Annotated in this window: 54 protein-coding genes, 1 tRNA gene, 1 other RNA gene and 2 pseudogenes; 9 read left to right on the top strand and 49 right to left on the bottom strand. The window is 27.4% G+C overall.

Annotation, left to right across the window (positions count from 1 at the left end; genetic code table 11):
• Positions 1 to 28: 28 nt before the first annotated feature.
• The 28 genes and pseudogenes from HGAG_RS01510 to efp all read right to left on the bottom strand — a co-directional run bounded on the left by HGAG_RS01510 (position 29) and on the right by efp (position 22,987).
• Positions 29 to 565 carry a TIGR01440 family protein gene (locus HGAG_RS01510; protein ID WP_019117614.1) on the bottom strand — a complete coding sequence of 179 codons (537 nt, stop codon included), beginning with the start codon at positions 563 to 565 and terminating at the stop codon, positions 29 to 31.
• Positions 566 to 634: 69 nt separating this feature from the next.
• Positions 635 to 1,218, bottom strand: a pseudogene (locus HGAG_RS10380) (V-type ATP synthase subunit D).
• A gap of 31 nt (positions 1,219 to 1,249) precedes the next feature.
• A complete protein-coding gene (locus HGAG_RS01500; protein WP_019117612.1) occupies positions 1,250 to 2,623 on the bottom strand; it encodes a V-type ATP synthase subunit B in 1,374 nt (457 codons plus the stop codon).
• A complete protein-coding gene (locus tag HGAG_RS01495; RefSeq protein ID WP_019117611.1) occupies positions 2,620 to 4,371 on the bottom strand; it encodes a V-type ATP synthase subunit A in 1,752 nt (583 codons plus the stop codon). The genes HGAG_RS01500 and HGAG_RS01495 overlap by 4 nt, the downstream gene beginning before the upstream one ends.
• Entirely contained in the window at positions 4,355 to 4,975 is a 621-nt protein-coding gene (locus HGAG_RS01490) for a hypothetical protein (protein ID WP_019117610.1), read from the bottom strand. The genes HGAG_RS01495 and HGAG_RS01490 overlap by 17 nt, the downstream gene beginning before the upstream one ends.
• Positions 4,976 to 4,989: 14 nt before the next feature.
• Positions 4,990 to 5,226, bottom strand: a complete 237-nt coding sequence (locus tag HGAG_RS01485; RefSeq protein ID WP_004838898.1) for a V-type ATP synthase subunit F — start codon at positions 5,224 to 5,226, stop codon at positions 4,990 to 4,992.
• Position 5,227: 1 nt separating this feature from the next.
• Positions 5,228 to 5,653, bottom strand: a complete 426-nt coding sequence (locus HGAG_RS01480) for an ATP synthase subunit C (RefSeq protein WP_004838899.1) — start codon at positions 5,651 to 5,653, stop codon at positions 5,228 to 5,230.
• A gap of 10 nt (positions 5,654 to 5,663) precedes the next feature.
• Positions 5,664 to 6,620, bottom strand: coding sequence for a V-type ATP synthase subunit I (locus HGAG_RS10375; protein WP_244263832.1), 957 nt, complete (start codon positions 6,618 to 6,620; stop codon positions 5,664 to 5,666).
• Entirely contained in the window at positions 6,617 to 7,078 is a 462-nt protein-coding gene (locus tag HGAG_RS11840; protein ID WP_244263794.1) for a V-type ATP synthase subunit I, read from the bottom strand. Before HGAG_RS11840 ends, HGAG_RS10375 begins: the two co-directional genes overlap by 4 nt.
• Positions 7,079 to 7,090: 12 nt before the next feature.
• Complete coding sequence (locus HGAG_RS01470) at positions 7,091 to 7,963, bottom strand: V-type ATP synthase subunit I domain-containing protein (protein WP_019117608.1); 873 nt, start codon at positions 7,961 to 7,963, stop codon at positions 7,091 to 7,093.
• Between the two features lie 4 nt (positions 7,964 to 7,967).
• On the bottom strand, positions 7,968 to 8,945 hold the full coding sequence (locus HGAG_RS01465) for a V0D/AC39 family V-type ATPase subunit (protein ID WP_019117607.1): 978 nt from the start codon (positions 8,943 to 8,945) through the stop codon (positions 7,968 to 7,970).
• A 20-nt stretch (positions 8,946 to 8,965) separates the two neighbouring features.
• Positions 8,966 to 10,324 carry a tRNA (N6-isopentenyl adenosine(37)-C2)-methylthiotransferase MiaB gene (miaB, locus tag HGAG_RS01460; RefSeq protein ID WP_019117606.1) on the bottom strand — a complete coding sequence of 453 codons (1,359 nt, stop codon included), beginning with the start codon at positions 10,322 to 10,324 and terminating at the stop codon, positions 8,966 to 8,968.
• Between the two features lie 71 nt (positions 10,325 to 10,395).
• Entirely contained in the window at positions 10,396 to 12,471 is a 2,076-nt protein-coding gene (locus HGAG_RS01455; RefSeq protein ID WP_019117605.1) for a bifunctional 4-hydroxy-3-methylbut-2-enyl diphosphate reductase/30S ribosomal protein S1, read from the bottom strand.
• 1 nt (position 12,472) lies between these two features.
• On the bottom strand, positions 12,473 to 13,063 hold the full coding sequence (locus tag HGAG_RS01450) for a lysophospholipid acyltransferase family protein (protein WP_019117604.1): 591 nt from the start codon (positions 13,061 to 13,063) through the stop codon (positions 12,473 to 12,475).
• A complete protein-coding gene (cmk, locus tag HGAG_RS01445; protein ID WP_019117603.1) occupies positions 13,053 to 13,703 on the bottom strand; it encodes a (d)CMP kinase in 651 nt (216 codons plus the stop codon). The genes HGAG_RS01450 and cmk overlap by 11 nt, the downstream gene beginning before the upstream one ends.
• On the bottom strand, positions 13,696 to 14,922 hold the full coding sequence (locus HGAG_RS01440; protein ID WP_019117602.1) for a BaiN/RdsA family NAD(P)/FAD-dependent oxidoreductase: 1,227 nt from the start codon (positions 14,920 to 14,922) through the stop codon (positions 13,696 to 13,698). The genes cmk and HGAG_RS01440 overlap by 8 nt, the downstream gene beginning before the upstream one ends.
• 2 nt (positions 14,923 to 14,924) lie before the next feature.
• Positions 14,925 to 15,620 carry a pseudouridine synthase gene (locus HGAG_RS01435; protein ID WP_019117601.1) on the bottom strand — a complete coding sequence of 232 codons (696 nt, stop codon included), beginning with the start codon at positions 15,618 to 15,620 and terminating at the stop codon, positions 14,925 to 14,927.
• Entirely contained in the window at positions 15,610 to 16,146 is a 537-nt protein-coding gene (gene scpB, locus HGAG_RS01430; RefSeq protein WP_019117600.1) for an SMC-Scp complex subunit ScpB, read from the bottom strand. The genes HGAG_RS01435 and scpB overlap by 11 nt, the downstream gene beginning before the upstream one ends.
• A complete protein-coding gene (locus tag HGAG_RS01425; protein WP_019117599.1) occupies positions 16,139 to 16,852 on the bottom strand; it encodes a segregation and condensation protein A in 714 nt (237 codons plus the stop codon). Before HGAG_RS01425 ends, scpB begins: the two co-directional genes overlap by 8 nt.
• Complete coding sequence (locus HGAG_RS01420) at positions 16,842 to 17,381, bottom strand: NUDIX hydrolase (protein ID WP_004838911.1); 540 nt, start codon at positions 17,379 to 17,381, stop codon at positions 16,842 to 16,844. The genes HGAG_RS01425 and HGAG_RS01420 overlap by 11 nt, the downstream gene beginning before the upstream one ends.
• Before the next feature lies 1 nt (position 17,382).
• Positions 17,383 to 19,074, bottom strand: coding sequence for a DNA repair protein RecN (recN, locus tag HGAG_RS01415; RefSeq protein WP_019117598.1), 1,692 nt, complete (start codon positions 19,072 to 19,074; stop codon positions 17,383 to 17,385).
• On the bottom strand, positions 19,075 to 19,527 hold the full coding sequence (locus tag HGAG_RS01410) for an arginine repressor (RefSeq protein ID WP_004838913.1): 453 nt from the start codon (positions 19,525 to 19,527) through the stop codon (positions 19,075 to 19,077).
• Positions 19,524 to 20,357 carry a polyprenyl synthetase family protein gene (locus tag HGAG_RS01405; protein WP_244263793.1) on the bottom strand — a complete coding sequence of 278 codons (834 nt, stop codon included), beginning with the start codon at positions 20,355 to 20,357 and terminating at the stop codon, positions 19,524 to 19,526. The genes HGAG_RS01410 and HGAG_RS01405 overlap by 4 nt, the downstream gene beginning before the upstream one ends.
• Entirely contained in the window at positions 20,350 to 20,544 is a 195-nt protein-coding gene (gene xseB, locus HGAG_RS01400) for an exodeoxyribonuclease VII small subunit (RefSeq protein ID WP_019117596.1), read from the bottom strand. Before xseB ends, HGAG_RS01405 begins: the two co-directional genes overlap by 8 nt.
• Positions 20,534 to 21,715 (bottom strand): exodeoxyribonuclease VII large subunit, encoded by a 1,182-nt coding sequence (xseA, locus tag HGAG_RS01395; RefSeq protein ID WP_019117595.1) that lies wholly within the window; start codon positions 21,713 to 21,715, stop codon positions 20,534 to 20,536. Before xseA ends, xseB begins: the two co-directional genes overlap by 11 nt.
• A complete protein-coding gene (gene nusB, locus HGAG_RS01390) occupies positions 21,716 to 22,105 on the bottom strand; it encodes a transcription antitermination factor NusB (protein WP_019117594.1) in 390 nt (129 codons plus the stop codon).
• On the bottom strand, positions 22,105 to 22,419 hold the full coding sequence (locus HGAG_RS01385) for an Asp23/Gls24 family envelope stress response protein (RefSeq protein WP_019117593.1): 315 nt from the start codon (positions 22,417 to 22,419) through the stop codon (positions 22,105 to 22,107). Before HGAG_RS01385 ends, nusB begins: the two co-directional genes overlap by 1 nt.
• A 10-nt stretch (positions 22,420 to 22,429) precedes the next feature.
• On the bottom strand, positions 22,430 to 22,987 hold the full coding sequence (gene efp, locus HGAG_RS01380) for an elongation factor P (protein WP_004838919.1): 558 nt from the start codon (positions 22,985 to 22,987) through the stop codon (positions 22,430 to 22,432).
• A 140-nt stretch (positions 22,988 to 23,127) separates the two neighbouring features.
• Between efp and HGAG_RS01375 the strand changes: the two genes are divergently transcribed.
• On the top strand, positions 23,128 to 24,303 hold the full coding sequence (locus HGAG_RS01375) for a nucleotidyltransferase family protein (protein ID WP_019117592.1): 1,176 nt from the start codon (positions 23,128 to 23,130) through the stop codon (positions 24,301 to 24,303).
• Positions 24,304 to 24,540: 237 nt separating this feature from the next.
• On the opposite strand, the gene HGAG_RS01370 is transcribed toward HGAG_RS01375, so the two are convergent.
• The 10 genes from HGAG_RS01370 to HGAG_RS01325 all read right to left on the bottom strand — a co-directional run bounded on the left by HGAG_RS01370 (position 24,541) and on the right by HGAG_RS01325 (position 38,382).
• Positions 24,541 to 25,023, bottom strand: coding sequence for a H+-ATPase subunit H (locus tag HGAG_RS01370; RefSeq protein ID WP_019117591.1), 483 nt, complete (start codon positions 25,021 to 25,023; stop codon positions 24,541 to 24,543).
• The gene (gene coaD / locus HGAG_RS01365) at positions 25,023 to 25,517 is read right to left on the bottom strand and encodes a pantetheine-phosphate adenylyltransferase (RefSeq protein ID WP_019117590.1); all 495 of its coding nucleotides are present in this window, start codon (positions 25,515 to 25,517) and stop codon (positions 25,023 to 25,025) included. The genes HGAG_RS01370 and coaD overlap by 1 nt, the downstream gene beginning before the upstream one ends.
• Before the next feature lie 12 nt (positions 25,518 to 25,529).
• Complete coding sequence (gene rsmD, locus HGAG_RS10370) at positions 25,530 to 26,054, bottom strand: 16S rRNA (guanine(966)-N(2))-methyltransferase RsmD (RefSeq protein ID WP_244263792.1); 525 nt, start codon at positions 26,052 to 26,054, stop codon at positions 25,530 to 25,532.
• The gene (locus tag HGAG_RS01355; protein WP_019117589.1) at positions 26,054 to 28,033 is read right to left on the bottom strand and encodes an ATP-dependent DNA helicase RecG; all 1,980 of its coding nucleotides are present in this window, start codon (positions 28,031 to 28,033) and stop codon (positions 26,054 to 26,056) included. The genes rsmD and HGAG_RS01355 overlap by 1 nt, the downstream gene beginning before the upstream one ends.
• 5 nt (positions 28,034 to 28,038) lie before the next feature.
• Positions 28,039 to 29,610 carry a DAK2 domain-containing protein gene (locus HGAG_RS01350; protein WP_019117588.1) on the bottom strand — a complete coding sequence of 524 codons (1,572 nt, stop codon included), beginning with the start codon at positions 29,608 to 29,610 and terminating at the stop codon, positions 28,039 to 28,041.
• Between the two features lie 7 nt (positions 29,611 to 29,617).
• Positions 29,618 to 29,971 carry an Asp23/Gls24 family envelope stress response protein gene (locus HGAG_RS01345; protein WP_019117587.1) on the bottom strand — a complete coding sequence of 118 codons (354 nt, stop codon included), beginning with the start codon at positions 29,969 to 29,971 and terminating at the stop codon, positions 29,618 to 29,620.
• Positions 29,972 to 30,188: 217 nt separating this feature from the next.
• The gene (nifJ, locus tag HGAG_RS01340) at positions 30,189 to 33,719 is read right to left on the bottom strand and encodes a pyruvate:ferredoxin (flavodoxin) oxidoreductase (protein ID WP_019117586.1); all 3,531 of its coding nucleotides are present in this window, start codon (positions 33,717 to 33,719) and stop codon (positions 30,189 to 30,191) included.
• 103 nt (positions 33,720 to 33,822) lie between these two features.
• On the bottom strand, positions 33,823 to 34,755 hold the full coding sequence (hprK, locus tag HGAG_RS01335; RefSeq protein WP_019117585.1) for an HPr(Ser) kinase/phosphatase: 933 nt from the start codon (positions 34,753 to 34,755) through the stop codon (positions 33,823 to 33,825).
• 10 nt (positions 34,756 to 34,765) lie between these two features.
• Positions 34,766 to 36,613 carry an excinuclease ABC subunit UvrC gene (uvrC, locus tag HGAG_RS01330; RefSeq protein WP_019117584.1) on the bottom strand — a complete coding sequence of 616 codons (1,848 nt, stop codon included), beginning with the start codon at positions 36,611 to 36,613 and terminating at the stop codon, positions 34,766 to 34,768.
• Positions 36,613 to 38,382, bottom strand: a complete 1,770-nt coding sequence (locus HGAG_RS01325; RefSeq protein WP_019117583.1) for an aminopeptidase P family protein — start codon at positions 38,380 to 38,382, stop codon at positions 36,613 to 36,615. The genes uvrC and HGAG_RS01325 overlap by 1 nt, the downstream gene beginning before the upstream one ends.
• A gap of 130 nt (positions 38,383 to 38,512) precedes the next feature.
• Between HGAG_RS01325 and ychF the strand changes: the two genes are divergently transcribed.
• The gene (gene ychF, locus HGAG_RS01320) at positions 38,513 to 39,610 is read left to right on the top strand and encodes a redox-regulated ATPase YchF (protein WP_019117582.1); all 1,098 of its coding nucleotides are present in this window, start codon (positions 38,513 to 38,515) and stop codon (positions 39,608 to 39,610) included.
• Positions 39,611 to 39,617: 7 nt separating this feature from the next.
• Entirely contained in the window at positions 39,618 to 40,223 is a 606-nt protein-coding gene (locus HGAG_RS01315; protein ID WP_004838932.1) for a thymidine kinase, read from the top strand.
• Between the two features lie 100 nt (positions 40,224 to 40,323).
• On the opposite strand, the gene HGAG_RS01305 is transcribed toward HGAG_RS01315, so the two are convergent.
• The 4 genes from HGAG_RS01305 to HGAG_RS01290 form a co-directional block, all read right to left on the bottom strand.
• Complete coding sequence (locus tag HGAG_RS01305) at positions 40,324 to 41,505, bottom strand: acetyl-CoA C-acetyltransferase (RefSeq protein WP_019117580.1); 1,182 nt, start codon at positions 41,503 to 41,505, stop codon at positions 40,324 to 40,326.
• A gap of 223 nt (positions 41,506 to 41,728) precedes the next feature.
• Entirely contained in the window at positions 41,729 to 43,039 is a 1,311-nt protein-coding gene (gene brnQ, locus HGAG_RS01300) for a branched-chain amino acid transport system II carrier protein (RefSeq protein ID WP_019117579.1), read from the bottom strand.
• A gap of 258 nt (positions 43,040 to 43,297) precedes the next feature.
• Positions 43,298 to 44,098, bottom strand: a complete 801-nt coding sequence (gene map / locus HGAG_RS01295; protein WP_019117578.1) for a type I methionyl aminopeptidase — start codon at positions 44,096 to 44,098, stop codon at positions 43,298 to 43,300.
• A 17-nt stretch (positions 44,099 to 44,115) separates the two neighbouring features.
• Positions 44,116 to 44,913 (bottom strand): nitroreductase family protein, encoded by a 798-nt coding sequence (locus tag HGAG_RS01290; RefSeq protein WP_019117577.1) that lies wholly within the window; start codon positions 44,911 to 44,913, stop codon positions 44,116 to 44,118.
• Between the two features lie 104 nt (positions 44,914 to 45,017).
• Between HGAG_RS01290 and HGAG_RS11835 the strand changes: the two are divergent.
• Both HGAG_RS11835 and HGAG_RS11830 read left to right on the top strand, forming a co-directional pair.
• A pseudogene (locus HGAG_RS11835) lies at positions 45,018 to 45,718 on the top strand (UvrD-helicase domain-containing protein); the annotation flags it as partial.
• A 120-nt stretch (positions 45,719 to 45,838) separates the two neighbouring features.
• Positions 45,839 to 46,831, top strand: coding sequence for a 3'-5' exonuclease (locus HGAG_RS11830; RefSeq protein ID WP_244263831.1), 993 nt, complete (start codon positions 45,839 to 45,841; stop codon positions 46,829 to 46,831).
• A gap of 30 nt (positions 46,832 to 46,861) precedes the next feature.
• Here HGAG_RS11830 and hydF read toward each other — a convergent pair whose 3' ends face one another.
• From hydF to dnaX, 4 genes are read right to left on the bottom strand one after another with little or no spacing between them, the layout of a single operon-like run.
• Complete coding sequence (gene hydF, locus HGAG_RS01280; RefSeq protein WP_019117576.1) at positions 46,862 to 48,004, bottom strand: [FeFe] hydrogenase H-cluster maturation GTPase HydF; 1,143 nt, start codon at positions 48,002 to 48,004, stop codon at positions 46,862 to 46,864.
• 34 nt (positions 48,005 to 48,038) lie between these two features.
• On the bottom strand, positions 48,039 to 48,638 hold the full coding sequence (gene recR, locus HGAG_RS01275) for a recombination mediator RecR (RefSeq protein ID WP_019117575.1): 600 nt from the start codon (positions 48,636 to 48,638) through the stop codon (positions 48,039 to 48,041).
• Positions 48,638 to 48,973, bottom strand: coding sequence for a YbaB/EbfC family nucleoid-associated protein (locus tag HGAG_RS01270; RefSeq protein ID WP_019117574.1), 336 nt, complete (start codon positions 48,971 to 48,973; stop codon positions 48,638 to 48,640). Before HGAG_RS01270 ends, recR begins: the two co-directional genes overlap by 1 nt.
• 11 nt (positions 48,974 to 48,984) lie before the next feature.
• Positions 48,985 to 50,736 (bottom strand): DNA polymerase III subunit gamma/tau, encoded by a 1,752-nt coding sequence (gene dnaX, locus HGAG_RS01265; protein ID WP_019117573.1) that lies wholly within the window; start codon positions 50,734 to 50,736, stop codon positions 48,985 to 48,987.
• 106 nt (positions 50,737 to 50,842) lie between these two features.
• On the opposite strand from dnaX, the gene HGAG_RS01260 reads away from it, so the two are divergent.
• The 3 genes from HGAG_RS01260 (at position 50,843) to cbpB (ending at position 51,731) form a co-directional block, all read left to right on the top strand.
• A tRNA-Ser gene (locus HGAG_RS01260) sits at positions 50,843 to 50,933 on the top strand.
• Positions 50,933 to 51,199, top strand: an RNA gene (ffs, locus tag HGAG_RS11185) — signal recognition particle sRNA large type. The genes HGAG_RS01260 and ffs overlap by 1 nt, the downstream gene beginning before the upstream one ends.
• Before the next feature lie 64 nt (positions 51,200 to 51,263).
• Complete coding sequence (gene cbpB / locus HGAG_RS01255; RefSeq protein WP_019117572.1) at positions 51,264 to 51,731, top strand: cyclic-di-AMP-binding protein CbpB; 468 nt, start codon at positions 51,264 to 51,266, stop codon at positions 51,729 to 51,731.
• Between the two features lie 241 nt (positions 51,732 to 51,972).
• Here cbpB and HGAG_RS01250 read toward each other — a convergent pair whose 3' ends face one another.
• Positions 51,973 to 53,613 carry a GlgB N-terminal domain-containing protein gene (locus tag HGAG_RS01250; RefSeq protein WP_019117571.1) on the bottom strand — a complete coding sequence of 547 codons (1,641 nt, stop codon included), beginning with the start codon at positions 53,611 to 53,613 and terminating at the stop codon, positions 51,973 to 51,975.
• A gap of 175 nt (positions 53,614 to 53,788) precedes the next feature.
• Here HGAG_RS01250 and HGAG_RS01245 point away from each other — a divergent pair, with 175 nt between their 5' ends.
• A complete protein-coding gene (locus HGAG_RS01245) occupies positions 53,789 to 54,634 on the top strand; it encodes a helix-turn-helix domain-containing protein (RefSeq protein ID WP_019117570.1) in 846 nt (281 codons plus the stop codon).
• Positions 54,635 to 54,667: 33 nt separating this feature from the next.
• On the opposite strand, the gene HGAG_RS01240 is transcribed toward HGAG_RS01245, so the two are convergent.
• Together HGAG_RS01240 and HGAG_RS01235 are read right to left on the bottom strand one after the other, a co-directional pair.
• Positions 54,668 to 55,297, bottom strand: coding sequence for a transporter associated domain-containing protein (locus tag HGAG_RS01240; protein WP_019117569.1), 630 nt, complete (start codon positions 55,295 to 55,297; stop codon positions 54,668 to 54,670).
• Between the two features lie 13 nt (positions 55,298 to 55,310).
• Positions 55,311 to 56,585, bottom strand: coding sequence for a putative glycoside hydrolase (locus HGAG_RS01235; protein ID WP_019117568.1), 1,275 nt, complete (start codon positions 56,583 to 56,585; stop codon positions 55,311 to 55,313).
• Positions 56,586 to 56,658 lie beyond the last annotated feature (73 nt).

Here is a 56,658-nt window from a genome sequence, read left to right as displayed (position 1 = left end):
TTGCAAAAATTAATTTGCAAGGATTTTTTTATTCGTATCTTGCCCTAATTCCACCAATTAATTTTGGTCTAGATTTTAAAGCAGTCAAATGAGCATTTCCAATATTTTTAATTTCTAATCTAAGAGGAACTTGGACAAATTTTATATGCATCCCTATATTTGCATCTCCAATATCCATACCAATATCTCCACTTATATGTTCAATTACAACAGGATCTTTAAAATATTTATAAGCAGCAGTTGCAAAAGAACCTCCTGCGTGTATTTGAGGAATGACAGATACAATTTCATATCTATCCCTAAAAGCAAGCTCTCTTTCAACAACAATCGCCCTATTTATATGTTCACATCCACCAACACCAAGATAAATTTTTTTCTCATTTAAAATTTCAAGTAAAGTTTTAATAACTTCCTCTCCAACTTCTACACTCGAATGTGAACCAATTTTATATCCCAAAATTTCAGAAGATGATCCACCTAGAATAAAAACATCTCCCGCTTTTGCCTTAGATTTTTCAAGAATTTCCAAACAAGCTTTTTTAACTTCATTTTTTATATCTTCCATAACCCCTCCTAATCACTCTATTAGAAATATACCCAATAAAAAAAGATAGATGACATAAGCACCTATCTTTTACTTATTAATTTTTTTGTCTTTAATCATTTTTGTTTTAGAAAATTCTTCTCTTTCTCTCTCTTCAATTTGGCTAGAAATTGATTTAATTATAGCCTTATAATTTGGAATTTGAACTTTTTCTAATGAATTTACTTTTTTGGATGTTTTTTTATTTCTGTATCCAAATTTTTAATAGTTGTATCAAGCTCTGCAAGTTTATATACTTTCTCTTTTAAATCATTCAATGACAAAAGAGCCTCATCAAATAAAGAATTAGTCAAATTTAATGAATACGATAAGTCCAATTTTTTCGAATCAAAATCAATTTCAAAAATTTTTGTTTGCATAAACTTTTTTTCTTTCAAAGTAATGGATTCATCTAGGGGAACTGATAAGGCTATCGATTTTAACCTATCTTCCCCAGTTGTTACAATTGCTTTTTTTATATTTTTTTTAACATCTTTAATGCAAGAATTAACAATTTTATTCAATTCATTTCTTTGATTTATTTTTGCATTATATTGACCTATCAAAGCTTTTCTTTTTTTATCAAGAATATCATAACCTTCATTGATTAGGCTTAATTGATTTTTTGCCTTCATCAAATTTGCCTTAGTTGGGGCAAATTTTGTTTCAGTCATATTTAGCTCCCAAATATTTTTCCTTATTTTCCTTGCTTACCCTGTGAATTTCTTCAATTGGTAAAATTTTTAAAATATCCCATCCCAAATCCAAAGAATCTTCCAAACTCCTATTTTCATAAGAATCTTGGCTTAAAAATCTATTTTCAAAATTTTTACCAAAATCCAAATATTTTTTATCCAAATCTGATAAGTCATCTTCTCCAACTATTTGAGAAATATTTCTAATTTCTTGAACTTTTGAATAAGATTCGTAAAGCTGATTCATCAAATCATCATGATCACTTCTTGTAAAGCCTTCTCCAATTCCATCTTTCATAAGTCTTGATAAAGAAGGAAGAATATTTATTGGAGGATAAATTCCTTTTTGATCTAAGCTTCTATCAATTACAATTTGTCCTTCTGTAATATATCCCGTTAAATCTGGGATTGGATGAGTAATATCATCATTTGGCATTGTTAAAATTGGAATTAAAGTTACAGAACCATTAACTCCATCAATCATACCAGCTCTTTCATATAAACTTGCAAGATCTGAATATAAATATCCAGGATAGCCTTTACGAGAAGGGACTTCTTGTCTAATTGAAGAAACTTCACGAAGAGCTTCTGCATAAGATGTAATGTCTGTAATTATTACCAAAACGTGTTTATTTTTTTCAAAAGCCAAATATTCAGCAGCTGTAAGGGCACATTTTGGTGTAATTAATCTTTCCATAATTGGATCATCTGCCAAATTTTCATACATTACTACCTTATCTTTAACTCCTGCTTTGGTAAAAGCATCTTCAAAAAACATAGCTTCATCTTTTTTAATTCCCATAGCTGCAAAAACAAAACAAAAATCCTCTTCAGTTTTTAATTTTGCTTGCCTTACAATTTGGGCTGCGATTTCGTTGTGTGGCATTCCTGATCCAGAAAAAATTGGAAGTTTTTGTCCACGAATTAATGTCGTAAGAATATCTATTGATGAAATTCCTGTTTGGATAAAATTTCTTGGATATTCTCTAGAAACAGGATTTAGAGGATTTCCTTCAACCGAATAAAATTTATCAGAATAAATTTCTCCACCATCATCAATTGGTCTTGCAATCCCATTAAAAATTCTTCCCAAAATAGATTCGTTTAAAGGAATTTCTAAAGGTTTTTCCTCAAATTCTACAACAATATCATTTAAGGAAAAATCTTGTGTATTTCCAAAAACTTCTACTGTAACTGTATCATCATCAATTTTTACAACTTGACCAATAAAATTTTCTCCCAAAGTGTTTACTTTTACCACAGCATTGTAAGCAATATCTTCTACCTTATCAAGTTCAATAATTGAGGCCTCAATTTTTTTGATTTTTGTATATTGCTTTTTCATTTATTACCTTCTTTCACACTTTGAAAATATGATTGAATATTGTTATTTAGTGATGCAAATTTTTCAATTTCATCATTTTTAATATCATATTTCATTGAATTAATTTTGGCTATTAATGTTTTATCGTAAATATTTTTATAAGATATTCCTTCTTCGATTAAATTTTTTGAAATATTATAATAATTTTCTATAACTTTTAGCATTTGAATTTGCTTATTTAATGGAACATATTTATCGGTATCATTAAAGGCATTTTGTTGAAGAAAAGCAATTTTAATCATACTTGCTACATCCAAAAGATTTTTTTGCTTATCTGATAGGGAATCTTTTCCTACCAGCATTACTATTGATTGCAATTTGTCTTCCTCAGTTAAAATTTCCATCATTTTATTTCTTAAAGAAACTATATCTTCCCCACTAATATTTTCATAATAATTTGCCATTTGATTTAGGTAATTTGAATATGAATTTAACCAATTTATAGCAGGATAATGTCTTGAATAAGCAAGATTTTTATCAAGTCCCAAAAATACATTTACACTTCTTCTAGTGTTTTCTGTTACGGGCTCAGAAAAATCTCCACCTGTTGGAGAAACTGCTCCAATAAGAGTAACAGAACCATGACTTCCATTTAAATTTATAAAATCGCCTGCTCTTTCATAAAATTGTGAAAGTCGTGAGCCAAGATAAGCTGGGTATCCTTCCTCCGCTGGAATTTCTTCAAGTCTTGCAGAAATTTCTCTTAAAGCTTCTGCCCATCTTGATGTAGAATCTGCCATCAAAGCAACATCATAGCCCATATCTCTAAAATATTCAGCCATAGTTATTCCTGTGTAAATACTCGCCTCTCTTGCAGCTACAGGCATATTTGAAGTATTTGCAATAAGAATTGTTCGCTCCATTAATCCTCTGCCTGTATTAGGATCAATAAGATTAGGAAAATCTTCGAGAACTTGAGTCATTTCGTTACCACGTTCTCCACAACCAATATAAATAATTATATCTGCATTAGAATATTGAGCTAATTGGTGTTGAAGCATAGTCTTTCCTGTTCCAAATCCTCCAGGAATTGCAACTGTTCCTCCCTTTGCAACAGGAAAAAATATATCCAAAACTCTTTGACCAGTAAGTAAAAGTTCACTTAAAGGTTTATTTCTTTTAATCGGTCTTTGAACTCTTACAGGCCAATATTGATACAATTTTAAATCTTCAATTTTTTCTTTAGTTTTAACTTTTACAATTGTATCTTCAATACAATATTTTCCATCATCTAAAACTTCTAGGACTTCTCCATCAAAATTTGACATTAGCCTATGTTCAATTATTGGACTTTCATCAATAGTTGCATATATTTGACCTTTTTTTATTTTATCGCCAACTTTTACTTTGATTTTTACATCCCATTTTTTCTTTTCATCAAGATTTGAAAGTCCAAGTCCTGATGGAATAAAAGAGCCATGATTTAAAGCAATTTTATCTAGCGGTCTTTGGATTCCATCAAACATATTTCCAATCATCCCAGGGCCAAGTCTTACTGATAAGGGTCTATTTGTTTTTATTATTTCGTCATTTATTTTTAAACCTGAAGTATCTTCATAAACTTGAATTATTGCATAATCCCCATCTATCGAAACAACTTCTCCAATAAGTTTAAGTTTACCTACAGTTACCATCTCTCTTATTTTTAAATCTGACGCATTTCTTGCCTTTATTACAGGACCATTTATAGATTTAATTGTTGGAGTCATCCTTATCCTCCATTTCTTTTTCAAATTCATCAGAAATTATTTTATAAAATTTGCTTCCTATTTCATATTTATAATTATCTAATTTCTTTTCTAAGGAATAATCATATTGATAAGTTAAATCTTTATTTTTTATAATAAAGCCTCCTATTTTCGAATCATCCATTTCTTCTGTTTTAAAATCAAATAATTCTTGGTCAGATTTTTTTACACATAAAATCAAATCTTTATCATTTTCTGATAAATTCTTATATATTTCATTTGCCTTTATTGCAAGTTTTTTCTTATATTCATTACTATTTGAATAATTTTTTAATTCATCTTTAATTTCTTCAATTAATTCATCAAGCAAAGATTCTTTGAATTTGTTATATGAAGTTTTTTTATTTTGAGAAATATTTGCAATTTTTTCATTTTTTCTTGCATTGGCAAATTCTTTTCTTTTTTCTATATAAAGCTTATAATTTTTATCTAAATTATCCTTAATTTCATTTAAAGTTTTTGAAGAAAAGTCTGTTGAATCATATAATTCTTTTTCGCTTTTTCTTTTTTCATTTGACCAAACCATCTTCCTAAAGCTTGAAATTTTTGCACTTAAATCTAGCATTTAAGTCTCCTTTACTAATCTAAAACTACTACTAAAGGAGTAGCATTTTCTACCCTATAATTTTCTACCTCATCTTTTATTTTCTCATAGCAATATTTTGAAAATATAATTAAAGCTAAGTCTTTTTCTTTTGTAAAATCTTTAAAATTATAAGATATTTCTTCTTCATTTTCTAAAATCAAACCATCAATTCCTCCAAGCCTAAAGCCAAGAAGAAAAGATAAGTCATTTGTAATTACTTTTGCTTTCATTTTAAGCAAATAAAATCATTATAGAAATAATTACACCAAAGATTGCAATACCTTCAGCAAGTCCTACGAAAATTATTGTTCTTCCAAGAATTGATGCATCTTCTGAAATTGCTCCAAGAGCTGCTGAGCCTACTTGACCAACTGCATATCCTGTTCCTATTGTTGCAAGACCTGTTGATAAGGCTGCCCCAATATATTTCAAGCCGCTTGCTGTTTCACTAGCACTTCCAGCTGTAGCTGCTTTAACACCGTTTGGTAAAACTAAAACCAAAATCATAACCATTATTGGAATAAATGTAGATAAATTTATTTTTAAAGCTTTTCTTATTTTTTCTTTAGAGCTATCTTCATTATTTTTTAATAAGTACAAACCTGAATAAATTGTTATAACAACGCATGCTAATGCTAATATTGAAATTAAAATCATTATTTTCTCCTTATAATTTACTTATTGGACTAAATTTTTGTCCATCTCCCTTGTAATATTTACTAAACATTTCATAAAATTCTAATCTTAAACCTTGAATAAATACAATCATTCCTTCAAGTCCTATTATTAAAATATTTCCAAATATTAAAATAATAATTCCTATAATTCCTCCGCCTACAAGCTTACTCATAACTTCAAAAGCCATATATAAACCTACGTGGTTTATAGCAAACGCACCTACTCTTGTAAAAGAAACAAGATTTGAAAATACAGAAAGCAAAGCTTCAATTATAGAAAATGAACTTTCTATATAATAATCAGCAGAAGATTGATCATATATTGGATTAATTCCTAATATTTTTCTAGAAATTGGTTGTTTAAATATCATCAATATAATTGATAATACAAGTAAAGTTATTGAAAATTTCATTGGCAATGGATTAATTTTTACAATATTTAAAATGATTAAAATAAATGAAATCATCATAATTAATCCTGCTATACCTTCTTTTCCAAAAACTCCTTCTTCTAAATCTTTTTGCTTGTGAAGTTTATTATAAATTCCTAAGATATAGGATATAAGAATTAGAATAACTCCAAAGGCGACTGAAGCAACTAATACTTTTAAAATATTATCAAATGGTTTAATTAATAATGTTGGTATTAAATCTTCAATTCCAAAAAATGATCCATACATTATGCCAAAAAAGCAAGCAGAAAATCCTATTCTTCTTACTAATTGACCAAATATTTTATTTTTCTTTTCTACTAGAAAACTAGCTAAGATGAAAATTAATCCTTGTCCTAGATCCCCAAACATCATTCCATACAAAAGCATATAAGTTATTGCGAAAAATCCTGTCGGATCTATTTCATTGTAGTTTGGTGCTCCATACATATTAACCAAAAACTCAAAGGGCCTAGTTAGTTTATTATTTTTTAATTTAGTTGGTGGGTTTGCTATTGTCTGGCTATTTTTTTTTGATCTACCAAACTATCTTCATATTTTTCTACAGAATCTTTTACAACTTGTAATTTTGATTCTGGTACCCAACCTGAAAGATAAAAATACTTTCTACCTTTTAACATTTTATCTTTTATTTTAGAAGACTTCTTATAAAAATCTATAGTTTTTGGAAGGTTTTTCAATTCATCTATATTATCAATTTTGATTTTTTCTAGATTTTCATTTATTTTTTTAAGCTTAATTTTATTTTCTTGGTATTCTTTTTTTATTTCTTCTAAACTTTTATTTTCTGGAATATCCTTATCAATAAAACCCAAAGATGAAATTGTTCTATTTACTTCATCTTCAACACTTTTTGGATAAACTAAAAGATAATCTTCATTCCCACTTTCAATAGATTGGTTTATATTATTTTCATTCTTATCTTTAAATCCTAATTTTTCCAATAATTTCATAAAACCTGCCTTCTAGTCAATAATCTTTTCAAAGAATTCTTTTACTAACTTATCTTTCTTTTCATTAAAAACTTTTTTACTTTCTAATTTTTGCTCTTCGTAAAATTCTTCTATTTCTTTTTTCTTATAATCCGCTTCTTTTAAAATATCATCATAAATTTTATTGGAATCATCCTTAGTTTTTGAATCATAATTTTTGTTTAGTTCAAGACTAACTTTATTAACATTATCTTTTTCATTTTTTAGTATTACATCAGTATCATTTCTTAATTTTGTCGTTTCATCATCAATACTATAAATACTTTTCAAAGCTTCCTTATTAGTTTTTATATTTGGATCATTTTTTTGTAAATGAATAATTAATGATGGTATAGATTCGTAATTATTTTTTAATATAAACCTACCGTCTTTACTAACTTCTCCCAATCTATAATTAAAATAATTTAAATTTGTAATTTTATTTATATTAATTTCCTCGTTTTCAAGTGCTTGTAAGTTATTTATATATTCTTCAAGTTTTTTGTTTCTTTCTTCTAAATTCTTTTTCTTTTCTATATTATCTTCAAGCATTTTTAGCAAATTTTTAAGTTTTTCATCATTAATTCTTTTCCCATTATCGGAATCTTCTAAATTCAAAAATTCTTTAATATCTTCAAGATTTTTTATAAAAGTAGAATCTATTTTTTCAAAGCTATCTAGCTCATTAAAGTCCTCTGTTTTATCGATATTTTCTTCGCTAGCTTTTATAGAAAACTCTCTGTTTTGTACTTGCCTAAAGGCATCAACTTGATCAAATTCATCAATGTTAATTAAATCTTCTAGAAAATCATCTAAATTTTCAAGTTTAGCCATTATATTAACTAAGTGCATTTTTTCAACAGCCATTTTATCACCTCTTTATTATATAATGCTTCTTTTCATCCTTATCAAAAGTTTCATCAAATTCAAGCATACTTATGATATTTTTATTAGAAACTTCCATCATATCAACTATATAAATTAATTTGAGCAAATCATATTTTGAATTATTTAATCTTTTTGAATTATCACTCAATAAATCTTTCTTTGCTTTATAGAAATTAGAGGAATTATTAAATAATGAATTATAAGGACTTCCTAATATTCTTTCCTTAACTTTATCTAGACTTAATTTTGATAATTTTTTTAAATCTTCTGTTTTTAGGTATTTGCCTCCTTCAATTAAATAATTAAATATTTCATAATCATTTAAAATAAAGTAGTTTTTTAATCTAAATAACATTTCAATATTAAAAATATCAATTTCTCTACCTATAAATTCTCTAAGCTCCTTAGCAAGATTTTTTGGAAGTTTTTTAGTTTCTTCTAAAAGGTCTCTATAGTAAAATTTATTTAATGAATTAGATATTAGAAAAATTATAGAATTTTTTTGCATATTTTCATTTAAAAATGGATAAAGAGTTCTATAGTACCTAGTTGACTTAGATTTTTCTACAAAAGTTTGAAAATCATCGTCTTTCGATACATTTATGTTTTGAGAAAATTTTTCTCTTTTTATAATATCTAAACTGTCTTTCAAATGCTCATTTAAAATTGCCTGAACAATTAATTGAATTAATTGTAGTTCGAATTTTGAAATATATTTTATAAAGAAATTTTTCTCTTCTCCTTTAAGAAATTTCAAAAATGAATTTAAATCGTCATATAAGCTATTGGAAAGAAAAATTTCCACATCTTTTTTAGAGTAAATATTAGGTATTTCACTTTTATTTGCTCTAATAATATCTAATTTTCTTTCCAAACTGTCTTCGTACAATAAATCTCTACAAATTTCTTTACTAGGCAATTTCCCAAGTTTAGCTTTTGCTTTTACTACATAAGCTTTCATAGTGCCTTCTTTCTTAATATTTAATCTTGGACTAGTTCTCCTGATATTGTAAATGAAGTGTTATCTGTTATTTTTACCTTGACAATTTGCCCTATTAATTTCTTATCTGCTTTTACATGAACAAGTTTAAAAGTATCTGTTCTACCAGTCAAAACATCTTTATTATTTTTACTTTCAGATTCTAACAAGACTTCAACAACTTTACCTACATATTCTTTATTTTTTTCATTAAATATTGGATAAAGAGTATCCAGTAATCTATCAAACCTATCTTGAACAATTTTATCGTCAATTGGATCCAATTTAGCAGCTTTTGTTTTTGGTCTTGGAGAATATTTAAAAGTAAAAGCAGTATCAAATCCTACTTTTCTACAAACATCTAAAGTTTCTTGAAAATCTTCTTCTGTTTCAGTAGGATAACCTACAATAATATCCGTAGAAATTGCAATACCAGGAATCTCTTCTTTTAATTTTCTAGCTTTTTCTAAATATTGTTCTTTATTATATTTTCTATTCATATCTTTTAGAACTTTGTCAGAACCTGATTGCATAGGAAGGTGGAAATAATTACATATATTATCATTTTCTTTAATAACTCTAATTAAATCATCAGATAAGTCTTTTGGATGACTTGTTGTAAATCTTAATCTTTCAACCCCTTCAATTTTTGCGCATTTTTCTAAAAGCTCTGGAAAAGTTACATTAAAGTCTGATTTGTTTCCATAAGAATTTACATTTTGTCCTAAAAGTGTGATTTCTTTATAGCCATTTTTAACTAAATTTTCAATTTCTTCAATAATGTGAGATGGTCTTCTACTTTCTTCTCTTCCCCTTGATTGAGGAACTATACAATATGAACAGAAATTATCGCAGCCTCTCATTATATTTACATAAGCTTGAAAATTATTTTTGCTATTATAATTTACGTAATCATCTTTTACATTATCTTCTGAAACATCAATTACTCTTTCGCCTGTTTCTAAATATTTAAATAAAAGATCTGGCAAAGAATTTATATTTTTAGTTCCAAAAATTATATCAACTTCTTTGTGTTTTTTCTCTATAACTTCTCTAGCAACGCTAGTTTGCATCATACAACCTGATACTGCTATAATTTTTTCAGGATTTTTTTCTTTTAATTTTTTTAAACTTGATACTTGACCATAAAGTTTTAATTCAGCATTCTCTCTTACAAGACAAGTGTTAAATAAAATAAAATCAGCATTATTTCTATCATCAGTTTTTGTATAACCTAAATCTTCTAATATATAAGAAATTCTTTCAGAATCATGTTCATTCATCTGACAACCAAAGGTTGTTATATTATATTTTTTATTTTCAAAATAATTCTTATATTTTTCATTATTTTTTAATTGCATATATCTCCTTACAGCTAAAAAAGAGATGATCTAGACCATCTCTTTTTTGTATAATTGTAATTTATCAGATATTATTCTTCAGTAGAATCTTCGTCTTCTATTTCTATACCTGATAGTACTTCTTCTATAGCAAATCCAATGTTATTATTTAAATCATTATCGCCAAATTCGTTATTTGATTCTTTCTTTTCAGCTTTTCTTTTAGCTTTAGCATTAGATCTGTTTTTATTTTCTTCGTTATTTCTTCTTGGTTTTCTTTCAATTCTTTCTGGGGCTTCTTTTAAAGCTTTAATTGAAAGACCAATTTTTTCTTCTTCTGGGTCAATGCTTAAAATTTTAACTTCTACTTCATCACCAACATTTAATTCATCTGATGGTTTTTCAACATGATCCCATGAAATTTCAGAAACGTGAATTAATCCTTCAACTCCTTCGCTAACTTCAACGAAAGCACCAAAGTCTAAAAGATTTACAACTTTTCCTGTTATAACATCTCCAACTTCATGTTCATTTGTAAATTCTGCAAATGGTTTTTCAAGAAGTTGTTTTCTTCCAAGCGAAATTCTATTTTTTTCTTTGTTTAATTTTAAAATTTTAACTTCAATATCATCGCCGATATTTAAAACATCCTTTGGATGTTCTACTCTTGTCCAAGCTATATCAGATACGTGAAGTAATCCATCAAGACTTCCTATTTCAATGAAAGCACCAAAATCTGTAAGTCTTGCAACTTTTCCTGTTATAACTTGTCCTTCTTCTAATTCATCCCATTGTTCATCAAGTTTTTCTTCAACAATGTCTTTTCTTGATAAAACTAGACGATTTTTTCTCTCATCTATTGAAATGATTTTAAGATCCCAATGTTCTCCAACAAATTTTTTGAAGTTTTTAACAAAATATGGAGCTATTTGGCTTGCAGGAACAAATCCATTGATTCCCATAACTCTAGCTGTAAGACCACCTTTGTTTGCTCCTGTTACATCACCTTCAACAGTTTGGTCATTTTCGTAAGCTTCTCTAAGGTTTTTCCAATTTTTCATTCCTTCTACTCTTCTAGTAGATAATGAAACATTGCCTTCTCCATCATCAAGTTTTATAACATAAACTTCTACTTCTTGACCGATTTCAAAATTATCTTTTGGATTTTCTCTTTGTTCTTCAGTCATTTCATCCAATTTTACAATACCATCTGCACGATATTGAATGTCTACGAAAACTTCATCATCTTTCACATCAATAATTGTTCCGTTTACAACATCTCTAGGATATATTTTCTTCATACTATCTTCAATGCTGTTCATTAATTCTTCATTTGTTAAATCATCCATCCTATTAACTACCTCCTCGATAACCTGATCTGGTGTGGACGCACCAGCGATTACCCCTATTATATTAAAATTTGAGAGCTTTTGCAAAGGTAGATCTTTAACAGTTTCTATTCTTTGAACATTTTCACAATACTTTTGTGCTATTTGATAAAGCTTGTTTGTATTCGAACTATTAAAACCACCAACAACAATCATACAATCAACTTCTTTTGATAGGCTCTTACATGCTTCTTGCCTTAATCTTGTAGCATTGCAGATTGTATTTTCTATTACTACATCATCATTCGTCTTCTCTAACTCATGAGCAATATTCTCAAAAAAATCAATTCTGTTTGTTGTTTGACTAACAACATAAAGTTTTGACATATTTGTAATATTTTTTGCTTCAGTCTCATCTTTTATTATTATACCATTATTTACGTAAGATGCCATAGCTTTTATTTCCGGATGTTCTTTATCTCCAATAATTACTACGGTGTATCCTTCATTTTCTTTTTCAATTATTTTTTTGTAAATATTTAAAAGAACTGGGCAAGTTGCATCAACAACTTCATTAGAATTTTTTTTAAGATTTTCTTTTAAATTTTCACTTACTCCATGACTTCTTATTACTATTTGTGAATTTTTTATTTTTAAAACTTCATTTTCATCTACAACACTTACGCCTTTTTTTTCAAGCATTTTAACTTGCGTTGGATTGTGAACCAAAGGCCCTAGTGTATATGTTTTTATATTTTTTTCGCTTGCTTTATTTGCAAGGTCAACACTTCTTCTAACTCCATTACAAAAGCCAGAATTTTTCGCAACTATTACTTTCATCTCAAACCTTTCTTAAAAATTTGTGATTTTCATACATTTTCTCATAAGTTTTATCCATAATTTTTTCCATTGCATCTTTTGATTTATATTTTTCAAAATCTTCAATTTGTATAAGATTTTTTATGTATAAATCTGTTTTACAAAATGGCTTATAAGAAGATAAAATTTCTATTGTTAATATATCAGTTTTTGATTTAAGTGCAATATATCCTGCACCATCTTTTATATTTTCTCTTTTTATTTCCTTAACTCTTGTTCCTTCAGGAAATATTCCTAAAATTTTTCCTGTTTTTATTAATTTTATTGAATCTCTTAAAACCGATAAATCTTTTCCATCTCTTTGAGCTGGTATTGCATTTAAAGATTTTAATATATTTTTTAAAATTGGTATTTCAAATAATTCTTTTTTTGCTATAAAATGAATCTGCCTATCTAAAGCCATTGCTACAAAAACCGGATCAAGAAAAGATTTGTGATTTGCACAAACAATAAATTTTCTATCTTGTGGAATATTTTCATAACCGTGTACTTTTATCCTAAACAAAGGTGTTGCTATTAATCTTAATATTAAATATATAAATCTATAAAACATCTTCTTTGTCCATTTTATTTATAATTTCTTCAATAGTTTCATCAATTGTTAAATTTGAAGAATCTATTTCTATGGCATCTTCTGCTTTTTTTAATGGAGAAATTTCCCTGTGTGAATCTAAGTAATCTCTTTTTTCTATATCTTTTTGAATTTCTTCTAAAGGTTTATCAATTTCATTTTGCTCATATCGTCTTTTTGCCCTAACTTCACTTGATGCTACTAGAAAAAATTTGTACTTTGCATTAGGAAAAACAACTGTGCCAATATCTCTTCCATCAAGAATAATTGATTTATTTTGAGAAATTTTTCTTTGCATATCTACTAAATATTTTCTAACTAAGAAAATAGAAGATACCCATGATACATTTTCAGTTACTTCCTTATTTCTAATTTTATCGCTTACATCTTTTTCATTTAAAAATACCCTGTCACCTTTTATGTCGATATTAATTTTTCTAAGCAAATCTATATCAATCTTATCAGATTTTTCTATATTATTTTCTAAAAAAAATAAGGTTACAGCCCTATACATTGAACCTGTATTTAAATATGAAATTTTTAATTTTTTAGCCAAAATATTTGCTATTGTGCTTTTTCCTGAGCCGCTAGGTCCATCTAAAGCTATAATAAAATTACTCATTTTCCCTCCTTAAATCCTTAGCACAAGCATAGGCTTGTGAAAATGCAATTTGTAAATTATATCCTCCTGTAAGAGCATCAACATCTGTAACTTCCCCAACAAAATACAGACCAGAAACTATTTTTGATTGCATATTTTTAGGATCAAGTTCTTTACAATCAACTCCACCTGAGGTTATAATAGCATTTTTTATTTCACTTAATCCATTAAATTTTAAATGAAAATATTTAATTTCTTTTATTAATCTAAATCTCTCATCTTTTGTAATTTGGTTTGCTTTTGTATGAAAATCTATATTTGATCTTTTTAAAACTACATCTACAAAAGCATTTAGCAATAGTTTTTTTAAAATATTTCCTACATCTTTATTGGAATTATTTTCAAAATCTCTTAGAAGCCTATTATCTAATTTTTCAAAATCTAGACCTGCTTTAAGGTCAATATACATATTTTTGACTTTTTTTCTATTAATTAGTGATGACATAGTTAAAACAATAGGTCCAGTTATGAAATTTTTTCCTATTAGCATTTCTCCAAATTCACTAATTTTTTTATCTTCGCACTCCACATTCAAGCTTACATTTTTTAAGGAAATTCCATTTAAGCTATCTAAGTCATCATCTAAAAATTTAATTGGACAAAGAGCCGGTTTTGTACTAATAATTTTATGGGAAAAATATTTTGCAAATTTATAACCATCGCCAGTTGAACCTGTCAACGGATATGAAAGACCTCCTGTTGCAATTACAACTTTATCAAATTCATAAGAATTTTTTTGGGTAAGAACAATAAATTTATTTAAATCTTTGTCTTTATAGATTTTATTTACATTTTCATTTAATTTCAAATCTATATTTTTTTCTTTAATAAGCTTTTCAAATAATTTAATCACGTCATTTGATTTTTCACTTTTTGGAAAAACCCTATCTCCTCTTTGGGTTGTAAGTTTTAATCCCTTATTTTCCAAATAATCCATAAGAGCATAATTATCAAAATTTGTAAATGACGAATACATAAATTTTTTGTTTACAAGAATATTATCCAAAAATTCATCAAAAAATTTGGCATTAGTAATATTACACCTGCCTTTTCCGGTAATAAATATTTTCTTGCCAATTTTGTCATTTTTTTCTATTAAAGTTATTTTATTTTTTTCGTTTTTAGCATTTATTGCAGTAAAAATACCGCCTGCTCCTGCTCCAATTATTCCAATATCCATTTTTATAAACTTTCTAAATATTCCACTTCTTTTTTACTTAATTTTTTATAATCTCCATCTTTTAAATCATCAAGACAAATTTGTCCTATTTTTATTCTTTTTAAATCTAAAACTTTTATTTTGAAATATTCAAACATTCTTCTAATTTGCCTATTGTAGCCTTGATGAATTGTAACTTTGTAAGTAATTTTTTCTTTATCTATTAAAGAAATTTTTGCATCCGATGTTATTTCTTTTTGCGATAATTTTACCCCATCCATAAAAATTTTTTCTTGGTAAGCTGTAAGTTTTTTATCTACCTTAACTATATAAATTTTATCAATTTTTTTACTTGGATGAATTATTTTATTTGTTATTTTGCCATCATTAGTAATTATCATAAGACCATGACTATCTTTGTCAAGCCTTCCCGCACAAAAAAATCTCTCATCAATATTAAGCAACTTATTTAAATCTTTTTCGTTGTGAGGATCATAATTTGATGAGATATATCCAATAGATTTATTTAATTTATAGTAGAAATTTTTTTGAATTTTTAAAATTTTTCCATCAATTTTAACTTCATCTGTTTCTTTTACTTGATATGATAAGTCTTCTAATTTATTTCCATTTACATAAACTTTACCATTTTTTATATATTCTTCGCTTTTTCTTCTTGATGCAAATCCTGTTTTTGCTATATATTTATTAATCCTCATCAATTTCTCCATCTATTTTTTCATCAATTTTTGGCAATTGGTCAAGATTTGAAATATTAAAATACTTTAAAAAAAGATCAGTTGTAACATATATAATAGGCTTTCCGATTTTATCAAGTCTGCCATTTTCTTTTATAAGTTTTTTATCTAAAAGAGAATCTATTGTTGATTGGGATTTGACTCCTCTTATTTTATCAATTTCTGCTCTTGTTATTGGTTGCTTGTATGCAATAATTGATAGGGTTTCTAAAGAAGAATTAGATAAATTTTTCTCCGATTTTTTTACTATATTTGAAATATATTTTTCGTGATCTGGTCTGGTTGCAAATTGGTATTTATCTTCATATTTTTTTATAATAAGTCCCGAAGATTTTAAATTCCTGTCATCAACCATCTCATTAATTGCCTTTCTTATTTCAGATTTTTCGGCGTCAAATATAATTTTTCCAAGATCATTGATGTCAATCGGTTCGCCCCAAATATATAAAATTTCTTCAATAATTCCTTTTAAGTAATCACTATTCATTCTTATCCCTTTTTACTATCAAAAATTCATTTATTTTTTCTTCTTCCAAGTATATTTCCTTTAATCTTACAAGCTCAAGAAGTGCTAAAAATGTTCCTATACAAGCATCTTTTGATTTTATTTCATCTGTAATTTTATTTAGCCTTATTGATTTTGTAAATTTTAATGTATTTCTTATTTTTTTTATATAATCATTTACATCAAGTCTTTTAATTGATTTAATAAGATCTGGTTTTTCTATTTTTTCATTCTTGTAAGCTCTTATTAATTTTATAAATTCATTTTTTAAAATATTTACATCTTTACTAATTATTTCATCGTTTGACTTATATTTTGATAAATCTTCTTGGTATTTTGTATAATAAGATTTCGCTTCATTTTCAAGAATTTTTAAATCATCTTCTACACTTTTTATTTTTTTATATTCTATAAGATATGAAATAAAATCTTCTTCTACTGTATCATTTTTATCTTTTGGCATCAATTTACTAGATTTTATGTATAACAAAATAGAAGATATATAAATAAACTCACTTAATTGACCAAGAGGAATATCCATTTCATTGATAGCCTCCATGTAAGGGCTTGTTATATCTTCTATTTTTATGTCATAAATATCTACTTTTTGTTTTTCTATAAGTCTTAACAAGACATCAAATGGTCCTGTGTAAACTTCTAAATCAATATTTAAACTATTACTTTTCATCAATCAATCTTTTTGCATACATTACAGCTATTATTGTTTTAGCATCTGTGATTTCGCCGTTAATTACCATATTATAAACATCTTCAATTTTATATGATTTTTTTTCTAAAAATTCATCTTCATCTAATTCTAATTTTGATTCTTCCAAATTTTTAGCCAAAAAGAATGATAATTTATCGTTTGTAAAACCAGGAGATGCGTGCATATCAAACAAATATTCAATATCTAATGGTTTATAACCAATTTCTTCTTGCAATTCTCTTTTTGCAGTTTCAATTGGTTTTTCATTTACTTCAACCAAACCAGCAGGAATTTCTAAAGTGAATTCATCGATTGCCTTTCTATATTGACGTACCAAATAAATAGAATCTTCCCCATCAAAAGCAATTATTCCTACGCCTTTAACGTGATCTACTATTTCTCTTTTTGAATACTTTTTATCAGGCATTTCCACAGTTTCAACTCTCAAAGAAAGAATTTTTCCTTCATAAATGTTGTCAACTTTTATCGTTTTTTCATAATTATCCATACTAATTTCCTTTTCTTAACTCTTCTGCCATTTCTATCATTTCTTTTGCAGATTCCATTGTTTTATCAGTAATATCAACGCCAGCCAAAAGCCTAGCTATTTCTTTTACCCTATCATTTTCTTTAATATTTGTAGATTTTGATATAGTTAAATCTTTTTGGTCAAATTTTTCTATAAGAATATGATTAGTTGATAAAGATGCTATTTGTGGAAGATGGCTTATAGCTAAAATTTGTCTTTCTTTTGATAAGTCTAAAATTTTTTCTCCAACAATTTGAGCTGTTCTACCGCTAATTCCTTGATCAATTTCATCAAATATCATGGTATCAATTTTATCATAATCTGCAAAAATTTTTTTAAATGACAATACAATCCTTGAAACTTCTCCGCCAGATGCGGTTTTTGATAAGGATTTTAAATCTTCTCCCTTGTTAGTTTTAATGAGAAAATCTATATCATCAATTCCATTAGAATCAATTTTGTTTTTATTTTTAAATAAAACCTTAAAATCCCCATTAATAATATTTAAAGATTGTATTTCACTTTTTATTTCCTTTTCCAAATTTTTAGATTTTTCTTTTCTAATTTTTGAAAGTTCTAGGGACTTTTCTTCTAAATTTTTATTTATATTTTTTATATCTTTGTCAATATTTTTCTTTAAATCACTTATTTTTTTTAATTCTTTTAATCTCAAAGAAATTTTATCATAGTATTCTATAATATCTTCAATTTCATTTCCATATTTTCTTTTCAAATCGAAAAGTTTTTGATTAATCATTTCAAGCTCGTATAATCTTTCAGGATTTTGATCAAGCTTATCCTTATAATTATCAAGCTCAGAATAAATTTCATTTACTAAGTCTATAACAGTATATATTTTATCGTTAACTTCTTCAATGCTCTTGTCTATTTCTGAAAAATCTGATAAATTTGAAGATAAATTAGCTAGAAGTGAGCTAATAGATGCTTTGTCATAATCAAAGGAAGAAATCAATTCTTCACTACTTTCAATACTTTCTCTAAGCTCAGTTATAGAATTTAATTTTTTATATTCTTGGTCAATTTTTTCTTCATCAATATTTAAAAGATCAATTTGTTCAATATCATCAAGTTGATAATTAATTAATTCTTTTTCTCTTGAAACTTCTTCTTGGGATAAATTAAATTCATCAAACTTTTTAAGCAAATTATTTTTTTCATTGAATAATTTATTAATTTCATTTTTTAGTTTGATAGTTTCCTTATCTTTTTTGTAGGCATCAATAATATCAAGATAATTTCCCTTATCCATAAAAATATTTGAATCGCCTTGTTTGTAAATATCAATTAATAATGAAGAAATTTCTTTTATTAACGAAAGATTTGCTACTCTTCCATTTATTCTAATTGATGAAGATTGTTGGTTTATTGTTCTTGTAATAATAAGTTTATTATCATCAAATGTAATATCTTTATCTTCTAATTTTTTTATTGTATCTTCGTCCAAATTAAAAACTGCTTCTATAATTGTTTTATCATCAAATTTTCCAATTATATCTTTATTTGTCCTTTTCCCCAAGACAATATTGATAGCTTCTAAAATTAAACTTTTTCCAGAACCAGTTTCTCCAGATAAAACATTAAATCCGCTATCAAAAAATAAGTGATCTCTTTTAATAATCACTAGGTTATTAATAAATAACTCAGCTAACACTTATTTCACCATACTTCTTATTGTTTCAATCAAATCGTCAATTTCATCTATATTTTTTGGTGTTATAAATATAGTATCAAGTCCTGTTACAATTCCACCAATATTTTCGAGTTTTGCATTTGTTATATACAAACCACAAACTGTTGCAGTATAAGAAATAGTTTTTATAACAACTAATTGGTAAGATCTTTCTACAGATAAGACAGATTCTTTAAATATTTTTTCCATTCTTTCATTTAATGAATCATAAACAGTATCTATTACTGTATATTTGTATTCATAATCATCTGTTTGTACTTTTGATATTCTAAGCTCTTTTATATCTCTTGAAATTGTAGCTTGAGTAGCATCTACTCCTTGATCTCTTAATAATTTAGAAAGTTGACTTTGTGTTTTTACTTCATTATTTTGAATAATATCTAATATAAGTCTTTGTCTAGTGTATTTTTTCATTTGATCCTCTCTGTTAAATAATCAATTAAATAAATGTGAAAATCATTGTTTTTAAAGTCATTGATATTTTCTTTAGCTTTTCTATTAAAGTCTAGTAGTAATTTTTTTGCATCATCAATAGAAATACATGATAAAATATTTAATTCAAACTCATCATATTTGTCTAAAATATCGTCTTGAAGTTGGAAAGCAAGTCCTAGATAATATGCGTAATTTTCTAATTTTTCTAGCTCATCTTTTTCAACATTTGCATACAAAGCTGCCATCATAATTGCAGCCATAAAAAGTCTTGCAGTTTTATTTTTATAAACATCAAGAATATATTCCAAATTTTCATCCTTTTTTGCCTTTATATCAAAAACTTGTCCTTTTATCATTCCATCTTTACCACAAGCATTTGCCAAATATTTTCCAGCTTCAAGAAAACGTTGGTCATATATACTCAAATCAAGAATGATTTCAAAAGCATAGGATAACAAACTATCTCCAACCAAAATCGCAAGATCTTCTCCATATTTTTTGTGGACTGTAAGTTTTCCTCTCCTATAATCATCATTATCCATACAAGGCATATCATCATGTACCAAAGAATAGGCATGAACCATCTCAAGTGCCAATGATAAATCAATTATTTTTTCATTAATTGCATTTTCTCCCAAAAGCATTTTTATAGTTTCCAAAAAAACTACAGGTCTTATTCTTTTTCCAGAATCACTTGCATAAATCAAGGCCTTACTTAAAGGATTATCTTCATCAAATTTTTTTATCATTGCCCTATCAATTATATTTTTGTCAGCAATTAAAATTTTATCAAATTTTTCCTTATTCATTTTTGTCATTATTTATTATTTCAACCTTTGCCTTATAATCATTGATTTTTTTATTAAGTTTATCATAAATTTCTTTAGCCTCTTTATAAATTTCAAGGCTTTTATCTATATTATCTTTATTTTCTTCTAAATCTTTTAACAAAGATTCCATTTTTTTATAATTTGCTTCAAATGTGTTATCCATCATAAATCTCAGCTTTCACTTCTCCATCACTAAAAACTATATTTACCTTATCCTTATTTTTTAAAGAATATTTAGAATAAATAAAATTGCCATCAAAATCCTTAATAAAAATACTATTTTTCTTAATATCCAAAATTGATTTTAAAGAATTAAGTCTATATTTTAAAATTTCTAAATCTTTTTCTTTCTTTTCAATGTTTAAATTTAAATTATTCTTGATTTTCTCAAATATTTCATTTACATTTTTAGTTTTTTCATCAAGTAATTTATCTAAACTATAAGAATCTAAGCTGTATTTTAAATTATTAAGTTTTAATTCTTTTAATTCAATATTTCTATTTAAAGTTTTTTGGATGTCTATAAATATTTTATTTATATCTTGTCTAATTTTTTTATAATTTCTTACCAAATATGAGCCTGCTTCTGTTGGCGTTTGCAAGGACAAATCACTAACTAAATCTGTTAAAGACAAGTCTATTTTGTGTCCTATAGCTGAAATTATTGGACTTTTCGCCTTATATATTTCTTCTACTATATCTTTTTCATTAAAAACCTTTAAATCTTCTTTGCTACCACCACCACGGGTAATAACAATTGCATCTAAGTTTTTTTTATCAAGAACATTTATTGCATTAATTATTTCATCTTTTGCACTAAGTCCTTGAACCTTTACTGGATAAAGATAAATATTTATGTCTGAAATTTCTTTATTTATTACAGATAAAAAATCTACTATAGCTGCTGATTTATCCGAAGTTATAAGGCCTATTTCTTTGGGATAATCGCAAATAGTTTTTTTGGTATCTTTATCAAAATAACCTTTTTTTAAAAATTCTTCTTTGATCTTTAGAAAATTTAAATATTCTTCTGACAAGCCCTTTTTTTCCATATCATTTACTGATATAGATATTTTGGAAAAAAAGCTATTGTAAATCAAATTTCCATCTACAATAACCTCATCTCCATTATTAAAGTCTTCTATATCCTTTTGTTCATAATAATAAATCACACAATCAATAATTTCATTTTCCTCCTTTAAGGAAAAATATATATGATTGTGAGATATTTTGTAGTTGGCTATTTCACCTTTTACACTTACATTTTGAAATAAAGGATCGTGCTTAAAAGAAGTTTTTATATATTGGTTAAATTGTTTTACGCTTAAAGATTTCAATTATTTTCTCTTTTCTGCAATTTTACCTAACACGCTGTTTATAAATTTGTATCCATCACTTGTTGAATATTCTTTTGCAATATTTACAGCCTCATTTATAGAAACACTTATAGGAATATCTAAATTTTCCATTTCATTAACGCTCAAAAATAAAATTGACCTATCAACTTTTGCCATTCTTTGTAAAGATTTTAATCCTATTTGTTCTGCAATTATATTTTCTAGATTATCATAATTTTCTATATATGATTTTAATGACTTATATAAAAAAGAATCTTTATTTAAATCTATCTCATGATTAATAAAGGCTTGGTCTATATCGTCAATATTTTTTATTTGATTTTCAAATATTAACTTAAATACCCAGTCTCTTTGTTTTGCCCTATTCATTATATTACTAAACTATTTACTTCGACATTTACTCTCTTTACAGATAAGCCAGTCATAGTTTCAACTTGTCTTTTTACATTTTCTTGGACATTTTTTATTGTTTTTCTCACATTTACATCTGCACTAAGTACAAGATTTAAATCTATAATTACAAAGCCATCCATTACAGAAATTCTTGTATCTTTTTTTGCTTCCTTATTGGATTTTGTGTTTGATTCAATTACACCATTTACTTCACTACAAGCTTTTTTAGCTATTTCTTCAATAGTTTCATTTGCAATTTTAACACTTCCAAATTTAAATGCTCTTGTCATTTTATCTCCTTTATACTCTGGATAAATATTCCCCTTTTCTAGTATCAATTTTTATAACATCTCCCTCATTTACAAAAACTGGAACATTTATAATTGCACCTGTTTCAACTTCTGCAGGTTTTGTTACATTTGTTGCTGTATCTCCCTTAACTGCAGGTTCAGTTTTTACAACTTCAAGTTCTACAAAATTAGGTGCCTCAATTGAAAATGGATTGTTTTTATAAAATCTCATTGTAGCTGTATCATTTTCTTTTATATAAGGAATTGCTTCAGAAACTGCATCCTTATCAACAGGAATTTGTTCAAAAGTTTCTGGATCCATAAAATAATATAAATGTCCGTCGTTGTATAAGTATTGCATTTCTTTTGTAGAAATAATAGCTTGTTCAAACTTTTCATTTGGGTTAAAAGTTACATCTTTATTTCCGCCTTGCATAACAGATTTTATTTTTGCTCTTACAAAAGCTGCACCCTTACCTGGTTTTACGTGTTGGAAATCTATTACTTGATAAACATCTCCATCATATTCAAAAGTTATTCCTTTTCTTAAATCATTTGCTGATATCATATATCCTCCTAATAGGTTGTTTTCTAATATTATACCACTTATATTTTATTTTTTAAATAAAAATGTAAAATTATGTAATAATCTAAAATAAATTTTCACTTTATTTTTTACAATTTGATATAATAATAAAAGGAGTTGACATGAAAAAATTAGCAATTATTTCAGAATATAATCCATTTCATAATGGACACAATTATATACAAAAAAAAGCAAGAGAAATAACTAATGCAGATATAGTTATAGCAATAATGAGTGGAGATTTTGTTCAAAGAGGAGAAATAAGCCTAATAGACAAATATAAAAGAGCAAATTCTGCAATGCTTTCTGCAGATTTAGTTATTGAAATGCCTTCATTTATCTCTTTACAAGCAGCAAATCTTTTTGCTAGAAAAAATATAGAAATTTTAAACAAATTAGAAATTGATTATCTTGCATTTGGAATTGAAAATATTAGTGAAAAAAATTTTTTAAAGACTTGTGAGAAGATATTTGAAAATGAAAATAGAATAAATATTGATACAAAGAATTTTCTAGATGAGGGAATGTCTTTTGCAAAAGCATCATATCTTGCCTCAATCAAATATATAGAAAATAAAGAATTTTTTTCCGCAAATAATATACTTGCTTTAGAATATCTCAGAGCTATAAAAAAACTAAAAGCAAATATAGAAATTGTACCAATCAAGAGAAAAAATTCTATGAATAAAGATGTTGAATTAAGAAAAGATTCATTTTCTTCTTCAAGTTCTATTAGAAATAACATTGAAAATATAAAAATTAAAGATTATCTTCCAAGTCTTTCTTATAATTATATAAAAAAATTTAAAAATGAATACAATATTTTTCCACAAAATGATTTATTGTATGAGATTTTTAGGTATAAAATTTTAATAGAAGAAAAAAATATGAAAGATACTTTATGTTACGAAGACGGCATGGATAATTATCTAAAAAAAATAGCAAAAGATGAAATATTTTATAAAGATTTTATTAAAAATTCTACAAGCCAAAGATTTACAAAATCTAGGATAAAAAGGCTTATGATAAATTACCTATTAGAAAATAAAACTTATCTTAATGAAGTTGACATAAATTTTATAAAAGTTTTATCTTTTAATGAAAATGCCACAAAATTATTCAAAGAATGTAAGCTTAATGTAATTATGCAAAAAAAGGATATAGATAAATTAAATAAAGAAAATAAAATAATCTTTGAGCAAATGATTAAGGCATCAAATTTATATTCAATGATTATAGGAAGAAAATTTGATAGTGATTATAGAGAAAAAATTTCAATTAAAAAATCCTCTTATTAGAGGATTCAGACTGTAAACAAGTATACAAATCCTCATGCTAAGAATATCATACGTAAAAAATTGATTTGATTTCAAATTTTAAAATTCGTCAAAAATCGCACTGTTTGAGCGTTAGTGAGTTTGCGATTTTAGAATTTTTAAATTTAGAAATCAACAATTTTTGGAGTCAGATATTCGTGCTTGAGGATTTGTCTACGCCATAGAACCTCATATTAGAGGATTTTTATTTTGCAAATTTTATTTTTGATTTAATATATGTTGTTTATTTTTTTCCAATGATTGAGCCAATTGGCTGAAATTTTCACATGATTTTGTAAATAATTGGTCAATGTATTGGTATGATTGTTGTTTAATTTTATTTGCTTCTTGGTTTGCTTGTTCAAGAATTCTTTGCGCTTCTTGTCTAGCCTCTGCTGTTATTTGATGTTCTGAAATCATTCTTTGATATTGGCTTTTAGCTTGTTCTTTGAAATTTTTGATTTCATTATTTGCATTTTGTACTTTAGATCTTGCTTCGTTTTCTGCTTCTTGCAAAATTCTTTCTTTTTCATCGTTAATCCATTGAGCGTTTTTGATTTCTGTTGGAAGAGAATCTCTCATATCTCTAACAATTTCAAAAATTTCATCTGGATCAACTGAAACCTTTCTTGAAAATGGAACAGAACTAGCATTATCCATTATATCTTCAATTTCATCAATTAGTTCGTTAATATTTGCCATTAGTTTTTTCCTCCTAGTTTATTTTTTTCATATATAGCTTTTTTTACATTTTTTGATACAAATTTAGATACATCTCCACCAAAACTAGCTAGCTCTCTTACTCCACTTGAGCTTATAAATGAGAATTTCGGGTCAGAAAGTAGAAATATAGTTTCAAGATCTTCATATAGGCTTGAATTAAATTGAGCAATATTCATTTCATACTCATAGTCTGTAACTGCCCTTAAACCTCTAACTATAATTTTTGAATTTTCTTTTTTTGCAAAATCAACTAACAAACCTTCGAAAGTTTTGACTTTGACATTATCTAGTTGAAATTCTTTAATTTCATTTTCTATTAATTGTTTTCTCTCTTTAATTGAGAAAAGAGAGTGCTTGGCTTCATTTATCAATATAGCAATGACTACCTCATCAAACATCTTATTTAATCTTTTTATTATGTCTAAGTGTCCGATTGTAATAGGATCGAAGCTACCTGGATATATCACTTTCATAGCAATAAATTTTTATGATTTTCCTTCCATATTTTTTTCTTTAATCAAATTTAAATTAGTCATATCAGAAAAATCAATATTCCTATCTGATTCGCTTATTATTATACCATTTTTATTTAATAAATGATAGGTCAATATATATTCTAGACTAATTTTCAAATAATCTTCTTTATAAGGAGGATCTAGGTATATGTAATCAAAAGTTTTATTATTTTCTTTTAAAATTTCCAAAACTTTTCTAAAATCCCCTCTTATAGTTAGAGCATTTTGACTTTGAATTTTTTCTATATTTTCCTTGAGTATTTTATAATTTGAATTATTTAATTCTCCAAAAACAACTTCTTTTGCACCATGAGATAAAAATTCTATTCCCATTTGCCCTGTGCATGAAAATAAATCTAAGGCTGTAAAGTCTTTTTTGTAAGGATAAAGCATAGCCATAACTGCTTCTTTTACCTTGTTATCTGTAGGTCTTGAATTGTTAGCTTTTGGAGATTTTATATTAAATCCTTTATACTTTCCAGCTACTACTCTCATTAATTTAACACAATCCTTTTGTCTATATTAAAATATTTTTCTAAATAAGAAAAATTAACTCCTTCGAAATTTTTATCTTTAAGATATGTAAATATTTTAAAGCAAAGATTTATTTCATCTTCTTTTAAATTGAAATAATTTACATCATCAAGATTTTTTCCATGTTGAATTGTTGATAGAATCTTGCCAGCACCTCTTAGTTTCAAATCTTTTTTTGCAATTTCAAAACCGTCGTTTGAATTTTTTATTATATTTAGCTTACTTCTCTCATCAACTTTTTCGCTAATCAAATAGCAAAATGATTTATAAGATCCCCTACCTATTCTTCCTCTAAGTTGGTGTAGTGATGATAAACCAAAATTATTGGCATTATAAATTATCATACAATTTGCATTAGATACATCAATTCCAACTTCTATAACTGTAGTAGATATTAAAATATCAATTTTACCATCAGAAAAATCTCTAAGAATTTCTTCTTTTTCACTTGCCTTTAACTTTCCGTGAAGTTTTACAATTCTAATATTTTTAAATCTTTTTTTATAGCGTTTATATAAATTCTCTAAAGAATTTTCATCATCACTATCTATAGAATCACTTACAACATAAACTTGCCTACCACTTTTTATAAAATCATCTATTTTAGAAAACAGACTATTTTCCATTGACAAAAGAACAAGTTCAGTTATAATTTCTCCTCTTCCTTTTGGAAGTTCAGTAATTTGAGATAAATCTAATAATTTTTTCATCTTCAAAAAAAGTGTCCTTGGAATAGGAGTTGCTGTCATTGTTAGGTAATTTGCATCATTACCTTTTTCGTATAAGGCTTGTCTTTGCCTAACTCCAAACCTATGCTGTTCATCCGCAACAATTAATTTCAAATTTTTAAATTCCACATCATCTACAATAAGTGCATGCGTCCCAATAACAATGTCTATTTCGCCATTTTTGATTTTATTCTTAAGGTCTTCCTTATTTTTTGTTGATGATGTAAGTAAAGAAATTTTTAAGCCAAAGCTTTCAACAAATTCTTTATTTTTTTCATATTGTTGAATAGCTAAAACTTCAGTAGGAACCATCATACAAGTTTGGTATGAATTTATCGAAAAAATAATCATCACTATTAAAGCAATAATAGTCTTACCACTTCCAACATCCCCACACAAAAGCCTATTCATAATTGATTTACTTGTAGAATCTTTTAAAATTTCAATCAAAGACTTATATTGACTTGGTGTCAATTTAAAATCAAGCTTATTTAAAATATCATTTAGATTATATTTTAAATTTAAATCTTGGTAGGAATTTTCTTTTTGCATTACATATATAAAAATCAATTCCTTTAATAAATCTATAATCTTAATTTGACTTTTAGCACTTTTTAAATTTTCAAGGCTAGTTGGGAAATGAATTTCCTTCAAATTTGAAAGTTTATCCGAAAAATCAAAGTCATTAAGAACTTTTTTATCTAATAAAACTTCATTTTCATCAAAAAATTCCAAGGCTTGACCTATAAAATCAGATAAATTTTTATTAGTCAAAGATTTTGTAAGCGGATATATAGGTACAATATTTCCAATTCTATCGTCATCTATATCTGTAAATTCTGGATTATGGCATTCAATTTCATAACCATTTTTTACGATTTTTGTATAAAATTTATATGTTTGTCCGATTTTTAAGGATCTTGGCAAAAATTTGTCGTTAAAAAATACTATTTTTACTCTTTTATCATTTTCACTCGCATAAAGATAAGAGATAGAAAATTTTTTACTATAATTTGTATAAAGCTTTGATTCTATTTTCCATTCAAAATAATGTTTATTTCCATCAAGACCATGGGATAAGTCGTATTTTTTTGACCTATCCTCATATTCCCTAGGATAATAATTATATAAATCTTCTAGCTTATAAATTGATAATTTTTCTAAATATTCTTTTTTCTTTTTGCCTAAACCTTTTAGGTCCAAAAGATCCATCTATACTACTCCAAGGTAATAGTGTAATAATATAAAGGTTGTCCACCATAAATCAATTCTACATCGCAATCTTTGAATTTTTTTTGAGCAAATTTTTGGAGTTTTCTGGCTTCCTTATCTTCTATATCTTCTCCATAATATATAGTTATAAGAGATGTGTCATCATCGACCGCCTTCTCCAAGGTTTCTCTAGCAGTTTTTTCTATTGTTTTTTTGCTTGTAACAATATTATTGTCAACTATTCCAATGTATTCATCTTTTCTAATTTCTACATTGTTCACATTTGTATCTCTAACTGCTATAGTAACTTCCAAAACTCTTACATCTTCAATCGCATCGTTGAAATTTTCCATATTTTCATCTAGTGATTCATCTTCATCAAATGATAGTAGGGCAGAAAAAGATTCTGGAATTGACCTAGTTTCAACTACTCTACAAGTTTTATCAGACAATTGACAAGCTTGTTTAGCACTCATAATTATATTTTTATTATTAGGGAAGATAATAATATTTTCGCTATCTACTTTTTCAATTGCCTTAAAAATATCTTCAGTTGAAGGGTTCATAGTTTGCCCACCAGCAATAATCCTATCAACATTTAAACTTTCAAACACTTTATCATAGCCTTCTCCCCTTGAAACAGCTATGAATCCATATTTTTTAGATGGTTTTTTGTTTACTTTTATATCATTCAATACATCTGGATTAGTATTTTCAACATTCATCGTCAAAACTTGTCCATATTTTGAAACCACTTCTAAAAGTTCCTTTATACCATCGCAATCAAATGAAAGTCTCAAAATTCCATTATCAAAATCTTCTGTCAACGATGTAGAAAGCTCATTTAATTTTTCAAGTAAATCATCTTTTTCATCTTCACTTATGCTTACTGATAGGTCGATATTATAGTCTTTTGATGGCAAATCTTCAATTTCAATTTCTGATAAATCAGTTTCAATATCAATTTCTCCATTTAAGGCTTTTAAAGCGCCTTCAAGCAAAAACATCAATCCTTGTCCACCAGAATCTACAACCTTAGCCTCTTTTAAAACTGGCAATAAATTTGGAGTATCAAGCAAAGCCTTATGACCTGCTGCAATAATTTTATATAAATACTTATCAATATCAATGTTATTTTCAAAAGCGTTATTAGCTTCTTCTGCCATCAATCTTGACACAGTTAAAATTGTTCCCTCAGTAGGTTTCATTACAGCCTTATAAGCAGTTTTATTTGCAACTGTAAAAATATCTCTTATACTTTCTGCATCAATAATATCCTTGCCTTTGATAGCTTTAGACATTCCCCTACAAAGTTGTGATAAAATTACACCAGAATTTCCTCTCGCTCCCATCAAAGTGCCTTGGCTTAAAGCCTTAGCAACATCATAACAAGATGAAGTTTCAGTATCCTTTACTCTTTCTACACCAGATTTCATTGTCATAGTCATATTTGTTCCCGTATCCCCATCTGGAACAGGAAAAACATTTAAGCTATCGACAACATCCCTTTTCTCATTAAGTAGTTCAAAAGCTTTAATAATAATGCTTTTGAACTTATTACTATCGATTTTTTTCATATTTCACCTAACTTCTAATTCCTTGAACTAAAATATTTACACTAGATACACCAACATTAAGAGAATGTTCAACATTATATTTCACATTTTCAATTATATTTTGGCATACAACTGCAATTCTTACACCATAATTTAAAAACAATGATATATCTATAGTCACAGTTCCATCTATATTTCTTAAAACTTTTACACCTCTATTCATATTATCAATACCTAAAAGTTTATAAAATCCATCTTTTGTACTTCTGCTAGCAAGACCTACAACACCATAGGATTCCATAACAGAAGCTGCAGCAATATTTGCAATTACTGTTTCTGAAATACTAACTTTACCGTAATTGTTTTTATACTTAATTGCCATAAACTCCTCCATTTTATTTTTTTATATATAATTTATTATACCATAAATAGTAAATATTTATAATTGTACACTTTTAGCAAAATTAAATTTAAAATTTTCAAAAAGTTTTCAACATAAATTTTTTTGTAAAATTTTAAAAATAAAATCTTCAAAATTAATTTTACGCACAAAAAAAGGATGAGCAAGCTCATCCTTTAAAATTTTTATTTAATTTATCTTATTTTCCAGCTAATCTCTTATATGTTTGATATCTATCTTTTGCAGCTTTTTCTGCTTCTTGATATAATTGGTCAGCTGTTTCAGGGAATGATCTCTTGAGTGAAGAGTATCTAACTTCTCCTTGGATAAATTCTTGGAATGATTCCTTAGGTTCTCTTGAATCTAATTGGAATGGATTCTTTCCTTCATCAGCAAGTCTTGGATCGAATCTCCACAAGTGCCAGTAACCAGCATCAACTGCTTGTTTTTCTCTAAATTGAGATTTACCCATACCGATTCTTATACCGTGGTTGATACATGGTGCATAGCAGATGATTAGAGATGGTCCATCATAGCTTTCAGCTTCTTTCATAGCTTTGATTGTTTGATTTTGGTTTGCGCCCATAGCAACTTGTGCTACGTAAACATAACCGTATGAAGTCATCATTAAACCAAGGTCTTTCTTTCTTACCTTTTTACCAGATGCAGCAAATTGAGCTACTGCTGATAATGGTGTAGCTTTAGATGATTGTCCACCTGTATTTGAGTAAACTTCTGTATCAAATACTAAGATATTGATGTTTTCTCCACTAGCTAGTACGTGGTCTACTCCACCAAATCCAATATCATAGCTCCATCCGTCTCCACCAAATATCCAAACTGATTTTTTAATCATATAGTCTTTTAGTGAATATATTTTGTGTAGTAAATCTTTTTGTTCTTCATCACTTACACTGTTAGCTTTTTCTTCAAGGTTAAGAATTTTAGCTGTTGCTTCTTTTGAAGCTTTAACGTCTTCTTTTCCTTCAATCCATGCTTTGAATGCTTCGCTTAATTCACTATCAGCTTCTAATTCATTGAATTGATTCATATATGTTTCAAGAAGGTGTTTGTTTGAATCAGCTGCAAGTTTCATACCATAACCATATTCTGCTGCATCTTCGAATAATGAATTACCCCAAGCTGGACCTTGTCCGCAAGCATTTGTTGTATATGGTGTAGCTGGTGATGATGCTCCCCAGATTGATGAACAACCTGTAGCATTAGCTATATACATTCTATCTCCAAATAATTGGGTAACAAGTTTTGCGTATGGTGTTTCTCCACATCCTGCACAAGCACCTGAGAACTCAAGTAATGGTTGTTTAAATTGAGAACCTTTAATTGTCATTGGATCCATAACATCTTCTTTGTATCCAACTTCTTCATGAGCATATTCCCAATTATCTTTTTCTTTTTCTAATTCTTCCTCAAAAGGTTTCATTAAAAGAGCCTTCTTTGGAGCTGGACATACATCAGCACAGTTTCCACAACCTGTACAATCAAGTGGTGAAACTTGGATTCTGAAATCATATCCGTCCATTCCCTTACCAATTGCTTTCTTTGTTTCAAATCCTTCTGGTGCATTAGCTTTTTCTTCTTCTGTTAATAAGAATGGTCTAATTACAGCGTGAGGACAAACGTATGAACATTGGTTACATTGGATACAATTATCAATTTGCCATTCTGGCACGTTAAGAGCAATTCCTCTCTTTTCATATTGAGTTGTACCTGGTTCAAAGTCTCCATTTGTTCTATCTTTGAAAACTGAAACTGGAAGATCATCCTCTTTTTGTTCAATCATTGGTTTAACGATGTTTTTGATGAACTCTGGAAGTTCTTTTTCTTCTTTAACTTCATCTTTTGCATCTTTCCATGAATCTGGAACATTAACTTTAACTACTGCATCAATTCCTTGATCTACTGCTTTGTAGTTCATATTTACTATATCATCACCCTTGTGTCCATAAGCTTTTACTATAGAATCTTTAAGGTATTTGATAGCTTCATCTATTGGAATTACATTTGCAAGGTTAAAGAATGCAGATTGCATTATCATATTTGTTCTTGAACCTAATCCAATATTAGCAGCGATGTGAGAAGCATCTATTATATTAAAGTTAATATTGTGTTCAGCAATGTATTTTTTCATTGAAGCTGGTAGATGTTGTTCAAGTTCATCTTCTGACCATGGGCAGTTTAATAAGAATGTACCACCATCTTTAAGTCCAGCTAATAAATCATATTGATTAACGTAAGCTGGTTTTGAACATGAAATAAAGTCAGCTTCATCTAATAGATATGTTGATCTAATTGGATTTTTACCAAATCTCAAGTGTGATACTGTAAGTCCACCAGATTTTTTAGAATCATAGTCAAAGTAACCTTGAGCATACATATCTGTATTATCACCGATGATTTTGATAGCTTGTTTATTAGCTCCAACTGTTCCATCAGATCCGAATCCCCAGAATTTACATCTGCTTGTACCTTCTTGTCTGATTCTTAAATCTGTTCTTTCAAGTGATTTATTTGTAACATCATCTGTAATTGATAATGTGAAATCATCTTTCATTTCGCCAGCTAAATTGTTAAATGCTGCTTCAATGTCTGCAGGGATTGTATCTTTTGAAGATAATCCATATCTACCACCTATAATTTGTGGTTTATCTTCTACATCATAGTAAGCTGATTTAACATCAAGTAATAATGGTTCTCCAACTGAACCTTTTTCTTTTGTTCTATCAAGTACTGCGATTTTCTTTACTGTTTTTGGTATAGCTTTTAATAGATGGTCTTTTGAGAATGGTCTGAATAAGTGAACTTCAACCATACCAACTTTTTTACCATCTTCTACTAATTTATCAATTGCTTCTTCAGCTGCTTGGCAAACAGAACCCATAGCAATGATGATTTCTTCTGCATCATCTGCACCATAATAATTAAATAATCCGTAATTTGTACCGATTAATTCATTGATTTTGTTCATGTAGTTTTCTGTTATGCCTACTATATCAGTATATGCAGGGTTTGAAGCTTCCATTCTTTGGAAGAAAATATTCTTTTCAGCTGTACCGATTGTTTTTGGTCTTTCTGGATTTAAAGACTCATTTTTAAATTTATCTACAGCTTCGTAGTTTACTAATGGAGCTAATGTATCATAGTCCCAAACTTGTATTTTTTGAATTTCGTGACTTGTTCTAAATCCATCAAAGAAATGGCAGAATGGAATTCTTCCTTCAATTGCTGCTAAGTGAGCAACTGGTCCTAAGTCCATTACTTGTTGAACTGATCCTGAACATAGCATAGCAAATCCTGTTTGTCTTGCTGCCATAACGTCAGAATGGTCACCGTAAATTGAAAGTGCGTGAGTTGCTAGTGTTCTTGCTGCAACATGGAATACACCTGGCAATCTTTCTCCAGCAATCTTATACATATTAGGGATCATTAATAATAATCCTTGACTTGCTGTGTATGTAGTAGTAAGTGCTCCTGCTGCAAGTGCTCCATGTACTGCTCCTGCTGCACCAGCTTCTGATTGCATTTCCTTTACTTCAACTGGTCTTCCAAATACGTTTTTTCTACCGTTTGCTGCCCAAACATCTACTGCTTCAGGCATTGGTGATGAAGGTGTTATTGGATAGATTGTTGCTACATCTGTAAACGCATAAGATACGTGAGCAGCTGCAGTATTACCATCCATAGTCTTCATAGCTCTTTTAATTGTCATTTAAGACCTCCTAAAAATTATATGAATCAATTATCGTCAACACTATTTTTAGTATAATAAATATCACATCATTAGTCAAGCAAATATCAAATAATTTCACAAGCTAATTATCATTGTCAGAATTTTTAAATAGATTGTCTGTCATTACTTTTGCTGCGTTATATCCCATAGATTTTTCTCTTTGGTTCATAGCTGCAACCTCAATAATCATTGCTAAATTTCTTCCTGCTCTTACTGGAATTAAAATTTTTGGAATTTGAACATTTAAAATTTCTGTATAATGCTCATCAAGTCCCAACCTATCATATTCATAATCTTCTCTCCAATGTTCAAGCTCTATTACCAAATCTATGTCAGTTGAAACTTTTACAGAGCCTGTCCCATATAGTCTTCTTACATCTACAATTCCAAGCCCTCTTATTTCTGTATAATGCCTTATATTTTCTGGAGCTTGTCCTACAAGTTTATTATCGTAAGCAGCCATTTCTACGACATCATCTGCGACAAGTCTGTGACCACGATTTACTAAATCTAAAGCCGTTTCACTTTTTCCTACTGAGCTTTCTCCTCTAATTAAAACTCCAACACCAAAAACTTCTAGAAGTTCTCCGTGAATTTGAGTTCTATCAGCAAAAATATATTCTAGTTCTTGCGAAATTATTGATGTTAATTTTGTCGTAGGAAGTTTTGACCTTAAAATTGTAATATCATAATAATCAGCAAGGTCTAATATATCTTTTGGCAATCCTGCATTATATGAAAAAAGTATGGCTGGCATTTTGTATGATAATATTCCCCTAAATCTTTCATATTGCATTCTATTGTCAAGACTTGTTAGGTAAGTATATTCTACGCTTCCTATTATTTGTAATCTTTTGTAAGGAAATTCTTCCAAATATCCTGTAAGTTGAAGACCTGGTCTATTAATATCTGGACTTTGCAAAATAATTTCATCATAATCTGTGGATTTGTGAACTATTTCAAGATCTAAATTTTCAACCACGTCTTTTAATTTTACGCTTGTTTGTTTTCCCATTTTATCCTCTTTAATTGTTTAGTTTAAAATATTTAATTATTTCAAGTGCTTGGCTTTCCCCAATCAAATCTACTTCCATAAGCTCTTCTAAGCTTGCTTTTTTTATATTTTTTACGCTTTTAAAATGTTTTAGAAGATTTTCTTTTTTTCTTTTTCCTATGCCATTAATATTATCAAGTTCAGATTTTTTCATAGTTTGAGTCATTAATTTTCTGTGATAATTTATGGCAAATCTGTGGGCTTCTTCTTGGATTTCGTAAATTAATTTATATACTGGATCTCGTTTTTTTATTTGTATTTCTTCATTTTCATATATAATCGCTCTTGTTGTATGCTTGTCATCTTTAACAAGTCCTGCAACTTCTATTGAAAAATTTAAATCTTTCAAAACTTTTTTTGCTGACTTTACTTGACCTTTTCCCCCATCCATTAATATTAAATCTGGGAGTTTTCCAAAACCAGTATAAGTATTATTATTTTTAATTTCTTTTTTTGCTCTTTCAAATCTTCTTGTAAGAACTTCTTCCAAGGAATGATAATCATCTGGCCCTTCTATAGTTTTTATTTTGAATTTTCTATATTCTTTTCTTTCTGCTATCCCATTTTGAAATACAATCATTGATCCAACTGATTGTACCCCCGATGTATTTGAAATATCGTAAGCTTCTATCCTACTTAAAGATTTTAAATTCAAAATTTCTTTTAATCCATTTAAGCCAGAATGTTTTTTTCTTTCTTTTTCCTCAAGCCTTTTTTCGTATTTTTTCATCATATCGCTTGCATTTCTAAAAGCCATATCTACTAATTCTTTTTTCTTACCAAGTTTTGGGCAAGTAATTTTTACCTTAATGCCTTTTTTCTTTTCAATAAATAAATTAAGGGCATCAAGATCTGATGGCAATTTGTGAACTAAAATTTCTTTTGGTATATACATAAGGTTTAAGTAAAATTGCTTCATAAAAGATGAAATTATATCTTCATCTTTTTCTCTGTAATCATCTTTAATAATAAAATGTTCTCTATCAACAATCTTTCCATCTCTCATAAAAAATACCTGCATGGTGACATAAAATATTCCTTTGGACATTGCAATTATATCTATGTCATCACCATTTGTTGTAGTAACTTTTTGTTTTTGAGAAATGGTTGATAAGGCCCTATGGTAATCTCTGTATTTTGCAGCATTTTCAAAATCCAAAATTTCACTTGCCTTATTCATCTTATTTATAACTAAATTTGGTATATAATCAGATTTATTTTCTAAAAAATTTTTGATTTTATTTATATTATCCATATATTCTTTTTCATCTCCCTTACCAACGCATGGAGCTTTACACCTATTTATATAATAATTTAGACAAGGTCTATCTAATTGCTGTCCCTTATCAAAATTTAGATTGCAAGTTCTTATTGGGTAAAGTATATGAAATAATTCTATTACATCATTTACTGCATAAGCATCAGGATAAGGGCCATAGTAATAGCCCTTATCTTTTTTTACATTTCTTACTTTTTGAATTCTAGGAAATTTTTCATTTGTAATTTTTATATATGGATATTGCTTATCATCTCTTAGAACAATATTATATTTTGGTCTGTTTTTCTTTATTAGATTTGATTCTAACACAAGAGCTTCGACTTCATTTTCTACAATTATATATTCAAAATGATTTATATGACTTACCATAGCAAGAACTTTTCTGCCCTTATTTTTGTTGTTGTCAAAATATTGGCTTACACGTTTTTTTAAATTTATAGCCTTGCCAACATAGATTATTTCATCTTGGCTATTTCTCATTATATAAACGCCTGGTAGGTCTGGTAATTCTTTTAGCTTTTCCTTTATTTGATTGTTCATCAAATCTCTTTACATCTTTCTATCAAATATTCTAAATCTGATCCTTCAAGATATGGAGATAAAACTTCTTGGCATTTTTTGTTATATACATTTATCCATTCTATTTCCCACTTATCCATCATATCCATATTTATTGGTCTAGTATCAATTGGCACGTAAGTTAGACATTCGAATTTCATAAATTTACCAAATTCATTTTCCAAATCTTTTTTCACATAAACTTCGCTTTCAATTCTTACTCCGTGTTTATCTGCTATATATAGACCCGGCTCAATTGATGTTGTCATGTTTTCTAATAATTCTACATCATTAAATTGAGAAATATTATTTGGGCCTTCGTGAACTGTTAAGCTAAATCCGACTCCGTGGCCTGTTCCATGGAAATAATCTTTTCCAGCTTTCCACAATGGATATTTAGCAATTGCATCTAATCTTTGTCCTTTGGTTTTTTCTTTAAATCTTGCACTCATCAAGCCTATATGAGATTTTAAAACTAGGGTATAGTCTTCTTTTTCTTCATCAGTCAATTCTCCAAGGGCAATTGTTCTTGTTATATCTGTAGTTCCTTCTTTGTAATGAGCTCCTGAATCTACCAATAAAAGTGATTTTTCTTCGAGAGTTTTTGATGAAAGTGAAGTTGGTTCATAATGGACAATAGCTCCATTTTCTTTGTAGCCTGCAATTGTTTCAAAAGAATCTTCAATATATGATTCATTTTCTTTTCTTAAATCTTGCAATTTTTTGCTAGCTATAAGCTCTGTCAAAGAACCTGTACTTGTTCCAACTTCAACCCAATTAAAGAACTTAATTAAACTTACACCATCAATAATATAAGCTTTTCTTTCATTTTCTAATTCAGTTTCATTTTTAATCGCTTTCATTTGAGTTGAAATATTTACACCGCTAGTAATTCTTACATTTGAATTTATAGAATCAAAAATTGCAACGTTAGTTCTTTCTGGGTCTATATAAATTCTATTTTTCCCCTTAATATTTTTTAATAAAGAATAAATATAATCATAAGAATGAACTTTTACCTTATTTTCTTTTAAATAATCCAAAACTTCATCGTCAAGTTTATCTTGGTCTATGCAAAGATGAATTTCATCCATTGAAACCAACAAATATGACAAAACTACTGGAGTATATCCAATATCATTTCCTCTAATATTTAAAAGGTAACAAATATCTTCTGGAGATCCAATAAAATTATAATCGCAATCTTTTTTCTTTAATTCTTCTCTTAATCTATTTATTTTTGATTCTAAACTTTCGCCAACATATTTTTGATCATAAATCCAAACTTTTTCTTTTGGAAGGCTTGGTCTATCTTCCCAAATTTGAGAAATATAATCTATGTCATAAACCAAAGCACGTGATGCCATATTTTCACTTAAAGATTTATAATCTTTTACTGAATAACAAGTACCATCAAAACCAATTTTTCCAAATTCTCCAACTTCTTCCAACAAAAATTCTTCCATAGTTGGATCTTCATCAAAACCTTGTTTATAAAATTCAAATTCTGAATATTTTAATTCATTTGCAGCTTGCAAAAAATATCTTGAATCTGTCCAAAGTCTTGCCTTATCTTTTGTAACAACGCAAACTCCCGCAGAGCCAGTAAAACCTGAAATAAATTCGCGAGTTTTATAATAATCACTAATATATTCTGATTGATGAGGATCAGATGTATTAATAATATAAGCATCTATTTTTCTGCTAGCCATTAGCTCTCTAAGCTTTTCTAGTTTTTGATCAATATTCATAATTTCTCCTTTTTTTTTATAATCTTATTCATATTATACCATTGTTGCATAATATAAAAATTGATTTTTTTAGGCGCTTTCTATATAATTAATAATGCTAAATAAAGAATAAAAAAGAGAGAGTGATTAAATGAAATTAGGAATAGTTGGCCTACCAAATGTAGGCAAATCAACTTTATTTAATGCAATTACAAAAGCTGGAGCAGAAATTGCAAATTATCCTTTCTGCACAATAGATCCAAACGTAGGACTTGTAAATGTTCCAGATTATAGAGTTGATTATCTTGCAAAAATGCACAATTCAAAAAAAATTGTACCAGCAGCTATAGAATTTTATGATATAGCAGGACTTGTAAAAGGTGCAAGCAAGGGCGAAGGATTAGGAAATAAATTTTTATCAAATATAAGAGAAACTGATGCAATAGTAGAAGTTTTGCGTTGTTTTAATGATCCAAATGTAACCCACGTAGATGGTAACATTGACCCATTAAGAGATATTGAAACAATAAATTTTGAGCTTATACTTTCAGACCTTGAGCTTGTTGAAAAAGTTTTGGTAAAAAGAGAAAAAGTCGCAAAATCTGATAAATCAGCAAGAAGCGAAGTTGAATTATTAAAAAGAATAAAAGAAGTTTTGGAAGAGGGAAAATCTGCCAGAGTTTTAAATTTACACGATGAAGAAAAAGCTCTTCTTAAAACCTACCAACTTCTTTCAACAAAACCAATAATTTATGTTTGCAATGTCGATGAAAGTGATGTTGCAAATAACGGAGATGATAATGAATTTGTTCAAAAAGTTAGGGAATTTGCCAAAGAAGAAAACGCTCAAGTTTCTGTTGTAAGTGCAAAAATTGAACAAGAAATATCAGAGCTTGAAAGCGAAGAAGAAAAGAAAGAATTTTTGGAAATGATTGGTTTAAGTGAATCAGGTTGCGATCAAGTTATAAAAGATTCTTACAAAACTTTAAATTTAATCTCATTTTTGACAACAGGAGAAGATGAAACAAGAGCTTGGACAATTACAAATGGAACAAAAGCTGTAGATGCTGCTGGGAAAATCCACACAGATATACAAAGAGGTTTTATAAAAGCAGAAATCGTAAGTTTTGATACTCTAAAAGAATATGGTAATATGGCAAAAGTAAAAGAACATGGTCAACTTCGTATGGAAGGAAAAGATTATGTTATGAAAGATGGAGATATTACCAATTTTAAATTCAATGTTTAGGTGAAATATGAAAAAACAAGCTAAACTTATTGTTCATACAGGTTCTATGTTTTCTGGAAAAACAACTTCCCTATGGCGTGAGCTTTATAGGATGAAAGTTGCAGGATACAAAACAATTGCATTCAAACCATCAGTTGATTCAAGACATGAAGATGAAAAAATAATAAGCCATGATAATTTGGAGCTTGATGCGATTAAAATAGAATCCATAAAAGAAATTTTGGATTATGCAAAAAATAATGAAATTGATGCTATAGGAATTGATGAAGTTCAATTTTTCCCAGACAAGCCATCAAAAATTGTAGATTATTTTGTAGAACTTATGCAAAATCATATTACAATTGTTGTGTCAGGACTTGATATGGATTATAAAACAAAACCATTTGAAGTTGTAAAAGAGCTGATGCCAATAGCTGACGAATTAATAAAACACCACGCAATTTGTGCATCATGCGGAGAAGATGCTTGGGTTTCTTTTAGAAAATCTTACAATGAAGAAAGAATAGAAATCGGAGCTCAAGATTCATACGAACCTTTGTGTAGGTCATGCTACAATAGAAAAATGAAAGATAGAGAAAAAAATAAAAATCAAATATCATTAGATGAAATTTAAACTGCTCTTTATTGGGTAGTTTTTATTTTTAAAAAATTTTATATTTACAAACGAAAAAAGGCTGCTATTTATAGCAACCTTATTTTTGTTTATAAAATTATTATCTTTCAACTACTAGAGCTGTTCCCATTCCTCCACCTATACAAAGTGTAGCAAGACCTTTTTTAGAATCTCTTTTTTCCATTTCGTATAAAAGTGTTGTAAGAATTCTTGCTCCTGATCCTCCGATTGGGTGACCTATTGCAATTGCTCCACCGTTTACATTTGTTTTTTCTGGGTCAAATCCCATTTCATTTCTTACAGCGTATGATTGAGCTGCGAAAGCTTCGTTTGATTCAACTAAGTCAAGATCTTCAACTTTCCATCCTACTTTTTCAAGAGCTTTTTTACTTGAAGGGATTGGACCTGTTCCCATAACTTTTGGATCAACACCTGCTGATGCATAACTTACGATTGTAGCAAGTGGTTTAACGCCTAATTCTTTAGCTTTTTCTTCGCTCATAACTACAAGACAAGCTGCTCCATCATTAATTCCTGATGCGTTAGCTGCTGTAACTGTACCATCTTTTATAAATGCTGGTCTTAATTTAGAAATTCCTTCTTGTGTTACACCGTCTCTGATATATTCATCATCTTCAACAACTGTAACATTTCCTTTTCTATCTTTAATTTCTACTGGAGCGATTTCATCTTTAAATCTTCCTTCAGCACGAGCCTTGCTTGCTCTTTGTTGACTTACTGCTGCAAGATCGTCTTGCATTTCTCTTGTGATTCCATATTTTTCAGCTACATTTTCAGCTGTAACTCCCATGTGATAATCATTGTAAACGTCCCAAAGACCATCAGTAATCATTTCGTCAACAAATTTTTTATTTCCCATTCTAGCTCCCCATCTAGATTCATTAGATAAGAATGGGGCGTTTGACATACTTTCAGCACCACCTGCTAAAACAACGTCAACATCTCCTGCTAAAATCATTTGAGCTGCAAGTGAAACAGTTCTAAGTCCTGATCCACAAACTTTATTAATTGTCATTGCAGGTGTTGTTATTGGGATTCCTGCTCCTAATGAAATTTGTCTTGCAACGTTTTGTCCAAGTCCTGCTTGTAAAACGCATCCTAAAACAGTTTCTTCAACATCTTCTGGTTTAATTCCAGCTCTTTCGATAGCTGCTTTAGCTGCAACAACACCCAAATCAACTGCGCTTTGTGATTTTAAAGCTCCACCAAAACTTCCTACTGGAGTTCTAGCTGCACTTGCAATTACTACTTTTCTTGTCATAATTTCCCCTTTCGATTTTATATCTGATAAATTGTTATCTTAACTTACAATACGATTATAACATGTAGTTAAAAATTTATCAAACATTTTCTAATAATTTTTATTTGGATTTTGAAATCCTTTTTCTAATATTTTTACTTACAATAAAAATATACAGGATAAAAAAATAATTGCAAAAAATTTCTAATAAAAAACATCCAAAAACAAATTTGGATGCAAAAATTTATTTATTTTTATTTAATTTTAAATATAGGCTAGTTAGGATAATTATAAGAATTAGAGGAATTATCCATGGAAAATCTACAATATTTAAGGAGATAACTTGTATAATTTTTTTCAACACAGATTCTAAACTTACTAAAAATGAAAGATTTACATTAAACATTTCTTTTAAAATATCTATCAAACTAATTAGAGCATCCATAAATGAAACAATTGTTACAACAATAAAAGAATTTCTAATTACTAATTTATCGAGAGAATTTTTCCCGATCAAATTAAATACTACTAAAACAATTGCTAAAGGATAGACAAATTGTAAAAATGGTCCTGTAATCTTTACTATTGATTCCACTCCAAGAACAGATAATAATAAAGACACTAAAGCTATTGCTATTGCAAGAAAACTATAATTGAATTTATTTTTAGAAAATTCTGCGAAAATATTAGAGATTGATGAAATCAAGCCTACAGATGTTGTAAAACATGCCATAATAATTGCGACTAATAAAACAAATTTGCCCTTATCTCCAAGAATTTTTTCTGAAATATAATTTAATAAAATAACTCTTGAATCTGTATCAATACTTGTTGAGGCACTTGCTCCCAAAAAAGTTAATGAGATATACACAAAAGCAAGTCCAAAAACTGCAATTAGTGATGCCTCTATCGTCTTTTTTAATAATTGATTTTTATAGCCTTTTTTTATTACGCTTTCTACAATTATTGGTGTAAATGCGAGAGCTGCCAAAGCATCCATTGTATTATATCCTTCAAGCATTGAATCAGAAAATATTTTACTTAAATCTATATTAATTTCTTTTATTTGTCCAATTGGATTTAACATTCCAACAATTATCATTATAAATAAAGAAATTAATAAAAGTGGCGTCAAAAATTTTCCAATTAAATCTACAACAGAATTTTTTGCCAAAGACAAAAACAATGATAATCCAAAAAATATTAAAGTAAAGACCCAAATATTTACATTAAAGCCTGCTGATTGTACCATCTCAAAACTTGTAGCTGCAGTTCTTGGAATTGCTCCTAAAGGTCCAATACAAAGAGCAATAATTAAAACTATTGCTTTTGAAAGCCTATCTCCTGCAAGTGAAGTAAAAGTAAAAATATTTCCTTGCCTTTTTGCCATACTAACTACAGCAAGCAAAGTTAATCCGACTCCTACAATTGTAAAGGCAATAGATGCCAATAACCACTTATCTCCATAAGTATATCCCAACATTGGTGGAAAAATTAAATTCCCCGCTCCAAAAAACATTGCAAATAATGCAAATCCTATTACTAAAATATCCATAACTCCTCCTTAAAGCTGTACTTTTATATTTTACCATTTTTTTGATTACTTATTAAGTCTTTTTTAAAGTTTTTTACAAATTTTTAATTATTTTCTTTAAATTTTAATATTTTTCTTTGAGAAATATATTTATTTATAAATTTGAAAACATTTTATTATGAATTTTTATAAGATTTGACATATATTTCCAATGAAATAAGTAAAATTATCCATTTTTTAAAAAGCTATTTTTAACGAAAAAAATAGGAGATTTCTCTCCTATTTATATGATTCTATAAATTTTTTGTCATCTTCTGTCAAAGAAAAATTATTTTGGTCAGTTATTATTTCTGCTCCTTCTTTTCTTATGACAAGTTGGTGTTCAAATTGTGAACAAACGGAACCATCTTTTGTTCTTGCTGTCCATCCATTTGAGTCCATTTTTGATTTCCAATCGCCAACTGCTATCATTGGCTCAATTGTAAATACCATATTTTCTTCTATTCTAGGACCAAATCCTTTTTTTCCATAATGTGGAACTTGTGGATCTTCGTGCATTTCTTTTCCAATTCCATGACCTATAAAGTCCCTTATAACTGAAAATCCATTTTCGCCCTCAACGTATTGTTGAATTGCATAACCTATATCTCCAATTCTGTTTCCTGGTTTTGCAGCTTCAATTCCTTTGTAAAGAGCTTTTAAATTCACATCAACTAACTTTTCATTTTCTTCGCTCAATTTTCCAATTTTATAAGTCCAACAAGAATCTGCAAGTCCTCCCTTGTAATCAATTACATTATCAATTGAAACTACATCGCCTTCTTTTAGTACATAATCTGAAGGAAATCCGTGACAAATTTCATCATTTACAGATATGCAAAGTGTATATGGAAATCCTTGATAGCCTAATTGGGCAGGTCTTGCATTTTTGTGTTTTATAAATTTATTTGCAAAATCGTCAAGAAATTTTGTTGTTATTCCAGCTCTTATTACTTCTTTTATGGCAAGGTGTGTTTGGCAAAGAATTTCTGAAGCCCCATACATTTTTTCTATATCATTTTCTGTATAAAGTCTTATCATTAAAATTCCTTAAAATTTTATAATTCTTTTTGAGCAATAAATTGGAATTTTGAGCCGTCTAATTTTGGTTCAACTTCCCAAATTGAATTTATTGATATTTCTTTTGTTAATTGATCAAAATAATACATTACAATTCCTGCATCAACTAAATTTGCTTCGTCTTTGTAATCTTCTAAATATAAATTTACAAAATTATCTTTTAAAACAAATCTCCATGGTTGTGAATTGTATGATGATGGAGCAAATCTTAGGTATGAGAATAAATCATCAAGTCCTCTTTGGGAAAGTTCTTCTACGCTTGCCTTATGATCTAAATCATCAATAAATACAAATTCATTTATTCCTTTTCTATCATCGTATCTGTGTTCTCTAACTTCTTGTTTTGTAGCTTCGCCAATTGCAAGAATTGACATAATTTTTCCTTCAGCATTTACAAAAGCTGATTTTAAAATATCATCGCTTACTCCGCTTACTGTAATGTAACAAGAAGCTAGTCCTTGTTCATCTAATTTTGTAATTAATTCTTCAAGACCATAAGATCCTTTAACAAGAGCAGATTTGCTATCATTTGTAATATCAAGGGCAACATACAAAGGTGCTTTTATCATAACTCCCTTGTAGCCAGCGTTTCCTTTTAATTTAAAATAAACTTCTTCTCCCTTATTATTTACTTGGTAATGAAGATCCTTTTCACCAAATTTATTTTCTAATTCTCTTGTAATTTGGTAAATCTTTTTAATTTTTTCATCATCTACTTTTTCATCTTTAAAATCTCTAGTAGAAGTTCTTGTTTTTAAAAAATTTGTAGTTAACATAATTCCTCCCGTTTTAAATATTATACCTTAAATCGTCAGTTAATAAATAAATTTATTAAATCCTCTATAATTAAATTCTTATACTTATATGATAAAATATAAATATGAAATTTACAAGCAAACAATTACAAGCTGCAAAACATTTGGATGGTCCTCTTTTAGTTTTGGCAATTCCAGGTTCTGGAAAAACTACCATGCTTTTAGAAAGAATAAAATTTTTGTCAGAACATATTGATTCTTCAAAAATTTTGAATTTAACTTTTTCTAGAATCCAAGCTAATGATATGAAAAAAAGATTTGATAGCAAGGATTCAAATTTTATGACTATTCACGCTTTTTGCTATCTTATAATTAGAAATTATTTAAAAAAATATAATAGACAAGTAAATCTAATAGAAGATGAGAAAATTTACAATAAGTATAATCTTGTTGGAGAAATTTATAAAAGCATTAATAATAAAAAAATGTCCAAAGAAGATTTAAATTTATTTTTCCAAAAAGTATCATTTATGAAAAATTCTCTCCTTGATATTTCTTATCTGAAAAAAGTTGAAATTTCTAATATAAAAGAAATTTATCTGGAATATGAAAAAATAAAAAACAAAAACACCTTCTAGATTTTGATGATATGCAAGTTTATGCCTTAGAATTATTAAATGATGAGTCTTTATTAAGATCAATAAAAAATAAATATAAATATTTTCAACTTGATGAAGGTCAAGACACTTCCCTCTTACAATTTAAAATTTTAGAAAAAATTGTATATCCAGAAAATAATATTCTAGTAGTAGCTGATGATGACCAATCAATTTATTCATTTAGGGCATCAAATCCTACTTACCTGTTAAATTTTACAAAAATTTACAAAGATGCAAAAATAATTACTCTTGATACAAACTACAGGTCTGGTAAAGAAATTATAAAATTGGCTAGCACTTTTATAAAACAAAATAAAAATAGGTACAAAAAAGATTTTAAAGTAAATAGAAAAAATCCAAGCCAAATAAAAATAAAATCTTTCAAAAATTCTTCAAAAGAATATGCTTATATACTTGAAAATATAGATAAAAACGAAAATACTGGAATTTTATTTAGAAATAATATTTCAGCAATTTCTCTAATTTCTTACCTATTAGAAAATAATATTGATTTTTCAATAAATTCTAAAATAATGGATTTTTTTGAATCAAAAATTTTCCTAGATATGATTAATATAATAAATTTTTCAAATGATTTTAATGATGTAGAAAGATTTTCTGAAATTTACTATAAGATTTCATCCTACCTATCAAAAGATGACATAGAAAAACTTATATATAAGCCAGTAAATGAGAATATTTTCGATTTTTTTGAAAATTCTGATATAGAAGATTTCAAGAAAGACGCCTTATTTAACATAGAAAAAAAGCTAAATCACCTTAGAAAATTAGACATTGATAAAAAAATTTCTTTTATATACCAAAGCCTTTCTTATAAAGATTATATTGACATGTTAAGTAGAAAATACAAGGAAGAAACTGTAAATAAAGATATTTATATAGAAAGCCTAAAATATTTTACAAAATCATGCGAAAATCTTGACCAAGTATATGAAAAAATTAAAATTATAGAAAAAAAATCTAAGTCTTTAAGCGAAAATAATTTAAAACTTTCAACTATCCACTCTTCCAAAGGACTTGAATATGACACAGTCTTTGTAATAGATTTAATTAAAAATGAATTTCCTATAATATTAGATGAAGAAAATTATTTTGAAAGATTGGAAGAAGAAAGAAGAATTTTTTATGTTGCAATTACTAGAGCAAAAAATAGCCTACATCTTTTATCACTAAAAAACAGAAATAACAAAAAAGTTGAACCATCAATTTTTTATAAAAATAGTCAAGAAATAATAAAAAATAGCCTTGGTTCAAAGTAATAAATCTTTGAGCCAAGGCTATCATCATATTTATATATAAATTTTTTCTAAAATTCCATTTAAATAAGCAATTACTATTCCATAATTTGTCATTGGAATATTTTTCTCTTTTGCAAGTTTAATTCTTTCTTTTACATATTTTTCATTAAACATACAAGCTCCGCATTGAATTATCAAATCATACTTTTCAATATTTTCAAAATCATCGCCCCTTGCAAATTCAATTTCTATATCATCATAATTTTTTTTCAATAATTTTGGAATTTTAACCCTTCCTATATCTTCACTAATTGGAGGATGAGAACAAGCTTCAGCAATTAAAATTTTTCTTGCTCCCTCATCTAATTTTTTTACAGATTCTATATAATAATCTATATCTGCCTTAAAAGCAGAAAACAAAACAGAAAAAGAAGTTAATTTTATTTCCTTATCCAAAATATTATAAACTTCTTTAAAATATTGAGAATCCGTTATTACAAGATCAGGTTTTTTATTAAAAGAATTTAAGGTATTTTCTAGATTTTTTAAATTTGTAGAAACTGCCGTTGCATTTTTATCTATAATTTCTCTTATAGTCATAACTTGCGGCTTGATAAGCCTAAATTTTGGAGCTTCAGCATCTTGAGGAATCACAAGCAAAACCAAATCATTTTCTTTAACAAGATTTTTTGTAATAGTCTTATCCTCAAATTTAAAATCCGACCTAATCTTATCAAAAAATTTGTCCCTATCATTTTTATTTTTTAAATTAATTTTTAAGGGATTTATGCTTTCAAATTTTTCAAATATTTTTTCTCCAATATCCAAATCTTGTTTGCTTGCAATAAAAATTATATTTGTATATTCCTTTTTTAATTTAAAAATATCATCAAGCTCATCTTCCATAGACAAAAAATACAAAATAAGATTAGCTTTTTCTATTGTTTTTTTTGTTTTTTCTATTCTTTTTTCGTACAAATTCGTATCATCATCAAATCCTGCTGTATCAAAAAATAATACCGGACCAAAATCATGAATTTCCATTGATTTTTTTATAGGATCTGTAGTAGTTCCTTTTTGACTTGAAACAATAGAAACATCTTGGTCACTTATATAATTTAAAAATGAAGATTTGCCAGAATTTGTTTTGCCCAAAAGAATAATACTAAATCTTTCCGAATTATAAGCTTTCATTTTCATACCTTAAAAATATTATTTCTAACTTAAATTAAATCTCTCTTCTATCTTCCAAAGCTCTTTCCAATGTCAATTGGTCAAAATATTCTAAATTTGATCCAACAGGAATTCCTGATGCTATTTTTGATACCTTTACATTTTTTCCTTCTAATAAATGTGCCAAAAATAAGCTAGTTGTTTCTCCTTCTATCGTTGACGAAATAGCTAGAATAACTTCTTTTATATCTTCCTTATCAATCCTATCCAATAATTTATCGATTGATAAATCTTCAGCTTTTACATTATCAGAAGGAGAAATAAGACCGCCCAAAATATGATATTTTCCATGATATACTGAGGATTTTTCAATTGCATAAAGATTTCTAACATCTTCTATTACACAAATTGTATTTTCTTCTCTCGAAATATCTTTGCAAATTCCACAAATTTCATCTTCAGTTAAATTTCCACAAATTTTACAAGGATGAATTTTGGATTTTACTTCTAGTAAAGATTTTGAAAATTCTTCTACGCTTTCTAAATCTCTTCCAACAATACTCATAGCAAGTCTTTCTGCGCTTTTTTTGCCGATAGTTGGTAACTTTTGAAATTGTTCTATTAATTTATTTAAACTTTCAGGATATAAACTCATTACATTAGTCCAGGAATATTAATATTTCCTGTTAATTTTCCCATTTCTTTTTGACTATATTCATCTGCTTTTTTCAAAGCATCATTTATTGCTGCAACAACAAGATCTTCTAACATTTCTGTATCTTCAGGATCTACAACATCTTCATCAATTTTAATTTTGACAACTTCTTTTTTTCCATTAACAACAGCTTCTATTACTCCACCACCAGCTGTTGAAGAAAATTCTTTTTCTTCAATTTCTTGTTGGGTTCTTGCCATTTCTTGTTGCATTTTTTGTACTTTTTTCATCATACTATTCATATTTCCGCCGCCTGGGAATCCGCCTCTTGCCATTTTTTACTCCTTTATTCTTCAATTATTAAATTATTTCCAAAAACTTTTTCTAGTTTTTTCATCACATCATCATTCGAATCTTTTTTTGATTCTCTTATACTATTATTCTTGTTAGATTTTTTTTTGTCAATACTTGATACCTTTATGGTAAAATCTCTTCCACTTACATTTTTTAAAATTTCTTTAATTTTTGCTTTTGCGCCTTCTAAAAATTGATAATATAAATTATTAGTAAAATAAATTGTAAAAATGTCACCATTTATGTCATAATTAAATCCTTCGTCTCTTATCCAAACTTTTAAAATTGGCGAACAAGATGAGGTAAATTCATTTAAAAATATATTTTCTTCTTCTTTTTCTAAACTTACATTTTCAAATGTTTTTTCACTTTCTATGTCTTCATTATCACTATGCTTATTTTTAAAATTTTCTTCTATTTTATTATCAATTTCTTTATTTTCTATTTCCTTATTTTTTTCTTCAAATATTTTTTCATTTTCATCAAGCTTTTCAATATTATTTTCTTCTTTTTTTTCATAATCTAGGCTAGGTTTAGAATTTTTTATAAAATTATCCAGATTAATATTTTCAAATTTTTTATCCACTAATTTGTTTATAATGTCTATTGAATTTGAAGAATTATTTTCTTCTAATTTTTTTAATCTTGATAAAATATTTTCATCATCTTTTAAATTAATTAGCCTTAAAATCGCCATTTCCATAAGCAAGGCTGAATTATCAGATATTTTCATCCTATTTGAATAATCATTTAAAATTTCCAAGTAAGATACTAGCCTATCAGATGAAATTTTTTCTATTTTTTCCTTTATCAAATCCAAATAATCTAAATTTTCAATATATTTTTGATTTTGACTTGTCTTATAGACCATAATATCTCTAAAATATCCTACAAGCCCATCTAAAATATCTTTGTCATCTTTGTTATTATTTCTTAAATCAAAAAGCAAGTCCAAGGAATCTTTTTGATTATATGAAATTATATTAGCTATTAATTTATCCAAAGATTCAAAATCAACAAGTCCTAAGATATTTTCTACATCATTCAAAGTGAAATTATTTTTGTCAATAGACAAAACTTGATCTAAAATCGAAAGAGCATCTCTCATAGCGCCCTTTGCTTTTTTTACAATAAGCTCTTTTGCCTCTTGTTCGATTGTAATATTTCTATCGGATAAAATTATATCAATTTGTTTGATTATATCTTCTCTACCAATCTTATTAAATTCAAATTTTTGAACTCTAGACAAAATAGTCTTTGGAATTTTTTCAATTTCTGTTGTTGCTAATATAAAAACCAAATGACTTGGTGGCTCTTCCACAATTTTTAATAAGGCATTAAAAGCCTCTCTTGTAATCATGTGAGCTTCGTCAATAATATAAACCTTATATTTTAAATTATTTGGTGGATAAACAACTGTTTCTTTTAAATTTCTAATATCGTCAATTCTTCTATTGCTTGCTGCATCCATTTCAACAACGTCCATTGTTGATTCTTCTTCTATTGATTTACAATTTTCACATTCTCCACAAGGAGATGAATCGATTGGATTAAGGCAATTAATTGCCTTAGCAAAAATTTTTGCACAAGTTGTCTTTCCGCATCCTCTCTCTCCTGCAAATAAATATGCGTGAGATATTTGCCCAGACTTAACTTGATTTTTTAAAACATTTACAACCCTATCTTGTCCCAAAACATCAGAAAATTTTTGGGGTCTATATTCTCTATATAAAGCTTTTGCCATAATAATTCCTTTCCCTAAAGATTATACCATAGTGAAAATATTTTTTTAATTTTTAAATTTATTTGAAATTTTTCATTTTTAAAGTATAGTTTTAATCTGTAAGCATGGAGAGCTGTCCGAGTGGCTTAAGGAGCACGATTGGAAATCGTGTATACATTGATAGTGTATCAAGGGTTCAAATCCCTTGCTCTCCGCCATGCACTAGATGGGGAGTTAGCGGTGCCTTGTAACCTGCAATCCGCTATAGCAGGATTGAATTCCCAAGTTAGGATTTTAAAATATATAGTCTGCCTTAAATAAGCGGTGTTGATTGATGGGTCTTACGCAATAGGAAACTATGAACCATGTCAGGACGGGAACGTAGCAGCATTAAGTGGATCTTCTTATGTGCCGTAAGGTCACCTATCATGAGCTGGCTGTTTGAGTAACGTATAGATTTTAATTTACGAGCTTGGGTGTGCTTACATAATATACTCTATAATGCCTTTTGTTTTGACAAAAGGCTATTTTTTAAAGAAGGAGTAAAAATGATTGGAGAAAATCTAAAAAAATTATTTAATCAACCTACGGCAAACATTATAACTCCAGCTAGCGAAGTTGCAGTTGTTAGAGAAAATGATACACTTTTACATGCGATTATTGTTTTATCAAATAGATCTTATCAAACAATTCCTGTTCTTGATGAAAATGACAGAGTTAGAGGGCTTATTTCTATTTCAAAAATTGTAATTTCATCAGAAGATGTAACATTTTTTAATGAAGATATACTAACACAAACAAAAGTTAGCGAAGTTATGGACCAAATTGTTCCAATATTATTTGATGATTCTGATCTTGAAGATGTTTTAAGACTTATAATAAATAATAATTTTATATGTATAACTCATAGAAATGGATATTTTGTTGGAATAATTACAAGAAAAACTATTTTGGAAAGATTTACAAATATAGCTCATAATTTAGAAAATGAGTACAAATTAATTAAGAAATTATAAGAAAGGGAGAAATATTCTCCCTTAGACTGTTGCAAAAGTACACAAATCCTCATGCTAAGAATATCATACGGAAAAAATTGATTTGATTTCAAATTTAAAAATTCGTCAAAAATCGCACTGTTTGAGCTTTAGCGAGTTTGCGATTTTAGAATTTTAAAATTTAGAAATCAACAATTTTTGGAGTCAGATATTCGTGCTTGAGGATTTGTTTACGCTTATAGGGAAAAATATTCTCCCTTTTTTATTTTATTTTAAAAATTCCTGAGCCAAAAGCTGGTATATATAATTTATTTTTACTGTGATAATTTTCATTATAACTTGTTAAAATTTTTTCTATTTTTTCTGGCAAATCTATTTTATATTCCAAATCTGTCAAATTAACTATTATCAGATATTCTTCGTTTTTATATATTCTTTTAAATGCATACAAAGAGTATCCTTCTATTTCAAGAATTTTTGTCTTTGATTCATTTTCGTATAAATTTTTGTTTCTTATATAAAAATCGCTCAATTTTTTATAAAATTCATTAAAATCTTTTTCACTTTCATTTTGTTTGAAAATATTTATTTTCTTATCAAAATTAAAAGTTTCTAAGGAGCCAAATTCATCTGATGAAAAAATCATTTTATTGGAATTCAAAGTATAAACTAATAAAAACAAAGTTTTTAATTGATCATACTTTTTATCATTTGAATTCATTTTCATTGCAAGAGATGCCCCTTCACTAAGGCTATCAAAATAATTAAATCCAAGTAGATAATTCTTATAATCATTTTCTATAATATTTTTGACTATATAAGAATAATTAGCTCTTTCAAAAGGATTTTTTTGGTTGATTTTTATAATTTTTGCAAAAGTTCTATCATAAATCAAATCAAATCCCAAATCTTCCTTTATGTCGTTTTTCCAAATTGAATTATAAAAACCAATAGATATTTTATTTAAATCATTTATATATTCATTAATATTTCTTATAAAACCTAGCCAATTTTCATTGTATCCTCTTGACTTATCCCCTTGCCAAAATATAAGATTTTCTAAATTTGCAATTGCAATTGCGTCAATATTAAATTCTTTAATCAAATAAGTTACAAATGATAAAATAAAAGATTTTGCTAGATTTTTTGTTGGATCTATGTTTATTAATCCACTATAATTATACAAAATATCATCGTAATCATAATTGTACATATTTGAGCCATCAAATTTATTTAAATATTTTCCAAAGGGAGCAAAACTGCTTATATCAATTTCAAAAATAATTCCAAGCTTATTTTTATGGCACAAATCTATAAATAATTTTATTTTTTCAATTTCAATACAGTTTTCATTTATAGAAAAATAAAAACTTGAGCCGTAAGAAAAATCTTCTTTAAATCTATTTGCAAAAATAGGCATAAAATCAACATGGAAAAAATTATTTTCTTTTAAATATCGGATAAATTTATCCATATATTTTTCATCTTCAAAAATTTTCCTATCAAAATTTTTTGCACTCATTTGGTATATATTTAGATTATTTTTATTTTTGTACTTGTAAGAAAATTTGTAAGATTTATCATAGACGATTGAATTTTCATTTTCCTTATCAATTAATTTTGCGTATGGATCTAATTTATAAAATTTTTTCCCATTTTCATTTTCTATTACGTACAAATATTTATCAAATTCTTTAACATTTTTAATAGTTTTTGAAAAAACACCCGTAGAATATTTTCTAAGTTTTTCTTCTGTCCAGGAGTTAAAATCTCCTATTATATAAACATTTTTTGCATTTGGGGCAAGGATTCTAAATATATATGAGTTATTCGCCTTTTTATGATTTCCAAAAAATTTGTAACCATCGTATCCCTTACCTTCCAAATATTTTCTAGTATCCATTATTCTTCCTTTCTATATATTATTGCACACATTATTAATTATATTTTTAATAATGATTTATTTAATATATTATATCACAAAGTTAAATTCTTAGCTTATAGCAAAATTTATCTTGTAGTAAAAGGCTTTTTTTCTGTATAATGTATATATAAATAAATTAAAAAGGACAAGATTTATGGAAATTTTAGATAAAAATGAAAACGAAAGTGTAACAGTGCAAAGTATTTACCTAAAAGTACTCTATGCAAAACAATTTTCTTCTTCTGATAAAATAAACTCTAGGATTCATTTTCATCCCTTTACTGAGTTTTATTATATTTTAGATGGGAAGGGAAAATTTTCAATTGAAGATAAGATTATCGATACCAGCAAAGACGACTTTTTTATAATTAATTCAAATGTTGGTCATAGCATTTATTCAAATGAAAATGAAAATTTAACTTTTATTTCTTTTGGTGTTGATAGTATTTTTGTAAAAAATATCAAAAATGATGAAAGCTTAGAAGAAGACAAATACATATTTAAAAATATAGAAGAAAATAAGGATTATTTTATAGATTCTTTTAATACAATTCACGATGAATTTAATTCTGGAGATATGTTTGCCCAATCAATGGCAAACGCCAAGGCTAGCGAATTTGTTATCTCCTTACTTAGAAAATATAAAAATGATTTTGAAATAACAAATGATATAAAAATAAATAAACAAATTGATTATATTAAAAATTTCATCGACAATAATTATTCTGAAGATATAAAACTAGAAAGCCTATCAAAAATGGCCTTTATGAATAAGTTCCATTTGATTGCAGAATTTAAGCAATCATACAGGGTTACACCTATTGATTATTTAATTTTAAAAAGAATAGAAGTAACTAAAAATTTACTAACAAGCACGAACCATTCAATGGAAGAAATTTCATCAATAGTTGGTTTCAATTCACAATCTTATTTTAACCAAGTTTTTAGAAAAAAAGTTGGTATAACTCCATCACAATTTAGAAAAAATCACAGAATTTAAAAAATCATTAGCCACATTCAGGCTAATGATTTTTTATTTCAATTCTTCAATTCTAATTCTTTCAATTACTCCATCTTTCATGCTTATAATTTTAAATTTATAAGAGCCATAAATTAATCTTGTGTTTTCTTTTACCTCGTCAATTCCTTCGATTTTTGCAATTTCATAAACTAAACCGCCCAAAGTATTTGACATATCTTGAGGTAAATCTAATTTGTATTCTTTTTTAATTTGCCTTACAGTCATTGCTGCAGAATAAGTATTGTCGATTTTCGCCATCAATTTATCATCTTTTACAACAAATTTAATAATAGCAAAAATAAGACCAATTGATATAGATCCAATTAAAATATCAATTAAATCAACAGAATACAAAAGCATTTTTCTTGCAATTACAAACAAAATCAAAGTTAAAATAGCTTCATGAGATCTAGTAATTATCATCTCTATTAGCTCAATACCTACTACCAAAAGAAGGGCATACTTCAAAAATTCATTTAATAGCTCATAATTTTGCCTTAATTGTAAAGTTTGTACAATATCAATCGAATATCTAATTAAATTTGGTACAGACAATAATAAAGTAAGCAAAATAGTCAAACAAATTAAAACTTCAATTATTTTTATGCCCTTGTCTATTATATCTTTTATTTTTTTTCCCATAAAATCCTACTTTTTAGTAACTTACACCTTCAGTATATTTAGACGCTGAATTCCAAATTAAAAATTCATCTTGACCACTATCGTAAATTGCTTTTATTTGAGCCTCAACAGCTTTAGCATCATAAACCATATAATTTCCTTTACCAATCCAAGATGCAGTAAAATCTTGAATCCACGGTCTTGATTTTGGTTTGTGTTCAATCTTAGATAATTCTTCTTGTTCTTCTTTTAAATATCTTTTAACTAATTCATAAGGTTCAAGATCAGGTTTTTCTATATCAAAAGAATAAAGTCCCCAATGAGAAGGGTATATCATAGAACTCATAACATCAGCTTGATTAGATATTTCTTTAAAATCTTGTCCAATACCACCAGCTTTTCCAACTTGCATTGAATAACCAAAAACATCAATTCCACAAGGAGTATCATAAGCTTGGAGCATCTCCCTTGCTTCTTTTACAAAGCTAGTAATGGCATCAACCCTCTTATCCTCATCTTTTTTTTGAATTTTTTCCCATTTTCCTTTTGAATAATCCAATTTATCATTAAAAGTTTCAAAACCTTCTGCAAATCTAACATAATCAAATTGAATTTCATCAAAACCTACATTTGCTGCAAGCTCAGCAATTTTCAAATTATAATTTCTTACCTCATCCAAATAAGGATTCATAAAAGCTTCATCAAGTCCATTTGTCCACAAAGAACCATCACCCAAACTAAATCCCCAATTAGGATGTTTTTCGGTAATAACAGAATCCTTAAAAGTGGTAATCCTACCAATAACATATATGCCTTTTTTATGCATTTTATTTATAAAATCTTCAGCATCAATAACTTTATCAGTAGCATATTTTATATCTTTATTATCAGATTTAAAATCACAAGTAATATTTCCCCAATCATCCTTTATGTCAATAACAACAGTATTTAACTTAGTGCTATCAATCAAATCAAGATTTTTCTTAAAGGACTTTGGATTATTTATTGAATAAGCATTAATATAAATTCCCTTAACACCATCTTTAGGATAATATTTAGATTTCTTTTCATTTAAAGATTTAAGTCTAGATGTATCATAATCCATATTATAATCATCAGGTGTAACTCCAACAAGATAAGCCTCTCCTGTTGGTTTCTTATCTTTCTTATTATTTTCACTTAAATTAGAAGTTATATTTGAAGATGAACTATTATCACTCATTTTTTTATTATTTTTACTTGATGAACAAGAAGAAAAATTAATAGATAATATGAGCAAAAGCAATAAAAATATTTTTTTATTTTTCATATAAACTCCTAGCTAAAATAGATAAAAAAAGAGCAAGTCTAAAAGACCCGCCCTAAATTTATATTATTGAATT

It is taken from the genome of Anaerococcus obesiensis ph10, from assembly GCF_000311745.1.
In the GTDB taxonomy this organism is placed as follows: domain Bacteria; phylum Bacillota; class Clostridia; order Tissierellales; family Peptoniphilaceae; genus Anaerococcus; species Anaerococcus vaginalis.
This window is presented reverse-complemented; position numbering and strand designations above follow the sequence as displayed.

Bases quoted from the DNA above. Each gene is read 5' to 3' on its own strand.
- HGAG_RS01305 (WP_019117580.1), bottom strand. From the start codon at position 41,505: ATGACAAGAAAAGTAGTAATTGCAAGTGCAGCTAGAACTCCAGTAGGA.
- nusB (WP_019117594.1), bottom strand. From the start codon at position 22,105: ATGAATAGGGCAAAACAAAGAGACTGGGTATTTAAGTTAATATTTGAA.
- HGAG_RS01235 (WP_019117568.1), bottom strand. From the start codon at position 56,585: ATGAAAAATAAAAAAATATTTTTATTGCTTTTGCTCATATTATCTATT.
- nifJ (WP_019117586.1), bottom strand. From the start codon at position 33,719: ATGACAATTAAAAGAGCTATGAAGACTATGGATGGTAATACTGCAGCT.
- HGAG_RS01405 (WP_244263793.1), bottom strand. From the start codon at position 20,357: ATGAATAAGGAAAAATTTGATAAAATTTTAATTGCTGACAAAAATATA.
- HGAG_RS01325 (WP_019117583.1), bottom strand. From the start codon at position 38,382: ATGAATATTGATCAAAAACTAGAAAAGCTTAGAGAGCTAATGGCTAGC.
- HGAG_RS01240 (WP_019117569.1), bottom strand. From the start codon at position 55,297: ATGGGAAAAAAAATAAAAGATATAATAGACAAGGGCATAAAAATAATT.
- HGAG_RS01495 (WP_019117611.1), bottom strand. From the start codon at position 4,371: ATGACTCCAACAATTAAATCTATAAATGGTCCTGTAATAAAGGCAAGA.
- HGAG_RS01250 (WP_019117571.1), bottom strand. From the start codon at position 53,613: ATGGATACTAGAAAATATTTGGAAGGTAAGGGATACGATGGTTACAAA.
- HGAG_RS01510 (WP_019117614.1), bottom strand. From the start codon at position 565: ATGGAAGATATAAAAAATGAAGTTAAAAAAGCTTGTTTGGAAATTCTT.
- HGAG_RS01435 (WP_019117601.1), bottom strand. From the start codon at position 15,620: ATGAGGATTAATAAATATATAGCAAAAACAGGATTTGCATCAAGAAGA.
- scpB (WP_019117600.1), bottom strand. From the start codon at position 16,146: ATGAATAGTGATTACTTAAAAGGAATTATTGAAGAAATTTTATATATT.
- uvrC (WP_019117584.1), bottom strand. From the start codon at position 36,613: ATGAACAATCAAATAAAGGAAAAGCTAAAAGAATTACCAGACCTACCA.
- cbpB (WP_019117572.1), top strand. From the start codon at position 51,264: ATGATTGGAGAAAATCTAAAAAAATTATTTAATCAACCTACGGCAAAC.
- rsmD (WP_244263792.1), bottom strand. From the start codon at position 26,054: ATGAGAGTAGTAGCTGGAAAGTATAAAGGATTTAATATAAAATCTCCA.
- HGAG_RS01410 (WP_004838913.1), bottom strand. From the start codon at position 19,527: ATGAAAAAATACACTAGACAAAGACTTATATTAGATATTATTCAAAAT.
- HGAG_RS01500 (WP_019117612.1), bottom strand. From the start codon at position 2,623: ATGAAAAAGCAATATACAAAAATCAAAAAAATTGAGGCCTCAATTATT.
- HGAG_RS01470 (WP_019117608.1), bottom strand. From the start codon at position 7,963: ATGGCTGTTGAAAAAATGCACTTAGTTAATATAATGGCTAAACTTGAA.
- hydF (WP_019117576.1), bottom strand. From the start codon at position 48,004: ATGAAAGCTTATAATTCGGAAAGATTTAGTATTATTCTTTTGGGCAAA.
- HGAG_RS01370 (WP_019117591.1), bottom strand. From the start codon at position 25,023: ATGGCAAATATTAACGAACTAATTGATGAAATTGAAGATATAATGGAT.
- HGAG_RS01290 (WP_019117577.1), bottom strand. From the start codon at position 44,913: ATGTTAACTACAAATTTTTTAAAAACAAGAACTTCTACTAGAGATTTT.
- HGAG_RS01440 (WP_019117602.1), bottom strand. From the start codon at position 14,922: ATGGATATTGGAATAATTGGAGCAGGAGCAGGCGGTATTTTTACTGCA.
- HGAG_RS01245 (WP_019117570.1), top strand. From the start codon at position 53,789: ATGGAAATTTTAGATAAAAATGAAAACGAAAGTGTAACAGTGCAAAGT.
- HGAG_RS01385 (WP_019117593.1), bottom strand. From the start codon at position 22,419: ATGACAAGAGCATTTAAATTTGGAAGTGTTAAAATTGCAAATGAAACT.
- HGAG_RS01425 (WP_019117599.1), bottom strand. From the start codon at position 16,852: ATGAAAAGTAATAGTTTAAATATTGATTTAGAAGTTTACACAGGACCA.
- ychF (WP_019117582.1), top strand. From the start codon at position 38,513: ATGAAATTAGGAATAGTTGGCCTACCAAATGTAGGCAAATCAACTTTA.
- hprK (WP_019117585.1), bottom strand. From the start codon at position 34,755: ATGGGAAAACAAACAAGCGTAAAATTAAAAGACGTGGTTGAAAATTTA.
- HGAG_RS01420 (WP_004838911.1), bottom strand. From the start codon at position 17,381: ATGGATAATTATGAAAAAACGATAAAAGTTGACAACATTTATGAAGGA.
- HGAG_RS11840 (WP_244263794.1), bottom strand. From the start codon at position 7,078: ATGAAATTATTGGAAAAATTAGGATTTAAAGATAAGAATGAAAATAAT.
- map (WP_019117578.1), bottom strand. From the start codon at position 44,098: ATGATAAGACTTTATACAGAAAATGATATAGAAAAAATGTATGGGGCT.
- HGAG_RS01345 (WP_019117587.1), bottom strand. From the start codon at position 29,971: ATGGCAATTAAGTATAAAAACAATTACGGTAAAGTTAGTATTTCAGAA.
- cmk (WP_019117603.1), bottom strand. From the start codon at position 13,703: ATGAGTAATTTTATTATAGCTTTAGATGGACCTAGCGGCTCAGGAAAA.
- HGAG_RS01270 (WP_019117574.1), bottom strand. From the start codon at position 48,973: ATGGCAAGAGGCGGATTCCCAGGCGGCGGAAATATGAATAGTATGATG.
- brnQ (WP_019117579.1), bottom strand. From the start codon at position 43,039: ATGGATATTTTAGTAATAGGATTTGCATTATTTGCAATGTTTTTTGGA.
- dnaX (WP_019117573.1), bottom strand. From the start codon at position 50,736: ATGGCAAAAGCTTTATATAGAGAATATAGACCCCAAAAATTTTCTGAT.
- HGAG_RS01355 (WP_019117589.1), bottom strand. From the start codon at position 28,033: ATGGATCTTTTGGACCTAAAAGGTTTAGGCAAAAAGAAAAAAGAATAT.
- miaB (WP_019117606.1), bottom strand. From the start codon at position 10,324: ATGCAATTAAAAAATAATGAAAAATATAAGAATTATTTTGAAAATAAA.
- efp (WP_004838919.1), bottom strand. From the start codon at position 22,987: ATGATATCAGCAAATGATTTAAGAAAAGGAATAACTTTTGAATATGAT.
- HGAG_RS01455 (WP_019117605.1), bottom strand. From the start codon at position 12,471: ATGAAAGTAATAGTTGCGAAAAATTCTGGCTTTTGTAATGGAGTTAGA.
- xseB (WP_019117596.1), bottom strand. From the start codon at position 20,544: ATGATGGATAACACATTTGAAGCAAATTATAAAAAAATGGAATCTTTG.
- HGAG_RS01315 (WP_004838932.1), top strand. From the start codon at position 39,618: ATGAAAAAACAAGCTAAACTTATTGTTCATACAGGTTCTATGTTTTCT.
- HGAG_RS01375 (WP_019117592.1), top strand. From the start codon at position 23,128: ATGAAAAAATTAGCAATTATTTCAGAATATAATCCATTTCATAATGGA.
- HGAG_RS01485 (WP_004838898.1), bottom strand. From the start codon at position 5,226: ATGAAAGCAAAAGTAATTACAAATGACTTATCTTTTCTTCTTGGCTTT.
- HGAG_RS01450 (WP_019117604.1), bottom strand. From the start codon at position 13,063: ATGTTTTATAGATTTATATATTTAATATTAAGATTAATAGCAACACCT.
- coaD (WP_019117590.1), bottom strand. From the start codon at position 25,517: ATGAAAGTGATATATCCAGGTAGCTTCGATCCTATTACAATCGGACAC.
- recR (WP_019117575.1), bottom strand. From the start codon at position 48,638: ATGAGTTTATATCCTGAAAGTTTAAATAAATTAATAGAACAATTTCAA.
- HGAG_RS01480 (WP_004838899.1), bottom strand. From the start codon at position 5,653: ATGATTTTAATTTCAATATTAGCATTAGCATGCGTTGTTATAACAATT.
- HGAG_RS01465 (WP_019117607.1), bottom strand. From the start codon at position 8,945: ATGAAAGCTTATGTAGTAAAAGCAAAAGCTAAACTTGGGAAATTGCCT.
- HGAG_RS01490 (WP_019117610.1), bottom strand. From the start codon at position 4,975: ATGCTAGATTTAAGTGCAAAAATTTCAAGCTTTAGGAAGATGGTTTGG.
- HGAG_RS01350 (WP_019117588.1), bottom strand. From the start codon at position 29,610: ATGAAAAAAATCGATAGTAATAAGTTCAAAAGCATTATTATTAAAGCT.